51 protein-coding genes and 2 pseudogenes (1 of these 53 cut by a window edge) are annotated in these 57,238 nt (G+C 75.7%); 8 read left to right on the top strand and 45 right to left on the bottom strand.

Translation table 11 applies throughout. The features are described from left to right. From lepB to trmD, 3 genes are all read right to left on the bottom strand, one after another. Positions 1-1,190, bottom strand: partial view of a signal peptidase I gene (gene lepB, locus ABD160_RS29220; protein ID WP_344028574.1) — the beginning only. The gene continues 1,210 nt to the left of window position 1, outside the view; only the first 1,190 of its 2,400 coding nucleotides appear in the window; the start codon lies at positions 1,188-1,190; the stop codon falls past the left edge of the window. Positions 1,191-1,232: 42 nt separating this feature from the next. Continuing rightward, on the bottom strand, positions 1,233-1,592 hold the full coding sequence (gene rplS, locus ABD160_RS29215) for a 50S ribosomal protein L19 (protein ID WP_344028571.1): 360 nt from the start codon (positions 1,590-1,592) through the stop codon (positions 1,233-1,235). A 343-nt stretch (positions 1,593-1,935) separates the two neighbouring features. Beyond that, a complete protein-coding gene (gene trmD, locus ABD160_RS29210; RefSeq protein ID WP_344028567.1) occupies positions 1,936-2,712 on the bottom strand; it encodes a tRNA (guanosine(37)-N1)-methyltransferase TrmD in 777 nt (258 codons plus the stop codon). Positions 2,713-2,858: 146 nt separating this feature from the next. Between trmD and ABD160_RS29205 the strand changes: the two genes are divergently transcribed. Continuing rightward, positions 2,859-3,785 carry a hypothetical protein gene (locus ABD160_RS29205; RefSeq protein ID WP_344028565.1) on the top strand — a complete coding sequence of 309 codons (927 nt, stop codon included), beginning with the start codon at positions 2,859-2,861 and terminating at the stop codon, positions 3,783-3,785. On the opposite strand, the gene ABD160_RS29200 is transcribed toward ABD160_RS29205, so the two are convergent. The 16 genes from ABD160_RS29200 to ABD160_RS29125 form a co-directional block, all read right to left on the bottom strand. Next, on the bottom strand, positions 3,727-4,263 hold the full coding sequence (locus tag ABD160_RS29200; protein WP_344028563.1) for a Clp protease N-terminal domain-containing protein: 537 nt from the start codon (positions 4,261-4,263) through the stop codon (positions 3,727-3,729). The genes ABD160_RS29205 and ABD160_RS29200 overlap by 59 nt on opposite strands. Before the next feature lie 13 nt (positions 4,264-4,276). Then, a complete protein-coding gene (locus ABD160_RS29195; protein WP_344028561.1) occupies positions 4,277-4,492 on the bottom strand; it encodes a helix-turn-helix domain-containing protein in 216 nt (71 codons plus the stop codon). A gap of 108 nt (positions 4,493-4,600) precedes the next feature. Next, positions 4,601-5,173 carry a ribosome maturation factor RimM gene (rimM, locus tag ABD160_RS29190; protein ID WP_344028558.1) on the bottom strand — a complete coding sequence of 191 codons (573 nt, stop codon included), beginning with the start codon at positions 5,171-5,173 and terminating at the stop codon, positions 4,601-4,603. Then, positions 5,170-5,409, bottom strand: a complete 240-nt coding sequence (locus ABD160_RS29185) for an RNA-binding protein (RefSeq protein WP_344028556.1) — start codon at positions 5,407-5,409, stop codon at positions 5,170-5,172. Before ABD160_RS29185 ends, rimM begins: the two co-directional genes overlap by 4 nt. A 34-nt stretch (positions 5,410-5,443) precedes the next feature. Further along, entirely contained in the window at positions 5,444-5,941 is a 498-nt protein-coding gene (rpsP, locus tag ABD160_RS29180; RefSeq protein WP_344028554.1) for a 30S ribosomal protein S16, read from the bottom strand. A gap of 148 nt (positions 5,942-6,089) precedes the next feature. Beyond that, the gene (locus ABD160_RS29175; protein WP_344028551.1) at positions 6,090-7,310 is read right to left on the bottom strand and encodes a CPBP family intramembrane glutamic endopeptidase; all 1,221 of its coding nucleotides are present in this window, start codon (positions 7,308-7,310) and stop codon (positions 6,090-6,092) included. Beyond that, the gene (locus ABD160_RS29170) at positions 7,307-8,422 is read right to left on the bottom strand and encodes an amidohydrolase family protein (RefSeq protein WP_344028549.1); all 1,116 of its coding nucleotides are present in this window, start codon (positions 8,420-8,422) and stop codon (positions 7,307-7,309) included. Before ABD160_RS29170 ends, ABD160_RS29175 begins: the two co-directional genes overlap by 4 nt. A 15-nt stretch (positions 8,423-8,437) precedes the next feature. Continuing rightward, positions 8,438-10,018: a signal recognition particle protein gene (gene ffh, locus ABD160_RS29165; RefSeq protein ID WP_344028547.1), complete on the bottom strand. Its 1,581-nt coding sequence runs from the start codon at positions 10,016-10,018 to the stop codon at positions 8,438-8,440. Positions 10,019-10,028: 10 nt separating this feature from the next. Next, the gene (locus tag ABD160_RS29160) at positions 10,029-10,589 is read right to left on the bottom strand and encodes an AAA family ATPase (RefSeq protein ID WP_344028544.1); all 561 of its coding nucleotides are present in this window, start codon (positions 10,587-10,589) and stop codon (positions 10,029-10,031) included. A gap of 640 nt (positions 10,590-11,229) precedes the next feature. Continuing rightward, on the bottom strand, positions 11,230-13,632 hold the full coding sequence (locus ABD160_RS29155) for a [protein-PII] uridylyltransferase (protein WP_344028541.1): 2,403 nt from the start codon (positions 13,630-13,632) through the stop codon (positions 11,230-11,232). A 141-nt stretch (positions 13,633-13,773) separates the two neighbouring features. Continuing rightward, positions 13,774-14,112 carry a P-II family nitrogen regulator gene (locus ABD160_RS29150; RefSeq protein WP_085912388.1) on the bottom strand — a complete coding sequence of 113 codons (339 nt, stop codon included), beginning with the start codon at positions 14,110-14,112 and terminating at the stop codon, positions 13,774-13,776. 3 nt (positions 14,113-14,115) lie between these two features. Continuing rightward, on the bottom strand, positions 14,116-15,438 hold the full coding sequence (locus tag ABD160_RS29145; RefSeq protein WP_425563681.1) for an ammonium transporter: 1,323 nt from the start codon (positions 15,436-15,438) through the stop codon (positions 14,116-14,118). Between the two features lie 221 nt (positions 15,439-15,659). After that, a complete protein-coding gene (ftsY, locus tag ABD160_RS29140; RefSeq protein WP_425563682.1) occupies positions 15,660-17,045 on the bottom strand; it encodes a signal recognition particle-docking protein FtsY in 1,386 nt (461 codons plus the stop codon). 721 nt (positions 17,046-17,766) lie between these two features. Beyond that, positions 17,767-21,369, bottom strand: coding sequence for a chromosome segregation protein SMC (smc, locus tag ABD160_RS29135; RefSeq protein WP_344028536.1), 3,603 nt, complete (start codon positions 21,367-21,369; stop codon positions 17,767-17,769). Between the two features lie 81 nt (positions 21,370-21,450). Further along, positions 21,451-21,870, bottom strand: a complete 420-nt coding sequence (locus ABD160_RS29130; RefSeq protein ID WP_344028533.1) for a VOC family protein — start codon at positions 21,868-21,870, stop codon at positions 21,451-21,453. Between the two features lie 94 nt (positions 21,871-21,964). Beyond that, on the bottom strand, positions 21,965-22,255 hold the full coding sequence (locus tag ABD160_RS29125) for an acylphosphatase (protein ID WP_344028530.1): 291 nt from the start codon (positions 22,253-22,255) through the stop codon (positions 21,965-21,967). Between the two features lie 94 nt (positions 22,256-22,349). Between ABD160_RS29125 and ABD160_RS29120 the strand changes: the two genes are divergently transcribed. Further along, positions 22,350-23,090, top strand: a complete 741-nt coding sequence (locus ABD160_RS29120; protein ID WP_344028527.1) for a CAP domain-containing protein — start codon at positions 22,350-22,352, stop codon at positions 23,088-23,090. Positions 23,091-23,099: 9 nt separating this feature from the next. Here the strand turns inward: ABD160_RS29120 and ABD160_RS29115 are convergent, their stop codons facing one another. The 6 genes and pseudogenes from ABD160_RS29115 to ABD160_RS29090 form a co-directional block, all read right to left on the bottom strand. After that, positions 23,100-23,795, bottom strand: a complete 696-nt coding sequence (locus ABD160_RS29115; RefSeq protein ID WP_344028524.1) for a response regulator — start codon at positions 23,793-23,795, stop codon at positions 23,100-23,102. Continuing rightward, a complete protein-coding gene (locus tag ABD160_RS29110) occupies positions 23,792-26,323 on the bottom strand; it encodes a sensor histidine kinase (protein WP_344028521.1) in 2,532 nt (843 codons plus the stop codon). Before ABD160_RS29110 ends, ABD160_RS29115 begins: the two co-directional genes overlap by 4 nt. Continuing rightward, positions 26,320-26,994 carry a potassium-transporting ATPase subunit C gene (locus ABD160_RS29105; RefSeq protein WP_344028518.1) on the bottom strand — a complete coding sequence of 225 codons (675 nt, stop codon included), beginning with the start codon at positions 26,992-26,994 and terminating at the stop codon, positions 26,320-26,322. Before ABD160_RS29105 ends, ABD160_RS29110 begins: the two co-directional genes overlap by 4 nt. 1 nt (position 26,995) lies before the next feature. Next, a pseudogene (kdpB, locus tag ABD160_RS29100) lies at positions 26,996-29,051 on the bottom strand (potassium-transporting ATPase subunit KdpB). Between the two features lie 194 nt (positions 29,052-29,245). After that, positions 29,246-30,919 carry a potassium-transporting ATPase subunit KdpA gene (kdpA, locus tag ABD160_RS29095; RefSeq protein ID WP_344028516.1) on the bottom strand — a complete coding sequence of 558 codons (1,674 nt, stop codon included), beginning with the start codon at positions 30,917-30,919 and terminating at the stop codon, positions 29,246-29,248. Continuing rightward, complete coding sequence (locus ABD160_RS29090; protein WP_344028513.1) at positions 30,919-31,050, bottom strand: potassium-transporting ATPase subunit F; 132 nt, start codon at positions 31,048-31,050, stop codon at positions 30,919-30,921. Before ABD160_RS29090 ends, kdpA begins: the two co-directional genes overlap by 1 nt. A 276-nt stretch (positions 31,051-31,326) precedes the next feature. Here ABD160_RS29090 and ABD160_RS29085 point away from each other — a divergent pair, with 276 nt between their 5' ends. Further along, positions 31,327-32,376 (top strand): magnesium and cobalt transport protein CorA, encoded by a 1,050-nt coding sequence (locus tag ABD160_RS29085; protein WP_344028509.1) that lies wholly within the window; start codon positions 31,327-31,329, stop codon positions 32,374-32,376. A gap of 52 nt (positions 32,377-32,428) precedes the next feature. On the opposite strand, the gene ABD160_RS29080 is transcribed toward ABD160_RS29085, so the two are convergent. The 8 genes from ABD160_RS29080 to ABD160_RS29045 all read right to left on the bottom strand — a co-directional run bounded on the left by ABD160_RS29080 (position 32,429) and on the right by ABD160_RS29045 (position 39,436). Then, the gene (locus ABD160_RS29080) at positions 32,429-33,589 is read right to left on the bottom strand and encodes an HAAS signaling domain-containing protein (protein WP_344028506.1); all 1,161 of its coding nucleotides are present in this window, start codon (positions 33,587-33,589) and stop codon (positions 32,429-32,431) included. After that, positions 33,589-33,906 (bottom strand): PadR family transcriptional regulator, encoded by a 318-nt coding sequence (locus ABD160_RS29075; RefSeq protein WP_344028503.1) that lies wholly within the window; start codon positions 33,904-33,906, stop codon positions 33,589-33,591. Before ABD160_RS29075 ends, ABD160_RS29080 begins: the two co-directional genes overlap by 1 nt. Before the next feature lie 1,135 nt (positions 33,907-35,041). Further along, complete coding sequence (gene mutM / locus ABD160_RS29070) at positions 35,042-35,926, bottom strand: bifunctional DNA-formamidopyrimidine glycosylase/DNA-(apurinic or apyrimidinic site) lyase (RefSeq protein WP_344028500.1); 885 nt, start codon at positions 35,924-35,926, stop codon at positions 35,042-35,044. A gap of 9 nt (positions 35,927-35,935) precedes the next feature. After that, complete coding sequence (rnc, locus tag ABD160_RS29065) at positions 35,936-36,706, bottom strand: ribonuclease III (protein WP_344028497.1); 771 nt, start codon at positions 36,704-36,706, stop codon at positions 35,936-35,938. 10 nt (positions 36,707-36,716) lie between these two features. Then, on the bottom strand, positions 36,717-36,899 hold the full coding sequence (gene rpmF, locus ABD160_RS29060; RefSeq protein WP_085912377.1) for a 50S ribosomal protein L32: 183 nt from the start codon (positions 36,897-36,899) through the stop codon (positions 36,717-36,719). A 71-nt stretch (positions 36,900-36,970) separates the two neighbouring features. Next, positions 36,971-37,558, bottom strand: a complete 588-nt coding sequence (locus tag ABD160_RS29055; RefSeq protein WP_344028491.1) for a YceD family protein — start codon at positions 37,556-37,558, stop codon at positions 36,971-36,973. Positions 37,559-37,594: 36 nt separating this feature from the next. Next, on the bottom strand, positions 37,595-38,539 hold the full coding sequence (locus ABD160_RS29050; RefSeq protein WP_344028488.1) for a MinD/ParA family ATP-binding protein: 945 nt from the start codon (positions 38,537-38,539) through the stop codon (positions 37,595-37,597). Between the two features lie 117 nt (positions 38,540-38,656). Further along, entirely contained in the window at positions 38,657-39,436 is a 780-nt protein-coding gene (locus ABD160_RS29045) for an AraC family transcriptional regulator (RefSeq protein ID WP_344028485.1), read from the bottom strand. Between the two features lie 65 nt (positions 39,437-39,501). Between ABD160_RS29045 and ABD160_RS29040 the strand changes: the two genes are divergently transcribed. Further along, positions 39,502-40,002, top strand: coding sequence for a VOC family protein (locus ABD160_RS29040; protein WP_344028482.1), 501 nt, complete (start codon positions 39,502-39,504; stop codon positions 40,000-40,002). A gap of 21 nt (positions 40,003-40,023) precedes the next feature. Here the strand turns inward: ABD160_RS29040 and ABD160_RS29035 are convergent, their stop codons facing one another. From ABD160_RS29035 to ABD160_RS29000, 8 genes are all read right to left on the bottom strand, one after another. Beyond that, positions 40,024-40,791: a DivIVA domain-containing protein gene (locus ABD160_RS29035; RefSeq protein ID WP_344028595.1), complete on the bottom strand. Its 768-nt coding sequence runs from the start codon at positions 40,789-40,791 to the stop codon at positions 40,024-40,026. 109 nt (positions 40,792-40,900) lie between these two features. Then, positions 40,901-41,386: a pantetheine-phosphate adenylyltransferase gene (coaD, locus tag ABD160_RS29030; protein ID WP_344028479.1), complete on the bottom strand. Its 486-nt coding sequence runs from the start codon at positions 41,384-41,386 to the stop codon at positions 40,901-40,903. A 29-nt stretch (positions 41,387-41,415) separates the two neighbouring features. Continuing rightward, the gene (locus tag ABD160_RS29025; protein ID WP_344028476.1) at positions 41,416-42,150 is read right to left on the bottom strand and encodes a GntR family transcriptional regulator; all 735 of its coding nucleotides are present in this window, start codon (positions 42,148-42,150) and stop codon (positions 41,416-41,418) included. Between the two features lie 67 nt (positions 42,151-42,217). Then, entirely contained in the window at positions 42,218-43,006 is a 789-nt protein-coding gene (locus ABD160_RS29020) for a glucosamine-6-phosphate deaminase (protein WP_344028473.1), read from the bottom strand. 2 nt (positions 43,007-43,008) lie between these two features. Further along, positions 43,009-44,265, bottom strand: coding sequence for an N-acetylglucosamine-6-phosphate deacetylase (locus ABD160_RS29015; RefSeq protein WP_344028471.1), 1,257 nt, complete (start codon positions 44,263-44,265; stop codon positions 43,009-43,011). Continuing rightward, positions 44,265-45,947, bottom strand: a complete 1,683-nt coding sequence (locus ABD160_RS29010; protein ID WP_344028467.1) for a putative PEP-binding protein — start codon at positions 45,945-45,947, stop codon at positions 44,265-44,267. Before ABD160_RS29010 ends, ABD160_RS29015 begins: the two co-directional genes overlap by 1 nt. Continuing rightward, entirely contained in the window at positions 45,944-46,210 is a 267-nt protein-coding gene (locus ABD160_RS29005) for an HPr family phosphocarrier protein (RefSeq protein ID WP_344028464.1), read from the bottom strand. Before ABD160_RS29005 ends, ABD160_RS29010 begins: the two co-directional genes overlap by 4 nt. Before the next feature lie 24 nt (positions 46,211-46,234). Next, positions 46,235-47,566: a PTS transporter subunit EIIC gene (locus ABD160_RS29000; protein ID WP_344028461.1), complete on the bottom strand. Its 1,332-nt coding sequence runs from the start codon at positions 47,564-47,566 to the stop codon at positions 46,235-46,237. A gap of 157 nt (positions 47,567-47,723) precedes the next feature. On the opposite strand from ABD160_RS29000, the gene ABD160_RS28995 reads away from it, so the two are divergent. The 3 genes from ABD160_RS28995 to ABD160_RS28985 are packed head-to-tail and all read left to right on the top strand — an operon-like array spanning position 47,724 to position 49,044. Beyond that, the gene (locus ABD160_RS28995; protein ID WP_344028458.1) at positions 47,724-47,954 is read left to right on the top strand and encodes a PTS sugar transporter subunit IIB; all 231 of its coding nucleotides are present in this window, start codon (positions 47,724-47,726) and stop codon (positions 47,952-47,954) included. Further along, a complete protein-coding gene (locus ABD160_RS28990; protein ID WP_344028455.1) occupies positions 47,951-48,409 on the top strand; it encodes a PTS sugar transporter subunit IIA in 459 nt (152 codons plus the stop codon). Before ABD160_RS28995 ends, ABD160_RS28990 begins: the two co-directional genes overlap by 4 nt. Next, a complete protein-coding gene (locus ABD160_RS28985) occupies positions 48,406-49,044 on the top strand; it encodes an HAD family hydrolase (RefSeq protein WP_344028452.1) in 639 nt (212 codons plus the stop codon). The genes ABD160_RS28990 and ABD160_RS28985 overlap by 4 nt, the downstream gene beginning before the upstream one ends. On the opposite strand, the gene rsmD is transcribed toward ABD160_RS28985, so the two are convergent. Then, positions 49,029-49,586, bottom strand: a complete 558-nt coding sequence (gene rsmD, locus ABD160_RS28980; protein WP_344028449.1) for a 16S rRNA (guanine(966)-N(2))-methyltransferase RsmD — start codon at positions 49,584-49,586, stop codon at positions 49,029-49,031. The genes ABD160_RS28985 and rsmD overlap by 16 nt on opposite strands. Positions 49,587-49,608: 22 nt before the next feature. After that, entirely contained in the window at positions 49,609-52,995 is a 3,387-nt protein-coding gene (locus tag ABD160_RS28975) for a pyruvate carboxylase (RefSeq protein WP_344028593.1), read from the bottom strand. Between the two features lie 186 nt (positions 52,996-53,181). Here ABD160_RS28975 and ABD160_RS28970 point away from each other — a divergent pair, with 186 nt between their 5' ends. Beyond that, the gene (locus tag ABD160_RS28970; protein WP_344028446.1) at positions 53,182-54,027 is read left to right on the top strand and encodes a hypothetical protein; all 846 of its coding nucleotides are present in this window, start codon (positions 53,182-53,184) and stop codon (positions 54,025-54,027) included. Here the strand turns inward: ABD160_RS28970 and recG are convergent, their stop codons facing one another. Both recG and ABD160_RS28960 read right to left on the bottom strand, forming a co-directional pair. Beyond that, on the bottom strand, positions 54,028-56,202 hold the full coding sequence (gene recG / locus ABD160_RS28965) for an ATP-dependent DNA helicase RecG (RefSeq protein ID WP_344028444.1): 2,175 nt from the start codon (positions 56,200-56,202) through the stop codon (positions 54,028-54,030). Beyond that, positions 56,203-57,238: pseudogene (locus ABD160_RS28960) on the bottom strand (DAK2 domain-containing protein); the annotation flags it as partial.

The raw sequence follows: 57,238 nt of genomic DNA, 5'->3' as shown, positions 1-57,238 counted from the left end.
GGCGCCCCCGGCGGGCGGACGGAGGGTGCGCCGGGCCCCTGTCCGGGGCTTGCGGGACGGCGTCGCGGAGCGCTGTCGTAGGCGGTGGGCGGGCCGGCATCGCCGCCGTGCCGCGCACCGGGCCGGGCCGGCGCGTCCCGACCGGCGTCGCGGCGCCGCGGGGCCTCGGGCTGCTGCGGCGGGTGGGCGTCGAACCCGGCGGGCCGGGCGTAGCCGTCCGGCCGCTCCGGGTGGACCGCGCGGCGGGCGTGGCCGTTGCCCGGGGCCGGGCCGGCGGGCGGCTCGAAGCCGGTGCCGACGCCGGGGGCGGCCCAGCGGCCGTTCGCGGTGTCGCCGTGGCGGCCCGGGGCCTCGGGCGGGCGGTGCCCGGCGCGCGGATCGGCGCCCGGGTGCCTCGGCGGAGGTCCGGCCGGGCCGGGCTCGCGGCGGTGGCTGCCGGTGCGGGTGGGACGGGACCCGTCGCCGTCCGGGTGCCGGACGCGGCCGGGCCGGGCCTCGCCGCCCTCCGGACGGGCCCGCCGGGGCGGCGGATCGCCCGCACCGTCGGCGCGGCGCGGGCGGTGGTCGTCGGCGTCGTCCGGCCGGGGTCGCCCGGCAGGCGGCCAGGAACGGTCCTCGGCCCGCCTGCGGCCGCCCGTCCCGTTGGTCCCGGTGTCGGCCAGCCGCCCGGCGTACCGGGCCCGCAGCGAGTCGGGGCCGTCGGTCACGGCCCCGTCCGCACCGCCGTGGCCCGGGTCGCGGCCGTTGTCGTAGCCGTTGTCGTAGCCGTTGCGGGCGGCGGGACCGCCGGCCGGGTCGTGGCCCGGGCGGTGGCCGTTGGTGTAGCCGTCCGGATCGGGTGCGACGCCGTTGCGCCCGGACCCGTGCCGGCCGCGGCGCTCCCCGGCGACCGTGCCGTAACCGTTGCGGTACCGGCCGGGCCGGTCCTGGTCGTCCTCCGGCCCGGGCTCGGCGTGCCGGGTACGCACCCCGTACGACGCCGGCTCGGCCGGGTCGTCGTCCGTGCGGGCCGGGACGCCGTGCTGCAGGGCCGCCCCGAGGAGCCAGTCCTGCTCGGAGCCGGCGCCCTGGGCGTCCACCGGCGGCGGGGCCTCGGGGGCCCGTCGCCGGCCGGGGCGCTCGGGAGCGTCGCCACCGCGATACCGCCGGGGGCGGGCCCGGCGGTCATCGGGGAGCTCGGGGAAGGCCACGGTTCGAGATTACGTCACCCGCCCGTCACGACGGGGTGACGGTCAGGACGCGGACGGGGCCTGTCGGCGCTCCTTGATCTTCGCGGCCTTGCCGCGCAGGTCACGGAGGTAGTACAGCTTCGCCCGGCGGACGTCGCCGCGGGTCGCGACCTCGATCTTGTCGATGTTCGGCGTGTGCACCGGGAAGGTGCGCTCGACGCCGACCCCGAACGAGATCTTGCGGACGGTGAAGGTCTCCCGGGCCCCGGCGCCGTGCCGGCGGATGACCACACCCTGGAAGACCTGGGTACGGGTCCGGTTGCCCTCGATGACCTTCACGTGCACCTTGAGCGTGTCCCCGGGCCGGAAGTTCGGGATGTCGGAGCGCAGGGTCTGCGCGTCCAGAGCGTCCAGGGTGTTCATGTCGACGGTCCGTCCTCGTGTGTCGTGCGTGTTCGTGCAGGTCGTGCGGTGCCACCCCGGGTTCGTTCCGGGTCTGCTCCCGGGCCACCCGGGTGATCCGCACCTCGCCGGTGGGACACTCGACCGGGTGGCGGGCTCCGGTACGGCCCGCGCGGCGCACGATCTCCTCGACCGGCGCGCACCACCGTCACCGGGCACCGCACGCGGCGCTGGCAACCCGTCCATAGTGCCAGACGGGCCGATCGGCCCGGACACCCGGTGCTCCGGGCGCCCCGGAACCGGCCGCCGGGGAGTTCCGGCGGGCGCCGGACGGTCGTCCGGATCGCCGGGTGACCGGGCCCGGTCAGCCCTGCGGCCGGTCCCCGGCGGCGTCGTCCCGCCCGGCGGCCAGCACCGCGCGGTCGGCGGCGTCGAGCGCGTCCGGCGGGAGCGCGTCGAGCAGGTCGGGACGACGGTCGCGGGTCCGTTCGAGCGCCCGGTCCCGCCGCCAGCGGGCGATCGCGGCGTGGTTGCCGCCCCGCAGGACGTCCGGCACGGCGAGTCCGCGCCAGGTCTCCGGGCGGGTGTAGGAGGGGCCTTCGAGCAGGCCGTCGGAGAACGAGTCCTCGGCCGCCGAGCGCGGGTTGCCGAGCACCCCGGGCAGCAGCCGGGCGACCGCCTCGACCATCACCAGCACCGCGACCTCGCCGCCGACCAGCACGTAGTCGCCGATCGAGACCTCGTCGACCTCGACGCCCCGGTTGCGCGCGTCGAGCAGCACCCGCTCGTCGATGCCCTCGTAGCGGCCGCAGGCGAACACCAGCCGCCGCTCGTCCGCCCAGGCCCGCGCGGTCGCCTGGGTGAAGGGCCGCCCGGCGGGCGTCGGGACCACCAGCCGGGCCGGCTGCGGCCCGGCCGCCAGTACCTCGTCGAGCGCCTCGCCCCACACCTGCGGGCGCATCACCATCCCGGGGCCGCCGCCGTACGGTGCGTCGTCGACGGCCTGGTGCACGTCGTGCGTCCAGCGGCGCAGGTCGTGCACGGCCACCTCCAGCAGGCCGCGTTCGACGGCCCGGCCCAGCAGCGCCTCGCGCAGCGGGTCCAGGTAGGCCGGGAAGATGGTGACGACGTCGATCCGCACGTGGCGGATCGTCGCAGGCGGCCGTGATCCGCCCGCGGACACCTCCGGCGCCGGTGCGCTCACCCACCGGGAGTGAGGACGCCCCCGTCCGGACCCGCCTACCGTGTGGCGGCCACCTGTCGCGCACCACCGAGCCGGGAGCGCCGATGCCGTCCGATCCGCCGACCGACCGGACGGCCCCGTCCCGCAGCCGGCCGCCCGGCCGGTTCGGGGCGGTGCACCGCGACCGCCTCGGAGCGCTCTACCGCGGCTCGCTGGTCGGCCGGCTGGCCGCCCGGTTCGTCGCCGCCAGCGGCTACGACCGGGCGCTCGCGCTGGCCGCGCAGGCGTTCGTCGCGCTGGTCCCGGCGGTGATGCTGGCCGCCGCGTACCTGCCGTCCGGCGCGGGCGGGCCGCAGGAGTGGCTGGTCACCCGGTTCGACCTGTCCGGCGAGGCGGCGGCCGCGGTCCGGGAGCTGATGCAGCCCCCGCCGGCCCCCGCGACGTCCGGGATCGTCGGCGGAACGGTGCTGATCCTGCTCACCGGGTTCGGTTTCACCCGCACGCTGCAGCGGCTGCACGTCGCCGCGTGGTCGCTGCCGCCGCTCGGCCTGCGCGGGTACCTGCACGGGCTGGCGGCGGTGCTCGCCCTGGTCACGGCGGTCGTCTGCAGCGTCGTGCTGAGCCCGTCGGGCGACCGGTTCCCGGCCACCGCGCTGGCCGTGCACGCGGCGCTGGCGATCATCCTGTGGCTGCCGGTGCAGTGGCTGCTGCTCGGCGACCGGATCCGGTTGCGCAGGCTGCTCCCGGGCGCGCTGATCATCGCCGCGGGCCAGACCGCGATCGCCGCGCTGTCCGGGCCGTACCTGCGGCTGGCGATCGACTCCCAGGCGGACCGGTTCGGCGCGATCGGCGTCGCGTTCGTACTGGTCTCCTGGCTGCTGCTGCTGGCCTACCTGCTCGTCGCCGCGGCGGTGTTCGGCGCGGAGATCGCCGGCGCGCCGGCGCCGGGCGTGCCGGGACCGCCCCGGCGGCTCAGCCCGCCCGGCGACCGCGCCGCTCGGACACCGCCCGGCGCATCCCGTCCAGGGTGACGCCGTGCGCGGCCAGCACCCGGGACGCCGGGTGCTCGGGATGCAGCAGCCCGAGCAGCACGTGCTCGGTGCCGATGTGCCGGTCGCCGAGCCGGATCGCCTCGCGCAGCGCGAGCTCCAGGGACTTCTTCGACGCCTTCTCGAACGGGATGTGCCCGGCGGACCACCGGCGGCCGCGGGTGCGGTCCAGCGCCCCCGGGCCGAACGTCTCCTCGGCGGCCCGGCGCACCTCGTCGAGGTCGATGCCCAGCGTGGCCAGCGCCGCCGCGTCGCCGGTGGCCCCGGCCGCGAGACCGCGTTCGACCTCGGCGATCCCGATCCCCGCGTCCCGCAGCAGCTCCTCCCCCGGCGAGCCGGGGCAGCACAGGATCCCCAGCAGCAGGTGCTCCGGGCCGATCCGCCCGGCACCGCGCTCGCGCGCCTGTTCCTGGGCGAGCACCACGGCCCGCCGGGCCGGGTCGGTGAACCTCTCGAACACGGTCGTCTCCCCTCTACAGGCCGAGCCGGCGGTACTTCTTGTGCACCGCCTGCCGGCTGATCTGCAACGCCTCGGCGATCTGCTGCCAGGACCAGCCCCGGTCACGGGCGTTGGTCACCTGGAGCTCCTCCAGGGACTCCTGCAGTCCGCGCAGGGCCGCCACCGCCGCCAGACCGACGGCCGGGTCCTTGCTGGACGCCGCCGCGGCCACCGCCGTCGCATCACTCATGGGTGTCAACTTAGGTTGACGCGCACCCGTTGTCAACTTTGGTTGACGCGCTGGGCGTGCGACGGGCCCGGCGGCGCACTGCCGCCGGGCCCGTCGGGAGAGGGAGGGTCAGTCCTCGGCCGGGTCGAGCAGACCGTCCGGCGGATCGAGCACCACGCGTCCGTCCGCGAGATCGACGGTCGGGACGATGGCGCCGACGAACGGCACCAGCGCGTCGTGACCCGCCGGGCGCCGGACCACCAGCAGCGAGCCGCCGGGGCCGTGCACGACGTCGACGACGGTGCCGGCCGCGGTGCCGTCGACCAGCTCGGCGCGCAGGCCGGTGAGCTGGTGGACGTGGAACTCGTCCGGGTCGGCCGGGGCGGCCAGCTCGTCGGTCGGGAGCAGCAGCTGGACGCCGCGCAGCGCCTCGGCGGCGTCCCGGTCGGCGACCCCGTCGAACAGGACCAGCCAGCGGCCGGAGTGCGGCCGGGCGGACGAGACGGTCAGCGTGCTCGTTCCGGCGCCGCCGCGCCGGGCGCCCCGCAGCACCGCCCCGGGGGCGAACCGCTGCTCGGGCGAGTCGGTGCGCGACTCGACGACGACCTCGCCGCGCAGGCCGTGTACACGCACGACGACGCCGACCAGGACCTCCGTGGAGGCCCGGCCGGCGTCGGTGTCGTGCGGGACGGGGCCCGTCACCGGTCGGTGTCGACCACGTCGACCCGGACCCCTCGGCCGCCCACGCCGCCGATGACGTTGCGCAGCGCGGTGGCGGTCCGGCCGCCACGGCCGATCACCTTGCCCAGGTCGTCCGGGTGCACGCGGACCTCGAGGATCCGGCCGCGCCGCCCGGTGACCAGCTCCACCCGGACGTCGTCGGGGTGGTCGACGATGCCGCGCACGAGGTGCTCGAGCGCGTCCGCGAGGACGCTCATGTCGTCGCCCCCGTGGGAGCCGTGGCCCGCCGGATCACGACTCGGCGGCAGGCGCGTCGGCGTCCTTGGTGGCGTCGACGACGTCGTCGCTCTTCGTGGCGGCCTCGGCCGGGGCGGCGTCCGCGGTCTTGCCGACCCGGTCGTTGCCACCCTTCTTCTTCGGCGTGGTGGCCGCGGTGGTCGGCTCGTCGTTCGCCTCGGCCAGCGCCTGCTGGAACCGGGCGAGCTTGTCGACCTTCTCCGGCTGCGGCTTCAGGGTGCCCTCGGTGCCCGGCAGGCCCTTGAACTTCTGCCAGTCGCCGGTGATCTCCAGCAGGTTCTGCACGGACTCGGTCGGCTGCGCGCCGACACCCAGCCAGTACTGCGCCCGCTGCGAGTCGATCTCGATCAGGCTCGGCTCGTTCTTCGGGTGGTACTTGCCGATCGTCTCGATGGCACGACCGTTGCGGCGCGTACGGGAGTCCGCGACGACGACGCGGTAGTACGGCTGACGGATCTTGCCCAGACGCATCAGCTTGATCTTGACGGCCACGCTGTGTTGCTCCTCGCGAATGTCGTGTCGTGCTGCGATGAGTCAGCTGGCGCTCGCGTGGGGTACGGGCTCGCTCACTCGAAGGTCATCGGCCGTGGCTGGTAGAGGGCCGGCCACGGACCCGACGGGTTATTCTGCCAGACGGCCCTCAGACCTGCGGCAGGGCCCCGACCAGCATGAGGGCCAGCGCCAGACCGGGCAGGAAGTTGTTCACCGCGTGCGCCACGATGCTGGCGGTGATCCGGCCGGTCAGGATGCGCGCGATGCCCAGCGGCAGCGCGACCACGAACAGCAGCGGCGCCCGCAGGAACTCCAGGTGGGCGATCGCGAACACCAGCGTGGTGATCACGAAGACCACCCAGCGGTTGCTGATCCACTTGGCGACCGCGTTCCAGAGCAGCCCGCGGTAGACGATCTCCTCGCAGACCGGGGCGATCACCACCACCCCGAACATCACGGCGAGCGCGATCGGCCAGCCGGCGGTGATCCCCTCGAACGCGACCCCGACCGAGGTGCTGAGCTCCGGGCCGACCAGGTACAGGTAGAGCAGCGCGGCCGGCACGGTGACGAACAGCCCGGCGATGCCGATCAGCAGCCCGACCCCGACGTCCTCCCAGCGGAACCGCAGACCCAGGTCGGCCGCCGGGCCGTCGCCGCGCCAGAGCGTCCACAGGATGCAGGTCAGCGCGGCCAGCATCGTCGGCACCGCGATCGCCAGCAGCACGCCCCCGGCGGAGTCCACGCCGGTGGTCCAGGCCATCACCGCCGACGCGCCGAGGAACACGATCTCGACGACGAGGAAGGCCCACAGCCCCCAGCGCACCCGCGGGGTCGGTGACGGGCTCAGCCCGAACGGGCCGGTCGGCGGCTCCGGCGGCGGGCCGTGACCGGCCGGGCCGTGGTGCGGGGCGCCCGGGCCGGGCCAGGGCGGTGCGTGGCCGGCGACGGCGTACTGCGGGGGCGGGGCGGGCCGGGCGGTGCCGTAGCCGTACGGCGCGCCGTGGCCCGCCGGGCCGGGCTGCTGTTGCTGCACGCCGCCGTATGCCGCCGGATCGGGCTGCATGGCGGGGTGGGCCGCCGGGTCGTGCTGCATGGCGGGGTGGGCCGCCGGGTCGTGCTGCACGGCGGGGTGGCCGGCCGGGTCGTGCTGCACGGCGGGGTGGGTCGCCGGGTCGTGCTGCACGGTGGGGTGGCCGGCCGGGTCGTGCTGCCGGTCGCCCTGGCCTGCTGCGTCGTGCGCCGCGGTGCCGTCGTCGGGCGGGCCCGGTTGCGTACCGGCGGGCCCGGCCCACCCCTCCTGACCGGACGATCCGTCCCCCGGGTCCGAGGTGTGGCCGCTGGGGCCCGGCGGCCCGGGCGTGGAGCTCATGCCCCCACAGATACCCGACGGCCCCTGATCACAACCACCGACGGGTCCCGGAGCACGCCGAGGTCGTCACGCGGATCACGGTCGTAGACGACGAGATCGGCGGGCGCCCCCGGCGCCGGACCGGCCGGGCGGCCCAGCCAGGCCCGCGCCGACCAGCTGGCGGCACCGATCGGGTCGGGATGACCGGCGCGGGCCAGCTCGGCGACCTCGTCGGCGATCCGGCCGTGCCGGATGCCGCCGCCCGCGTCGGTGCCCGCGTACACCGGCACCCCGGCCTCGATGGCCCGGCCCACCGTCTCCCAGGCGTGTGCGTGCAGGTCCCGCATGTGCCCGGCGTAGCGCGGGTACCGGGTGGCCTGCTCGGCGATCGACGGGAACGTCTCCACGTTGATCAGGGTCGGCACCAGCGCGGTGCCCCGGCGGGCCATCTCGGCGATCAGGTCGTCGGTGAGGCCGGTGCCGTGCTCGATGCAGTCGATCCCGGCGCCGATCAGGCCGGGCAGCGCGTCGGTGCCGAACACGTGCGCGGTGACCCGGGCGCCCACCTCGTGGGCGGCGGCGATCGCCTCGGCGAGCACCTCGTCCGGCCAGAGCGGGGCCAGGTCGGCGCCGTCGCCGAGACCCCGGTCGATCCAGTCGCCGACCAGCTTCACCCAGCCGTCGCCGCGGGCCGCCTGGGTGCGGACCTCGTCGACGAGCAGCCGCGGGTCGTCCAGCTCGGTGGCCAGGCCCGGGATGTAGCGCTTGGGCCGGGCCACGTGCCGGCCGGCCCGGATGATCTCCGGGAGGTCGTCGCGCAGCTGCAGGGCCGAGGTGTCGACCGGTGAGCCGCAGTCCCGGATCAGCAGGGTGCCCGCGTCCCGGTCGGTGCGGGCCTGCTCCGCGCACTCCTCCAGGTCGGTGATCGGCCCGTTCGGTCCCAGCCCGACGTGGCAGTGCGCGTCGACCAGGCCGGGGACGATCCAGCCGTCGACGGTCAGGTCCTCGGCCCCGGGCAGCGGGTCCGGGCTGATCCGCCCGGACCCGTCGACGTAGAGATCGGCACCCTGCGCGCCGTCCGGCCCGAGCAGGGTTCCGCGCAGCCGCCACCCCGCGGCAGGAAGATCCGACATGGCCCGGAGGCTACGTCACTTCTTCTTGCCGAAGTTCAGCTTGGACGGGTCGAAACCGGGCGGCAGCTGGTCCATCGAACCGAGGCCGGGCGGCAGCTGCTGCAGGCTCGGCGGCAGGTTCGACAGATCCGGCGCACCCTGTGCGGCCCGGTTCGCCGGGTTGCCGCTGCGCCGGCCCTTCTTCGCCTGGCGGGCCTTGCGCGGGTTCTTCGGGATCTTCTTCGTCGCGCTCCGCCCGCCACCGCCGAGGCCGAACTGACCGGCCATCTGCTTCATCATCTTGCGGGCCTCGAAGAACCGGTTGACCAGGTCGTTCACGTCCGACACCGTGGTCCCGGAGCCGTTCGCGATGCGCACCCTGCGGGAGGCGTTGATCATCTTCGGGTCGTCCCGCTCGGCGGGCGTCATGCTCCGGATGATCGCCTGCAGCCGGTCGATCTGCCGGTCGTCGACCTGGTCCAGCGCGGCCTTCATCTGCCCCTGGTTCGCACCCGGGAGCATGTTGAGGATGTTGCCGATCGGGCCCATCTTGCGCAGCTGCAGCATCTGCTGGAGGAAGTCCTCCAGGGACAGCTCACCGGAGCTGATCTTCTGCGCGGCGGCGGCCGACTGCTCGGCGTCGAAGTACTGCTCGGCCTGCTCGATCAGGGTCAGTAGGTCGCCCATCCCGAGGATGCGCGACGACATCCGGTCCGGGTGGAAGACGTCGAAGTCCTCGAGCTTCTCCCCGTTCGACGCGAACAGGATCGGCTGCCCGGTGACCTCGCGGACGCTCAGTGCGGCACCGCCGCGGGCGTCGCCGTCGAGCTTGGTCAGTACGACGCCGGTGAAGCCGACCCCGTCCCGGAACGCCTCCGCGGTGGCGACCGCGTCCTGACCGATCATCGCGTCGACGACGAACAGGACCTCGTCGGGCTGCACCGCCGTCCGGATGTCGGACGCCTGGCGCATCAGCTCCTCGTCGACGCCGAGCCGGCCCGCGGTGTCGACGACGACGACGTCGTACTGCTTGTCGCGGGCGTGCGCGATGCCGTCGCGGGCGACGGCGACCGGGTCGCCGGGCGGGTGGGCCGAGGTCTCCGACGGCTCACCGGAGCCGGTGGCACCCGGGTGCGGCGCGAACGTCGGCACCCCGGCCCGCTCGCCGACGATCTGCAGCTGGTTGACGGCGTTGGGGCGCTGCAGGTCGCAGGCCACCAGCAGCGGGGTGTGCCCCTGCCCCTTGAGCCAGCGGGCCAGCTTGCCCGCCAGCGTCGTCTTACCGGCACCCTGCAGACCGGCCAGCATGATGACGGTCGGCGGTTCCTTGGCCAGGTTCAACCGCCGGGTCTCGCCGCCGAGGATCGCCACGAGCTCCTCGTTGACGATCTTGACGACCTGCTGGGCGGGGTTCAGGGCCTGCGAGACCTCCGCACCCTTGGCCCGCTCCTTGACCCGGTTGATGAACTGGCGGACCACCGGCAGCGCGACGTCCGCCTCCAGCAGGGCGATCCGGATCTCGCGCGCGGTGGCGTCGATGTCGGCGTCGGAGAGCCGGCCCTTGCCGCGGAGGTCACGCAGCGTGGATCCGAGCCGCTCGGAGAGGGAGTCGAACACCCTTACCAGCCTACTTGGCCAGTGCCAGGCCCCGGCGGGCGCCGGAGCGATCCGCGGTGCGGACCGAGGTCCAGCCCCGTTCGCGGCCCGCACGCAGCCGTTCGGAGGTCGACCTGGCGCGCTCGACGTGCACCGCGAACGGCCGCGGACGCACCACCCGGCCGCGGGCCCGCTGCCCGGCCAGCGCCTGGTCCGGGCGCACGTCCAGCCACAGCAGGTGCGGGGCCCGGCGCGACGCCCTGGCCAGCACCCGGACCGCCGCCCGGACCGCGGCCGAGGTCGCAGGCAGGTGGACCACCACGGTCTCGTCCCGGCCGGCGCAGGCCAGCACGACGCCGGTCCGGTGCGCCAGATGGGTGAGCCAGCGGTACGACCGGTACGGCGTCGCCGCGGGGAGCCGGCGCGCCAGGACGCTGCGGGCGGCGCCGGAGTCGAGCACCCGGACACCGGCCGGCGCGGTCATCGCCGCCAGCAGCGTGGACTTCCCGGCTCCGGGCAGCCCGGCGACCAGCAGCAGGGTCCGGCCGGGAAGCGGGACGACGAGCGGATCGACGGCGCGCGCAAGGCTCATGCACGACGCAACGGTCCGGAGTCACGGATCGTTCCATCACGAACACGGCCTGTCGTGCAGGATGGGCGGGGCGTCGCCTCGGTTCCGTTCGGTGGGGATCGTCCTCATCTGTTCCGATCGTGTGGGCTGTGGGGCCCGGGTTCTGTTGCGCGGGGCGGGGCCTCGTGGCGTGGGGTCGGTCCTGGCAGCTCGCGCCGGGCTGTGGGCGCATCGCGCCGGGGCCGTCGGTGCTGCTCCTCGTGCCGGGGCGGTCGGCGCGGCCCTCGTGCCGGAGCCGTCGGAGCAAGTCCTCGCACCGGGGCGGTCGGCGCGGGCCCCAACACCGGGCCCGTCGGCGCGGGCCCTCACAACGGGCCCGCCGATGCAGGTCCTCGCACCGGGCCCGTCGGCGCGGGCCCTCATGCCGGGGCACCCCAGCGCGGAGCCGGGATCGGGGCACACATCGCGCCGCTGCCCGCCCGCGCGATCCACACCCCGACCACAGCCGCACGGGTTCGTCACGTTCGCACGGGATCGAATCCCGTGCGAACGCGGCGAACCCGTGCGAACGCGGCGAACCCGTGCGAACGCGGCAAGACCGCGCGAACGCGGGTGGACACGCCGAGGGGCGATGCTCGCGGAGCGCGCAGCGGGCCGCGGGTCAGGCCCGCGGACGGGCCGCCGCGGCGGCGAGCACCGCCCGTTCGATCTCCCGGCGGGCCGCCCGGTCCGGCGACCCGGCGATCCCGAAGGAGTCGACGATCGAGGCGCCGAGCGTCTCCACCCGGGCCCAGACCAGGTCCACCCCGGTCCGTTCGAGGGCTGCGGTGACGTGGTGCAGCAGCCCGATCCGGTCGGTGCCGCGCAGCTCCAGGACGACCGCGCCGCTGGCCTCGTCGTCGAACCAGAGCACCCGCGGCGGCGCGGTCCGCTCGACCTCCGGCGTCGACGGCGCGTAGTCGCGTTCCTTGCGGGCCAGCGCCTCGGGCAGCCCGAGCGATCCGGCCCGCACCCGGATCAGGTCGGAGCGGACGAGCGCCGGATCGGGCAGCCCGCCGAACCGCGGGGTCACCGCGAACGTGAGGACCGCGACCGCCCCGCCGTCGCCGGCCGGGGTGATCGCGACGTCGGCGGTGTGCACCTGCAACGAGTGCAGGGCCACCACGCCGGCGACCGCGGAGAGCGCGCCGCGCCCGTCGGGCAGCGCGACGGCGACGGTCGCGACGTCGTCGCCGGTGGAGAACCGGACCTGCGGCGCCCCGTCCTCGACGACCGCCTCGATCATCTCCTTGTACGCCGGGTCGGGCGGGCCCGGCTCGACGAACGGCCGCCCGTCGAGCGCGCTCAGGCAGCGTCCGGCCAGCCCCTGGATCAGGGTGCGCCGCCACGGGCTCCACACCCCGGGCCCGGTGCCGAGCGAGTCCGCCTCGGCGAGCGCGTCGAGCAGCTCGACCAGTACCGCGACCCGCTCGTCGTCGACGCCGACGGCGGCCCGCAGGGTGTCCAGCACCCGGGTCACCGTCGCCGGGTCCTCCGGGTCACGACGGGTGGCGGTGTGCGGGAGCAGCAGGTGGTGGCGGACCATCGCGGCGAGCATCTCGACGTCGGACTCGCGCATCCCGAGCCGGTCACCGATCTGGCGGACCAGGGACTCCCCCACCACCGAGTGGTCGCCGCCGCGGCCCTTGCCGATGTCGTGCAGCAGCGCGCCGACCAGCAGCAGGTCCGGCCGGGACACCCGGGTGGTCAGCCGGGCGGCCTGCGCGCAGACCTCGACCAGGTGCCGGTCGACCGTCCACACGTGCGTGCGGTCCCGCGGGGGCAGGTCGCGCACCGCACCCCACTCGGGGAACAGCCGGCCCCACAGCCCGGTCCGGTCCAGCGACTCGATCACGTCGACGATCGCCTGGCCGGTGCCGAGCAGCGCGAGCAGCTCCGCCAGCGCCGCCCGCGGCCACGGTGTGCGCAGCTCGGGGGCGGTGTCGGCGAGCCGGGTCAGGGTGCCGGCCGAGATCGGCAGCCCGGTCCGGGCCGCGGTGGCGGCGACCCGCAGCACCAGGGCCGGGTCCTTCGCCGCCGAGGCGTCACGGGCCAGGCCGACCTCACCGCCGTGCTCGACGACGCCGGAGTCCAGCGGGCGCCGCACGGGCGCCCGGCGCAGCGCGGCCAGTCCGCGGCGGGGCAGCGCGTTGCGCGCCTGGCGCAGGCCGACCTCGGCGCTGAAGGCGACCGCCCGCGCCGCGCCGGACAGCGCCCTGGCCAGGTCGAAGCGGTCGCCGACGTCGGTGAAGCCGACGCTCGCCGCGATCTCGTCGGCGTCCTGGGCGCGCAGCACGTCCCGGGAGCGGCCGGAGAGCCGGTGCAGCTCGGTGCGCACGTTCAGCAGCAGCGTCCTGGCCTCCACCACCTCGGTGGACGGCCGGTCGACCAGCTGGGCGGTCGCGAGCGCGTCGACCAGCTGGATGTCGCGCAGCCCGCCGTGGCCGCTCTTGAGGTCCGGTTCGATCCGGTGCGCGACGTCGCCGTTGCGCCGCCAGCGCTCGGTGGTGGTCTCCACGATCTCGTCGAACCGGCTCCGGATGCCCGCCCGCCAGGCCTGCCGGACGGCGTCCCGGACCTTGCCCGACAGGGCGCCGTCGCCGGCGATGTGCCGCGCCTCCAGCAGCCCGAGCGCGGCGCGCAGGTCGGTGGTCGCGACCTGGACGGCCTGGCCGGGGGTGCGGACCGAGTGGTCCAGCCCGATGCCGGCGTCCCACAGCGGGTACCAGAGCTGTTCGGCGAGGGTGTCGATGCCCTTGCGCCCGTCGTGCAGCAGGACCAGGTCGAGATCGGAGTACGGACACAGGTCGCGGCGGCCCAGCGCGCCGACGGCCACCAGGGCGACCCCGCCGCCCTCGCCGCCGATGCCCAGCGTCGCGCAGCGCGACGCGAGCCAGAAGTCGTGCAGGTCGACCAGCGCGGCCCGCAACGCCTCCGGACCGTGGTGGTGCCGGCCGTTGGACTCCAGGAGGACCGACTTCGCCTTGACCAGGTCCGCCGCCTCACCCGACCCGAGGACCGTCATCTCCCCGCGCCACCCGCTTTCTGCTCGTTCGACCCCCGGTCGCCTCGATGGCGCCGGTATGTCCGGTTCGAGCCCGGACGGCGGACGGGCCCGCCGCAACCCCCGTAGGGATGCGACGGGCCCGCCCGCTGATATCCGAGCTCAGATCGCGTCGGTTCCGCGCTCGCCGGTGCGGACCCGGACGACGGTCTCGACGGCCGTCACCCAGACCTTCCCGTCACCGATCTTGCCGGTGCGGGCTGCCTCGACGACCGCGTCCACGACCTTGTCCAGCAGGGCGTCGTCCACGACGACCTCGACCCGGACCTTGGGCACGAAGTCGACCGAGTACTCGGCGCCCCGGTAGACCTCGGTGTGGCCCTTCTGCCGGCCGTAGCCCTGGACCTCGCTGATCGTCAGCCCCAGCACGCCGATCTGCTCGAGCGCACCCTTGACGTCCTCGAGGACGAACGGCTTGACGATTGCTGTCACGAGCTTCATGGGTCAGGCCTCCTGCTTCGCCGGGGTGGTCGGCTCCGCCGAGGCGGGGGGCTTCGGCGCGGAGCCGAGGCCGGCGCCGCCACGCAGGCCGGACAGCTCGTAGCCGGTCTCGGCGTGCTCGGCCTCGTCGATACCGGCCTGCTCCGCCTCGTCCTCGACCCGCAGGCCGATCGTGAACTTGACGATGTAGACGATGATCGTGGTGACGATGGCGCAGTAGACGATGGTCGCCAGCGCGGCGACCGCCTGGATGCCCAGCTGCGTCACGCCGCCGCCGTAGAACAGACCGTTGGTCTCGTCCGGCGCCACCGCGGTGCCGAAGAAGCCGATGGCCAGGGTGCCCCAGAGGCCGGCGACGAAGTGGACGCCGACGACGTCGAACGAGTCGTCGTAGCCCAGCTTGTACTTGAGGCCGACCGCGTAGGCGCTCAGCGCACCGGCGATCGCACCGACGATCAGCGCGCCGACCGGGGAGATCGCGGCGGCGGCCGGGGTGATGGCGACCAGACCGGCCACGATGCCGGACGCGGCACCGAGCGAGGTGGCCTTGCCGTAGCGCAGCTTCTCGACGAGCAGCCAGCCCAGGATGGCGGCGGCGGTCGCGGCGACGGTGTTGGTGAAGGCGAACGCGGCGGCCCAGTCGGCGGCACCGGACGAACCGGCGTTGAAGCCGAACCAGCCGAACCACAGCATGCCGGCACCGAGCATGACCAGCGTCAGGTTGTGCGGGCGGGCGGCCTCACGCGGCCAGCTGCGGCGCTTGCCCATGATGATGCAGAGCACCAGGGCGGCGACACCGGCGTTGATGTGGACCGCGGTACCACCGGCGAAGTCCAGCGCGCCGAGGCTGGTGGCGATCCAGCCCTGGTCGAGGTCGAAGACCCAGTGCGCGACCGGGAAGTAGACCAGCGTGGCCCAGAGGCCCGAGAACAGCAGCCAGGAGCCGAACTTCATCCGGTCCGCCGCCGCACCGGCGATCAGTGCGGTGGTGAGGATCGCGAACATCGCCTGGAAACCGACCACAGCGAGCTGCGGAACCACCTCGGAGGCCTCGTCGTTCTCCAGGATGGAGGTGAGACCGAAGTAGGTCGTCGGGTTACCGAGGAGCCCGCCGCCGATGTCGGCGCCGAACACCAGCGAGTAGCCGTACAGCACCCAGAGGACGCCGACCAGACCCAGCGCGCTGAACACCATCATCATCATGTTCAGGACGCTCTTCGAGCCGGCCTGACCGCCGTAGAACAACGCCAGGCCCGGCGTCATGAGCATCACGAACGCGGCACACGTCAAGATCCACGCGGTATCGCCGCTGTTGAGACCTTCCACTGGTTAACCCTCCCAGGTCTGTCATGTCTGACTGGGCGGGAAGCATGGTCAGGTCGTGTTTCGCCGTCGATCCTCGTGCGTTTCGCATGCGTTAACAGAGCCGCCGGGCTCATGACGCTTCGGTTACACAACTGGATCCCGGGGCCGTAATGTCATCCGAAAGGTCCAGTTTGTGAGGCTCCGCACGGAGTAGCGGGTTCCTCCGTGGCGGAGCCTCGCGCTCAGTTGAGCAACGCGTCGACGAACGCCTTCGGCTCGAACGGGGCCAGGTCGTCCGGCCCCTCGCCGAGACCGACCAGCTTCACCGGGACGCCGAGCTCACGCTGCACCCGGAACACGATGCCGCCCTTGGCCGTCCCGTCGAGCTTGGTGAGCGCGATCCCGGTGACGTCGACGACCTCGCCGAACACCCGGGCCTGGGTGAGCCCGTTCTGGCCGGTGGTGGCGTCGAGCACGAGCAGCACCTCGTCGACCCGGGCCTGCTTCTCCACCACCCGCTTGACCTTGCCCAGCTCGTCCATCAGGCCGGTCTTGGTGTGCAGCCGGCCCGCGGTGTCGAGCAGGACGGCGTCGACGGCGTCGTCGGTGCCGCGCTTGACCGCCTCGAACGCCACCGACGCCGGATCGGCGCCCTCGGGGCCGCGCACGACCCCGGCCCCGGAGCGTTCGCCCCAGGTGACCAGCTGCTCGGCCGCGGCCGCGCGGAACGTGTCCGCGGCGCCGAGGGTGACCCGGCGGCCGCCGGCGACGAGTACCCGGGCGAGCTTGCCGGTGGTGGTGGTCTTGCCGGTGCCGTTCACGCCGACGACGAGCAGCACCGCCGGACGGCCGTCGTGCGGCAGCGCGTGCACCGACCGGTTCTGGCCGGTGTCGAGCGCCTCGACCAGCACGTCGTGCAGCGTCTGGCGGACCTGCTCGGCGGTGCGCACGCCGCGGGCGGCGAGCTGCTCGCGCAGCCGCTCGGTGATCTCCGCGGTCATCTCCGGGCCGAGATCGGCCTGGAGCAGGGTGGCCTCGACGTCCTCCCAGGACTCGTCGTCGAGGTCGCCGGCGCCGAGCAGGCCGAGCAGGCTCTGGCCGAGCCCGGACCGCGAACGCGACAGCCTGCCGCGCAGGCGGCCGATCCGGCCCTCGGCGGGGGCGATGTCCTCGGTGGGGGTGGTGGGGGCGGCCGGGTCCGCGGTGGTCGGCGCGGTGGTCGGCGCGGTGGTCGGCGCGGTGGTCGGCGCGGTGGTCGGCGCGGTGGTCGGCGCGGTCCCGCCGGGCGCCGTGCCGGTGTCCGGACGGGCGACCGGCTCGGTCGGCGCAGTCGGCGCTGTCGGCTCGGTCGGCGCAGTCGGCTCAGTCGGCGCGGTCGGCGCGGTCGGCGCCGTTTGCGCAGTCGGCGCGGTCCCGGGCGCCGGGAGCTGCTCGGTGACCGCCCCGTCCGCTGCCGGGAGCTGCTCGGTCGCCGCCCCGCCGGTCGTCGGGAGCTGCTGGGTGACCGCGCCGTCGGGCGCCGGGAGCTGCTCGGTGGCCCCCGCGTCCGCGGCCGGACCGCCGGGCGCGACGTCCGGACGGGCGAGCTGCCGCGTCTCCGGGTCCTTGCTGGCCTCGGCGGTGTCGATGACCCGGCTCTCGCCGGGTGCGCCGCTGCCCCGGTCCGCCGGAGCTGCCGGGGTGGGCTCGGTCCGGACGGTCGGGCCGCTCGGCGACCGGCGGGAGGTGACCGGCGGCGCAATGCTCACCGGGATGCCCCCGGGTGGTGTCCGGGCCTCGGTCGCGCCGCCGACGACCGGCGTGCCGCCGGGCGGCGTGCGCACCTCGTCGGCGGTCGGGCCCTCGTCGAGAGCCGTACCGGCGCCGGAGTCGGAGTCGGTGCCCGAGCCGGTGGCCGTGCCGGTGCCGGTGGCCGTGCCGGTCGCGGCATCGGAGGCCGGACGCGAGCCGGGGGCCGGGTCGGTGCCCGGGCGCGAGCCCGGGGCCCGGTCGGTGCCCGGGGGCGAGTCCGGAGCCGCGCCGTCGGGTCCGGCGCCGGGGCGCTCGGGTCCGGCGGGGCGCTCGGGTGCCGTGGCCGTCCCCGAGGCGAAGTCGAACCCGCCGCCGGCCTGGTAGCTGCCGCCGCGCGGGGGTTGCCGGTCGGTCTCGAGCTCGGGTGTCGACTCGTCGTCGGAGCGCAGACTGATCCGCCGTCGCCGGGCGATCAGCACCCCGGCGAGGACGGCGACGAGCAGCACGGCGACGACGACCGCGACGACGATCCAGATGGTCTGCGTGGTCACCCGCACAACCCTGCCACGCCCGGGTTCCCGGCCGCGCGCGACACCGGGACGCGGCGCGGGCCGGACGTCAGGAGGCGGGCCGCAGCCGCTGCGAGATGACCTGGGTGATGCCGTCGCCGCGCATGGACACGCCGTACAGCGCGTCGGCGACCTCCATGGTCGGCTTCTGGTGGGTGATGACGATCAGCTGGCTGGCCGAGCGCAGCTCCTCCAGCAGCGAGATGAGCCGGCGGAGGTTGACGTCGTCGAGGGCCGCCTCGATCTCGTCGAGCACGTAGAACGGCGACGGCCGCGCCCGGAAGATCGCGACCAGCAGCGCCATCGCGGTCAGCGACCGCTCGCCTCCGGAGAGCAGCGACAGCCGCTTCACCTTCTTGCCGGGCGGCCGGGCCTCGACCTCGATGCCGGTGGTCAGCATGTCCTCGGGATCGGTCAGGACGAGCCGGCCGTCGCCGCCGGGGAACAGCGTCGCGAAGACGGTCTCGAACTCCCTGGCCACGTCGTGGTAGGCGGTGGTGAAGACCTGGAGGATCTTGTCGTCCACCTCGCGGACCACGGTCAGCAGGTCCCGGCGGGTGTTCTTGAGGTCCTCGAGCTGGGTGGACAGGAACCGGTAGCGCTCCTCGAGCGCGGCGAACTCCTCCAGCGCCAGCGGATTGACCTTGCCCAGCTGGGCGAGGTCCTTCTCGGCACGCTTGAGCCTGCGCTCCTGGGTGGCCCGGTCGAACGGCACCGGCGGCGGCGCCGACACCTGCTCGCCGCGCTCGCGGGCGGCCTCGTACTCGGCGGTCTCCGCCTCCGACGCCGGGACCGGCACGTCCGGCCCGTACTCGGCGACCAGGTCGTCGATGCCGATGCCGTGTTCGGCGAGGACCCGCTCGGTCAGCTGCTCGAGCCGCATCCGGGTCTGCTGGCGCACCATCTCGTCGCGGTGCACGGCGTCGGTCAGCTTCTCCAGCAGCGCGGTCAGCCGGGTGGTCGCGTCCCGGGCCTCGCGGTGCGCCCGGTCCCGGTCGGCCCGGGCGGCCTGGATCTCGTCGCGCTCCGCGGCCGCGGCGGCGAGCGAGAGCTCGATCCGGGCGACCGCCGTCTCCCCCGCGTCGACGACCAGCCGGGCGATCTCGCCGGCCCGTTCCCGCTCCTGCGCGGCCGCCGCGGCCCGGGCCCTGGCCTGGCGCTCGGACTGCGCCTGCCGGCGCAGCGACTCGGCCCGGCCGGCGATCGCCCGGGCCCGCTCCTCCGCGGTACGCAGCGCCAGCCGGCACTCGACCTCCTCGGAACGGACCTCCTCGACCCGCTCGGCGGCCTCGTCGCGCAGCTCGGTGTCCGGCTCGTCGTCGACCGGGACGTCCTCGGCGATCGAGAGCTGGTGCTCGGCGGCCTCCAGCTCGATCAGCGACTCGGAGCGGCGGGCCTCCACGGTGTCGCGCCGCTCGCGCAGCCGCTGCGCCTCCGCACCGGCCGAGGTGACGACCTGCTCCAGCCGGCCGAGCTGGGCGGCGGCGGCGGAGCGCCGCTTCTCCGCCTCGGTGACCGCGGCCCTGGCCTGCTCCAGGTCACCGGCCCGGGCCCGCTCCTCGGCGCGGGCGCCCTCGCAGGTCGGCCGCAGCGACTCCAGCTCGGCGTCCACCCGGTCCCGCTCGGCGATCGCGTCGTCCACCGCGGCCTGCAGCTGCAGCGCGCCCTCCCCCGCACCGGCGCCGCCGCGGGCGGCGTGCGCGGTCAGCAGGTCGCCGTCGGTGGTGACCACGGTCAGCCCGGGGCGGGCGGTCAGCACGGCCGCCGCGGCGTCCAGGTCGTCGACCACCACGACGTCGTGCAGCAGGGCGGCGAGCGCCGCGCCGAGCGCGGGCGGCGCGGTGACGAACCGGGCCGCCCACCGGCCCGCCGGCGGCTCGCCCGCCGGGGCGGCGACCGGGACCGGTGGCCCGGCGGCGGCGCCGTCGGCACCGACCAGCAGCGCGGCCCGGCCGGAGTCCCCGGCGCGCAGCGCGCGCAGTGCGGCGGCCGCCGACGGCAGCGACGCGACCGCGACGCCCTCGGCGACCTCGCCGAGCGCGGCCGCCACCGCGGCCCGCCCCGCCGGATCGACGACGACGAGCTCGGCGACCGCGCCCAGCAGCCCGTCCGGCTCGGAGTCCAGCAGCGCCCCGGTGCCGTCCCGGCGGACCAGGCCGACGCCGAGCGCGTCCACCCGGGCCCGCCAGTGCGCCCGGCGCTGCTCGGCGTCCCGCTCGGCGCGCACCAGCTCGGCGACCCGCTCGGCGGCCGCCCGGTGTGCGGCCTCGGCCTGCTCGACCCGGACGGCGAGCGCGTCCCCGTCACCGTCACCGTCACCGGGTCCGACGCCCAGCGACTCCCGGGCCGACTCCAGCTCGGCCCGCGCCTGCTCGGTCCGGGCGGCCGCCTCGGTGAGCGCCTCGGACAGCCGCTCGATCTCCTCGGCGGTCGCCGCCGCCCCGGAGCGCAGCGCGTCGGCCTTGCCGGCCAGGGTCGCGATGCCGGCCCGCCGGTCGGCGAGCGCCCGGACCGCCGCCCGGTGCTCGCGCTCCGCGGCGGCCAGGGTGCGCTCCCGCTCGGCCTTCTCCTCGACCACCTCGTCGAGCCGGCGCCGGGCCTCGGCGACCGCGGCGAGCAGCTCCTCCTCCTGCTCGGCGATCGCGTCCGCCTCGGCCTCGGTCTCGTCCGGGTCCCGGCCGGGGGTGCGCTCGGCGGCCTCCGACGAGGTGAGGTGGCGGACCCGTTCCTGGGCCAGCCGGACCGTCCCGCGCAACCGCTCGGCCAGCGCGGACAGCTGGTACCAGGTGTCCTGGGCGGCGGCGAGCCGCGGCGCGTCCTCGGCGAGGGCGGCGGCGAGCGCCTGTTCGCTCTCCCGGGCCTCGGCGAGCTGCTCCTCGACCTCGGCGCGGCGCCGCCGGGCCTGTTCCTGGCCGGCCTCCTCGCGGGCGACCTCGCCCTGCAGGGTGACGACGTCGTCGGCGGCCAGCCGGAGCCGGGCGTCCCGCAGCTCGGTCTGCACCGACTGGGCCCGGCGCGCGATCTCGGCCTGCCTGCCCAGCGGCTTGAGCTGGCGGCGCAGCTCGGCGGTGAGGTCGGTGAGCCGGGTCAGGTTGGCCTGCATCGCGTCCAGCTTCCGCAGCGCCTTCTCCTTGCGCTTGCGGTGCTTGAGGACCCCGGCCGCCTCCTCGATGTAGGCCCGCCGGTCCTCCGGCCTGGACTGCAGCACGCCGTCCAGCTGGCCCTGCCCGACGATCACGTGCATCTCCCGGCCGATGCCGGAGTCGGACAGCAGCTCCTGGACGTCCAGCAGCCGGGCGCGGGAGCCGTTGATCTCGTACTCGCCGGCGCCGTCGCGGAACATCCGGCGGGTCACCGAGACCTCGGAGTAGTCGATCGGCAGCGCGCCGTCGCTGTTGTCGATCGTCAGCGTGACCTCGGCACGGCCCAGCGGCGACCGGCCGGAGGTGCCGGCGAAGATGACGTCCTCCATCTTGCCGCCGCGCAGCGCCTTGGCGCCCTGCTCGCCGAGCACCCAGCTGATCGCGTCCACCACGTTGGACTTGCCCGAGCCGTTGGGCCCGACCACGCAGGTGATCCCCGGCTCCAGACGCAGCGTGGTGGCCGAGGCGAAGGACTTGAAGCCCTTCATCGTCAGCGTCTTCAGGTGCACGGGTGCGGACTCCAGCTGCGGGGGAAGCCGCCAGGTTACCGGGGGCGGGGCGCCCGCCCGGGACGACCCGCCCGGCGCCGGTCAGGCCGCCGGCGCCGTCGCGTTCACCAGCCAGCGCACCCCGAACCGGTCGGTGACCTGACCGAACACGTCGCCCCACATCTGCTTCTCGAACGGCACGTCGACGACGCCGCCGTCGGCGAGCGCGCCGAACCAGCCCTCCAGCCGGCCGATGTCGTCGCCCGAGATGCTGATCGAGACGCCCGCCGGATCGGCCCCGACCGGCCGCTCCGGGTCGCCGTCGGACGCCATCAGCGCGAAGCCGTCCGGTGTCTGCAGGTAGGCGTGCATCACCCCGTCCGGCGGCGGCACCGGACCCTCGGCGCCCATGTCGCCGAAGGTCATGATGCTCAGCTCACCGCCGAACACCGAGCGGTAGAACTCCATCGCCTGCCGGGAGGCGTTGTCGAAGTGCAGGTACGGGTTCATCGAGACGGCCATGGCGGGCTCCTTCGGGTCGGTGTGCACCGTTGTAGACCCCGGTACCGACAGGAACTCGTCGGTGATCTCCCGGCCGTGACGCCCGGTGCCCGGCTCAGGCCTCGGTGAAGCCCTCGAACGCGCCTGCCGGCTCGCCCCACTGCTCGGCCACCGCGGTCACCCGGCCCGGGGTGTCCGGTCCGCGGAGCAGGTCCAGCAGCTGCCCGCAGGCTCCCCGGTCACCCTCCGCGGTCACCGCGACCCGCCCGTCGCGCAGGTTGCGGGCCTGCCCGACGAGTCCGAGCTCCAGTGCGCGGGCGCGGGTCCACCAGCGGAAACCGACGCCCTGTACGTCTCCCTGGACCCATGCGATGAGCCGAACGGCCGAATCTGTGCTGCTACTCACAGTGCTGGTACGTTACCCGACCGTGACAAGATCACGTACACCGCGCGCCACCAGAGCCGTGCTCGGCGGCGTCGGTGCGGGTGCCGTGCTGGCCATGGCGGCGCCACTCACCCCGCTGGGTACGTGGCTGCCCGGACCGGTGGGCCCGGTCGAGGAGACCGTCCCGCTGCGCCCGGTCGGCGCGGCATCGGCCGCGCTGCCCACGGCCGGACCGGCCCCGGCGGACCCGGCGCCGCCGCCGGCGCTGGACGCCGCGCGGGCCGCCCGGGACGCCTTCGCCACCGCCCCGGCCGATCCGGGTGCCCCGGCCAGGGCGGCGGCCGCGGCGGCGGTGGCCCGGACCACGGCCGACGCAGCAGCAGCCGCCGCCGCGGCGAGCGCAGGGAACACGGCCGCCGCGCGCCCCGGGGCGGACGCGGGCCGGGCCGCCGCGGGCGACGCCGGTCGCCCGGTACCGGCCGCGGCCGGGCTCACCGGGCAGCTCGCCCTGGTCGTCGAACTCACCAACGTGGAGCGGGCGGCCGCGGGCTGCAGCGCGCTGCGGGTGGACCCGCGGATCAACGCGGCCGCCCAGGGGCACAGCGAGGACATGGCCGCGAACGGCTACTTCTCGCACGACAGCCGGGACGGCCGGGACTTCGCCGACCGGATGACGGCGGCCGGCTACCCCTCCCCCGGTGCGGAGAACATCGCGGCCGGGCAGCCGGACGCGGCCACCGTCGTCGCGGACTGGATGGCCTCGCCGGGACACCGCAAGAACATCCTCGACTGCTCGCTGTCCACGATCGGCGTCGGCCTGGCCGGCGGCTACTGGACCCAGAACTTCGGGCGCTGAGCCGGCCGCTCAGCCGTCGAACCGGTAGCCCATCCCGGCCTCGGTGATCAGGTACCGCGGGCGGGCCGGCACCGGTTCGAGCTTGCGCCGCAGCTGGGCCAGGTAGACCCGCAGGTAGTGGGTCTCGGTGTCGTATCTCGGGCCCCACACCTCGTGCAGCACCTGCCGCTGGCCGACCAGCTTGCCGCGGTGCCGCACCAGCAGCTCCAGGATCCCCCACTCGGTGGGCGTCAGGTGCACCTCCTCGCCGCCGGTCCGCACCACGGTCTTCGCCGCCAGGTCGACCGTGAAGTCGTCGGTGGTCACGACGGCCTCCCCGTCGACCGCGGACACCGCCGCCCGCCGGACCGCGGCGCGCAGCCGGGCCAGCAGCTCCGCCATCCCGAACGGCTTGGTCACGTAGTCGTCCGCCCCGGCGTCGAGCGCACGGACCTTGCCCGAGGAGTCGGCGCGGGCCGACAGCACCAGGATCGGGATCGTGCTCCAGCCGCGCAGTCCGGCGATCACCTCGGTGCCGTCCAGGTCGGGCAGCCCGAGATCGAGGACGACGACGTCCGGATGGCCGTCCGCGGCCGCCCGCAGCGCGGCCGAACCGTCCGCGGCGACGGTCACCGAGTAGCCGTGCGCGGTCAGGTTGATCCGCAGCGCACGCAGGATCTGCGGATCGTCGTCGACGACCAGCACCCGGGTGCCGCGCCCGCTCACCGGCGTGCCCCGGCCGGCGCCACCGGCAGCGAGACGACGACGGTGAGCCCGCCGCCGGGGGTGTCCTCCGCGGTCAGCTCGCCGTGCATCGCGGCGGTCAGCCCGCGGGCCACCGACAGCCCGAGCCCGAGCCCGGCGGCCGCGTCCCGGTCGCCGAGCCGCTGGAACGCGGCGAACAGGTCGTCCCACCGGCGGTGCGGGACGCCCGGGCCGCGATCGACCACCCGCAGCTCCACCCGGTCGGCGTGCGCGCTGGCCCGCAGCACCACGTCGGGATCCGATCCCGGCGCGCCGCCGTGCCGTACCGCGTTGTCGATCACGTTCGCCACCACCCGTTCCAGCAGTCCCGCGTCGGCGAGCACGTCCGGGACGTCCTCGCAGAACTCGATCCGCACCCGCTCGGCGCCCTCGACGCCGAGCAGCGCGGTGGCCGCCACCTCGCCGTAGCCGACCGGGGCGAGCAGCGGGGTCACCGCACCGGCGGCGAGCCGGGAGGAGTCCAGCAGGTTCTCCACCAGCCCGGTCAGCCGGTCCGCGGACTCCTCGACGGTCGCGAGCAGCTCGGCCCGGTCGGCGGGCGAGAGCGGCAGCGACGGGTCCCGCAGGCTCCCGGCGGCAGCCTTGATCGAGGTCAGCGGGCTGCGCAGATCGTGCCCGACGGCCGACAGCAGCGCGCCGCGGGTCTCGTTGACCGCCGCCCGGCGCTCGGCGGCGGCGGCACCGGCCGCGGCCCGCTCGCCGCGCAGCGCCAGCAGCGCCTGCCCGCCGACGGTCTCCAGCAGCCGCCGGTCCGAGGCGGGCAGTGCGCGCCCGGTGCCGACCAGGTGCAGTCCCTCCTCGACGACGACGTCGACGTCGGCCAGCTCCGGGCGCGCGCACCCGTCCGGGCCGGACACCGCGACGGCGGACCAGACCCGGTCCGGCCCGCGTTCCAGCAGCGCGGTGCTCCGGAGCCCGAACGCCTCCCGGACCTGGGTCAGCAGCCGGGGCAGCGGCTCGTCGCCGGTCAGCACGGTCCGCGCGAACGAGGCGAGCAGCGCCGCCTCGGCCCGGGCCCGCGCGGCCTGCTCGGCGCGCCGCGCCGCCCGGTCCACCACCAGCGCGACCAGCACCCCGACCAGCAGCATGGTCACGATGCTGACCACGTTGCCGGTGCTCTCCATCGCCAGCGAGTACAGCGGCGGGTAGTGGAACCAGCTCAGCAGCACCCCGCCGAGCACCGCGGCCAGCAGCGCCGGGCCGAGGCCGCCGACCAGCGCGGCGAGCACGGTCGCGAGCAGGTAGAGCATCGCGTCGGTGGTCACGTCGATCCGGTCCGCCGCCACCAGCAGCCCGGCGACGGTCACCACGCAGGGCCCGAGCAGCGCCAGCAGCCAGCCGGCCGCCGCCCGGGACAGCGGCAGCGCGCCGCGCAGCGCGGGCAGCCGCAGCGCCCGGCCCGCCGCGTCGTGGGTGACCATGTGCACGTCGATCGGCCCGGACTCCTGCACCACCCGGGCCGCGATCCCCGGGTCGAACAGCCGGGCCAGCCGGGTCCGCCGGGACGTCCCGAGCACCAGCTGGGTGGCGTTCACGCCGCGCACGAAGTCGAGCAGCGCGCGCAGGACCGAGTCCGCGCCGCCGTCACCGACGGCGGTGTGGAAGGTGGCGCCGACGTCCGCGGCGAGCGTGCGGAGCCGGTCCACCGACGCCGGTGTCGCCGGGGCCAGGCCGTCGCCGCGCAGCACGTGCACCGCGTGCAGGTCGGCCGGTCCGGCCCGTTTCGCGATCCGCGCCGCGCGGCGCAGCACCGTCTCCGACTCCGGTCCGCCGGTCAGCGCGACGACGACCCGCTCCCGGGTCTCCCAGACGTCGGTGACCTTCTCCGCGGCCCGGTGCCTGCGCAGCGCGACGTCCACCTCGTCGGCGACCCAGCGCAGCGCGAGCTCGCGCAGCGCGATCAGGTTCGGCAGCCGGAAGTAGTGCGCCAGCGCCGCGTCGACCTGGGCGGCCGGGTAGACGTTGCCGTGCGCCAGCCGCCGGCGCAGCGCCTCCGGGGTGATGTCGACCAGCTCCAGCTGCCCGGCCCGGCGGACCACCTCGTCGGGCACCGTCTCCCGCTGCCGGGCCCCGGTGATCGTGTGCACGACGTCGCCGAGCGGCTCCAGGTGCTGCACGTTCACCGTGGACAGCACGTCGATGCCGGCGTCGAGCAGGATCTCGACGTCCTGCCAGCGCTTGGCGTGCCGCGAGCCCGGGGCGTTGGTGTGCGCCAGCTCGTCGACCAGCACGACCTGCGGTCTGCGGGCGAGCACCGCGTCCAGGTCGAGCTCGGCGAGCACCGTCCCGGCGTGCTCGACGCGCCGGCGGGGCAGCACCTCCAGGCCCTCCAGCAGGGCGGCGGTCCGTTCCCGGCCGTGCGTCTCGACGACCCCGACGACGACGTCGGTGCCCCGGTCGCGCCGCCGGTGCGCCTCGGCGAGCATGGCGAAGGTCTTGCCGACCCCGGGCGCCGCACCGAGGTGGATCCGCAGCTCACCCCTGTTCACCGGACCATTCTGGCGACCGGCGCCACCCCCGCGGAATCCCCGGTCCCGGCGGTCCCGCGCACGGTGGCCTCCCGAACGGCGGCGTTCAGGTCGGGAACGTTCACCCGCGGCTCGCCGAGGATCCCGAACGTGGGGCCGTCGGTGGCGCCGGCGACCAGCTCCGCCACCAGTGCGGGCGGCAGTCCGGTGACCCGGGCGACCCGGGGCGCCTGCAGCGCGGCGTAGCCGGGGCTGATGTGCGGGTCCAGGCCGGACGCCGACGCCGTCACCGCGTCCACCGGGACCGCCGCGGGCCGGATCCCCTCCCGGGCCGCGATCAGCTCCCGGCGCAGGGTCACCGCCGCCAGCAGCTCCGGATCGGCGCCGCCCGCGTTGGACCCGCCCGAGGTGCCCGGATCGGCCGGGCCGAGCACGTCCGCGGACGACGCGGAGGGCCGGGTGTGGAACCACGGATCGGCGGCCGGATCGGCGGCGACCGGGTCGATCCCGATCAGCGACGAGCCCGTGGGCCCGGCGGCGCCGGTCAGCAGGGACCCCTCGGCGGCGCCCGCGAGGCCGGGCAGCCGGGCGACCGCCCAGATCCCGAGCGGATAGACGACGCCGCACAGCACCGTCATGACCAGCAGCAGCCGCAGGCCGGCCGCGGCCTGTCTGCGCAGGATGGCGAGCACCTCACACCCCCGGGACCAGGCGGACGACGAGATCGATCAGGGCGATGCCGGCGAACGGCGTGAGCACCCCGCCGATCCCGTAGACGAGCAGGTTGCGGCGCAGCAGCGCGGCCGCCGACGACGGCCGGTAGCGCACCCCGCGCAGCGCGAGCGGGATCAGCGCCACGATGACCAGCGCGTTGAACACCACCGCGGAGAGCACCGCGGACCGCGGCGTGGCCAGCCCCATCACGTCGAGCGCCCCCAGCGCCGGGTACGTCCCGGCGAACATCGCCGGCAGGATCGCGAAGTACTTGGCCAGGTCGTTGGCGACCGAGAAGGTGGTCAGCGCGCCCCGGGTGATCAGCAGCTGCTTGCCGATCTCGACGATGTCGACGAGCTTGGCCGGGTCCGAGTCGAGATCGACCATGTTCCCGGCCTCCTTCGCCGCCGCCGTCCCGGTGTTCATGGCGACGCCGACGTCGGCCTGGGCGAGCGCCGGGGCGTCGTTGGTGCCGTCGCCGGTCATCGCGACCAGCCGTCCGCCGGACTGCTCCCGGCGGATCAGCGCGAGCTTGTCCTCCGGGGTGGCCTCGGCCAGGTGCTCGTCGACGCCGGCCCGGGCGGCGATCACCGCGGCGGTGCGCGGGTTGTCGCCGGTCACCATCACGGTGCGGACGCCCATCGCGCGCAGCTCGGCGAACCGCTCGGCGATCCCCGGTTTGACGACGTCGGACAGCTCGACGACGCCCAGCAGCCGGGCGTCGCGCCGGTCGATCGCGCCGCCGTCGGGCGCGGTCGCCACCAGCAGCGGGGTGCCGCCGCCGGCCGCGACCTGCTCGACCAGCCGGTCCACCTCGGCCCGGTCGCCGGCAGCCCCCCAGGCCCACTCCAGCACCGCACCGGCGGCGCCCTTGCGCACCGCGACGCCGTCCAGGTCGATCCCGGACATCCGGGTCCGGGCGCTGAACGGCACCGTCGCCCCGAGCGCCTCCGCGGCGTCGGCCCCGGCGGGCAGGCCGTACCCGGACGCGCAGAGCTCGACGATGCTGCGCCCCTCCGGCGTCGGATCGGCCAGGCTGGCCAGCCGGGCCGCGGCGGCCAGCTCGCCCGGCGCGGTCCCGCCGACCGGGTGCAGCGCGGTCGCCCGCCGGCTGCCGTGGGTCACCGTGCCGGTCTTGTCCAGCAGCAGGGTGTCGACGTCGCCCGCGGCCTCCACCGCCCGTCCCGAGGTGGCGAGCACACCGCGCCGGACCAGCCGGTCCATCCCGGCGATGCCGATCGCGGACAGCAGCGCCCCGATCGTCGTCGGGATCAGGCAGACCAGCAGCGCGACGAGCACCACGAGCGGGACCCGGGACCCGGCGTACGCGCTCATCGGGGCGATCGAGGCGACGGCGAGGACCAGCACGACGGTCAGCGCGGACAGCAGCACGCCGAGCGCGATCTCGTTCGGTGGGCGGGCCCGGGAGGCGCCCTCGACCAGCGCGATCATCCGGTCGACGACGGTCTCGCCGGGCCGGGTGGTGATCCGGACGACGATCCGGTCGGACAGCACGGTGGTGCCGCCGGTGACCGAGCTGCGGTCGCCGCCGGCCTCCCGGATCACCGGGGCGGACTCGCCGGTCACCGCGGACTCGTCGACCGACGCGACGCCGTGCACGACGTCGCCGTCACCGGGCACCGTCTCCCCCGCCTCGACGACGACCAGGTCCCCGACCCGCAGCCCGGAGGCCGGGACCGCGGTGCCGCCGGCGCCGGACCGGGGATCGGCGCCGCCGGGCAGCCGCCGCGCCACGGTGTCCCGCCGGGTGGCGCGCAGCGACGCCGCCTGGGCCCGGCCGCGGCCCTCGGCGACCGCCTCGGCGAGATTGGCGAACAGCACGGTGAACCACAGCCAGGCCGCGACGAGCGCCGCGAACACGTCCGGCTCGGTGATCGCGAGCCCGGTGACCAGCACCGCGCCGGTCCACACCACGAGCATGACCGGGTTGCGGGCCTGCACCCGCAGGGTCGAGCTTGCGCACCGCCTCCGCGGTGGCGGCCCGCCACAGCCGCGCCGCGCCGGCGCCGGTCACCGACGGTCCGGTCGCGCCGGTCTCGCCGGTCGGGCCGCACGTGCCGGTCGCGCCGCACGTGCCGGTCACGGCGTACGGGTCGCCGTCTGCGCCGTCCGGCACCGGTGCCGCCGCGCCGGGCCCGGCGGACCGGCCGTCTGCGCCGTCTGCGCCGTCCGGCACCGGCGTGGCCGCCCGGGGCTCCTCGGGCCGGCTCACGACAGCGCCTCGGCGATCGGGCCGAGCGCGAGCGCCGGGAGGAAGGTCAGCGCCGACACCAGCAGCACCGTCCCGCCCAGCAGCGTGCCGAACAGCGGCCCGTCGGTGGGCAGCGTCCCGGCGCCCGCGGGCACCCGGGGCCGGACCGCCAGCGACCCGGCCAGGCAGAGCACCGCCAGGATCGGCAGGAACCGGCCGAGCAGCATCGCCACCCCGAGCCCGCCCTGCAGGAAGTCGCCGGTCGCGGTGAGCCCGGCGAACGCCGATCCGTTGTTGTTCGCGGCCGACGCCCACGCGTAGAGCACCTCGGTGAAGCCGTGCGGGCCCGCGTCGTCCACCGCACCGGCGGCGACGCCGGGCAGCGCGAGGGTCAGCGCCGTCCCGAGCAGCACCAGCGCGGGCATCACCAGCACCGACACCGCGGCGCAGGTGATCTCCCGGCGGCCGAGCTTCTTGCCCAGGTACTCCGGGGTGCGCCCGACCATCTGCCCGGCCAGGAACACCGCGACCACCGCCATCACCAGGATCCCGTAGAGCCCGGCGCCGACCCCGCCCGGCGCGACCTCGCCGAGCAGGACGTTCAGCAGCACGATCCCGCCGCCGGCGCCGGTCATGCTGTCGTGCATGGCGTTCACCGCCCCGGTCGACGTGCCGGTGGTGGACACCGCGAACAGCACCGACCCGGCGATCCCGAACCGGGTCTCCTTGCCCTCCAGCGCGCCCCCCGCGGCGAGCGCCGCCGGACCGTTCGGGTGCAGCTCGGCGAGCCACGCGGCGCCGAGGAACACCAGCCACAGGCCCCCCGCGACGGCCAGCAGCACGACGCCCTCGCGGGCCCGTCCGACCAGCACGCCGAACGTGCGGGTGAGCGCCACCGGGATCACCAGCAGCAGGTAGACCTGGAACAGGTTGGACAGCGGGCCCGGGTTCTCGAACGGGTGCGCCGAGTTCGCGTTGAAGATCCCGCCGCCGTTCGTGCCGAGCAGCTTCACCGCCTCCTGGGACGCCGCGGGCGCGAGCGGCAGCACGTGCGTCGCACCGTCCACCGTCGTCACCCCGACGCCGGAGCGCAGCGACTGCACCACCCCGGTCGCGACCAGCGCGACCGCGGCGATCGCGGCGAGCGGCAGCAGGATCCGGACGGTCCCGCGGGTCACGTCCACCCAGACGTTGCCGATCCGCCCGTCGCCGTCGCCGGTGGCCGTGAAGCCGCGCACCAGCGCCACCGCCACCGCCATCCCGACCGCGGCGGACAGCACGTTCTGCACGGTCAGGCCGAGCATCTGCACGCTGTGCCCGAGCACCTGCTCGGGCACGTAGGACTGCCAGTTCGTGTTCGTCACGAACGACACCGCGGTGTTGAACGCCATCGCGGGTGCGACCGTGCCGGTGCCGTCGGTGCCGCGGCCGAACCCGAGCGGCAGCAGCGGCTGCACCCGCTGCAGCAGGTAGAGCAGCAGCACCGAGACCAGGGACAGGCCGAGCACCCCGGCGGCGTAGGTGCTCCAGCGCTGCCCGGAGCCGGGATCGACCCGGCAGAGCCGGTAGACGACGCGTTCGACGCGGCCGTGCCGGGTGTCGGTGTAGACCCGCGCCATCCGGTCCCCGAGCGGGCGGCGGCTGACCGCGAGCAACGCCACCAGGACGACGACCTGGGCCACCCCCGCCATCACCGGCGCTCCGGGCGCAGCATCGCGACCACCAGGTGGACGAGCAGCGCCAGCGCGGCCAGCCCGGCCACGACGTCGGCGATCACAGCTTCTCCAGCCCGTGCAACGCGAGCGCGAGGACGGCGAAGCACACCACCGTCAGCACGAGCCAGGCCACGTCGGCCACAGGTCCCCCTTCAGGGTCCGCAACCGGATCCTCCGGTGCCCCCGGGGCGGGATCGTGCGTGCTGCGGGTACCGCCGCGGCCGGGCCGTGACGGTCGTTTGACGGCGCGGACGGGCAGCGTTGACGCCTCCTTGACGGCGTCGTGCCGCCGGTCACGCCCGGCGGCCGTCGTAGCGGGGAACCAGTCGTTACCCTCTGCGGGGCCGGGGGCACCGGGCCGGGCGTCCGGGAGGTCGCGGAGCATGTCGGTGATCGACAACGCGGTGTACGTGGACGGCAGGCGGGCCGCGGCACCCGGCTCGGTGGACGGGGCGCTCGCCGAGCTGCACCGCTGCCGCCGCGACCAGCACGACGGCGCGTCCGGCAGCTTCTGCTGGATCGGGATGCTCCGCCCGGACCACGACGAGATCCGCGAGGTCGCGAAGGAGTTCGACCTGCACCCGCTGGCCGTCGAGGACACCGTGAACGCCCACCAGCGCCCGAAGATGGAGCGCTACGGCGACACCGAGTTCGTCGTGCTCCGCCCGGCCCGCTACGTCGACCACGACGAGGTCGTGCAGATCGGCGAGGTCCACCTGTTCCTCGGCCCGGACTTCGTGATCACCGTCCGGCACGCCGTCGAGCCGGAGCTGGGCGAGGTCCGCGAGCGGCTGGAGAACGACCCGGAGCTGCTCGCGCACGGCCCGATGGCGGTGCTCTACGCCGTGCTGGACCGGGTGGTCGACGACTACGCCCCCGTCCTCGACGGCCTGCAGGACGACATCGACCAGATCGAGGAGCAGGTGTTCCGGGGCGACCCGCAGGTCTCCCGGCGGATCTACCAGCTGACCCGCGAGGTGATCGCGTTCCAGCGGGCCGTCGAGCCGTTGCAGGAGATCTTCGGGGAGCTGCGCGGCCGGTTCGCGAAGTCCGGGCCGAGCCCCGATCTGGAGCTGCGCCGGGCGATGCGCGACGTGATCGACCACGCGACCCGGGTCCGGGAGCGGGTGGAGGGCTTCCGCGACCTGCTGGGCAACATCCTCACCGTCAACGCCACCCTCGTCGCGCAGCGGCAGAACGAGGAGATGACCCGGTTGACCGAGGCCGGGTTCGCGCAGAACGAGCAGATGAAGAAGGTGTCGTCCTGGGCGGCGATCCTCTTCGCGCCCAGCCTGATCGCCGGCATCTACGGGATGAACTTCGAGCACATGCCCGAGCTGAGCTGGACGTTCGGCTATCCGATGGCGTTCGGCATGATGCTCGCGCTCGCGCTGGTGCTGTACACGATGTTCCGGCGCAACGGCTGGCTGTGACCGCGGGCCGGGCGCGCACCCCCCGTGCGCGCCCGGCCCCGGTCCCCGGCCGTCAGCCGGTGGGACCCGGCTCCGGTGCCGGTGGCGCGGTCGCACCGCCCGGGATCGTGACGATCAGCGGCTCCGGCGGGGTGGTCACGCACTCGCCGGTGACCGGATCGGGCGTGCGGTCGCCCCGCGGGTACGGGCCCGGCTCGGCCGCCGGTACCCCGCCGCCGGGCCGCTCGGCCGGGATGCAGCCGATGTCCTGCACGGCCAGCGGGCGGCCCTCCTGGTCGAACAGGTACACCCCGGACAGCGGGTTGCCCTGCGCGTCGAACGGGCGCACGTCGGTGACCGGCTCCCCGTCCCGGAGCAGGCCGGGCTGCACCCAGGACGCCTGGCCGCCGTCCCACGGCGGCGACGCGAGCGAGTGCACCGCCCCCAGCAGCACCCCGGCGGCGAACGCGTTCAGCGGCACGACCGCCCACAGCAGCCGCCGGTCGGCCCGGGTGCGGGCGCCCAGCGCGAACGACAGCGGGATCGCGACGAGCCCGAGCACCGCGCCGGTCACCAGCGCGGTCGGGCCCTGCCCGGCGAACAGGTAGGCGAGCGTGCCGCCCGCGAGCACCGCGCGCAGCACCCACCAGCCCGGTTGCAGCCCGGCGAGCAGGACCGGGACGTCGATCCGGCCGCCGCGGCCCGCCGGTCCCGGTGCGGAGCCCGCACCCTCCGGTCCGGGCCGCAGGCCGCGGTTCAGCGCGGACACCGAACCCAGGGCCGCGACCGAGGGCAGCCGCGGGCCGTCACCGAGCACCGGCAGCAGCCCGATCAGCGCCACCACCAGCCCGACGATCAGCCCCAGCACACCGGACGGGACCACCAGCCCGCCGACGACGGCGATCAGGACGCCCACCACCAGCGCCGTCACCGCGAACCGGGCCGGCCAACGGCCCCGGTGCGCCGGGGACCTCTCCGGTGCGGTGCCGAACCCGGCCGCGGCCCGCAGCTCGGCCGCGTACGCCGCGGGGGTCCCCAGCCGCTCGTGCACCGCGTCCCGGTCGTAACCCTCGCCGAGCTCCGCGGCGAGCTCCGCGAGATGCCCGCGGGCGTCCTCGACGATCTCCTCGACCTCGCCGGGCGGCAGATCGGCCAGGGCGGACCGCAGGCCGTCCAGGTAGTCGGCGGTGGTCCCGTCGGGGATCCGCGTCGTCGGGTCGTCCGTCTCGGCCATCACGCGCCCACCAGCCCGTTCATCGTGGTGGCGAACGCCCGCCACCGGTCCGTCGTCTCCCGCAGCCGTTCCCGGCCCGGCTCGTTGATCGCGTAGTACTTGCGGTGCGGGCCCTCCTCGCTCGGCACGACGTAGGACGTGAGCAGCCCGGCCCCGTAGAGCCGGCGCAGCGTGCCGTACACCGAGGCGTCGCCGACCTCGGTGAGCCCGGCGCCGCGCAGCGCGCGCACGACCTCGTAGCCGTAGCCGTCGGCCCGTTCGAGCACGGCCAGGACCGCGAGATCGAGCACGCCCTTCAACAGCTGGCTGGTGTCCATCGGCCCCCTTCCTTCCGCACCGGAGAGTACTACGTTAACCGCAGTAGCGTGGAGCGCGTTGCACCCGGGGTGGGGTGGGCGCGCCGGGCGGCGGGCTCGGGTGGGCGCGCCGGGCACCGCGGTCGGGTGGGCGCGCCGGGCACCGCGGTCGGGTGGGCGCGCCGGGCACCGCGGTCGCCACGGCGCACCCCCACCATCGCGGCGCACCCCCGCCGCCACGGCGCACCGGCTCCAGCGGGTGCGGGGATGTCCTGGGGGTGCGAGATGTGCCGGGTTGCGGGGACCGCCTCGGGACGCAGGTGCACGCCCCGGGGCCCGGCGGCCGGCAGCGCGCGGCCCGGATGTCCGGAGCGAGGTCGACACCACGGCTGCCCTCGCCGGGACCGTCCTCGCACCCCCAGCGTCACGGCGCACCGGTTCCAGGGGGTGCGGGGGCGGACTGGGGGTGCGGGAACGTCGTGCGGGCGAGCCGAGGGTCGGGGCCTCGACGCTCGGGGGCTCGGATTCGACGCCCGGTGCTCGGCGTCGACGCTCAGCGCGCGGATTCGGGGCTCGGCGCTCCGATTCGACGCCCGGGACTCGGAACTCGGCGCTCGGCTTCGGGTTCCGTGGACTCAAGCTTCCGTGGACTCGAGCTTCCGTGGACTCGAGCTTCCGTGGACTCGAGCTTCCGTGGACTCACGTCTCCGCGGACTCGGGCCTCCGCGGCTCGTGCGCTCGGTCCGCGGAACCGGCCCGGCACCCCACGGCGCCGGCCCCGCCCCGTGCTGCCTGCGGGCGGGCCCGGCAACGCCCCCGACGGCACGACGACGACGGCCCCGGGGACGCGAGGCGCGCGCGTCGCACCCCCAGCCCGGTGCCGCACCCCTTCTATCGCGAATCGCACCCCCAGCGGTTTCGCGCACCCGGTGGAGCGGGTGCGGGGAAGTACTGGAGGTGCGGCATCGGAGCAGAGGGTGCGGCATCGGGGCGGGGGCGAGGTTCTCGACCGGATCCGGGCCGCGAGCCGTCGTCCTGGGTACGGAAGCGTCATGACGGGGTGCGGCAACCGCCCGTCACGAGTGCGGCCGGTGCCACCGGGTGCGGCGCGTCGTCAGGGGGGTGCGACCGGGTCCTCACCGGCGGCGGCGCGTCGTCAGGGGGTGCGGCGCGGCCGCGGCGCGGGCTGGCAGCGCGGGCAGGTGAAGGACGACCGGTTCATGAAGTGGTCCCGCCGGATCGGCGTCCCGCACCGCCGGCAGGCCCGGTCGGTCCGGCCGTAGACGTTCAGCGAGCGGTCGAAGTACCCCGACGCCCCGTTGACGTTGACGTAGAGCGCGTCGAACGACGTCCCGCCCTGGGCGAGCGCCTCGGTCATCACGGTGGTCGCGGCGTCGAGCACGGCGTGGCCCTGGGCGCGGGTCAGCCGGTCGGTCGGCCGGGCCCCGTGCAGCCGGGCCCGCCAGAGGGCCTCGTCGGCGTAGATGTTGCCGATCCCGGAGACCACGGTCTGGTCCAGCAGCGCCCGCTTGACCTCGGTCCGGCGCCCGCGCAGCGCCGCGACGGCGTCGGCCGCGGAGAACGCCGGGTCCATCGGGTCGCGGGCGATGTGCGCGACCGGTTCCGGGACGAGCCCGCCGCCCGACGCCGGCCGCAGCGGGTGCACGGACAGCCCGCCGAACGTGCGCTGGTCGACGAACCGCAGCTCGGGGCCGTCGTCGTCGAACCGGATCCGCACCCGCAGGTGCTTCTCGTCCGGACGCCCGGGATCGGCGACCAGCATCTGCCCGCTCATCCCGAGATGCGCGAGCAGCGCGTCGTCACCGGGGTCCGCGGTGTCGAGCTCCAGCCAGAGGTACTTCCCGCGCCGGGCGGCGGCGCGCAGGGTGCGCCCGCCCAGCCGGCCGGTGAAGTCGTCCGGGCCGGTCGGGTGCCTGCGGACCGCCCGCGGGTGCAGGACCTCGACGCCGGCGATCCGGCGGTCCAGCACGTGATCGGCCAGTCCGCGCCGGACGACCTCGACCTCGGGCAGCTCGGGCACGGCGCGCGGTCAGAGCGTGGAGCCGGAGCTCTGCTCCGCCGACAGCGCCCGCCAGGCGAGCTCGGCGGCCTTCTGCTCGGCTTCCTTCTTGGTGCGCCCGGCCCCGGTCCCGAGGTCGCGCCCGGCGACGACGGCGGTCGCGGTGAACACCTTCAGGTGGTCCGGGCCCTCCTCGTCGATCCGGTACTCGGGCACGCCGTGCCCGCCGGCCGCGGTCAGCTCCTGCAGGCTGGTCTTCCAGTCCAGACCGGCGCCGAGCAGCGGTGCGCTGCGCAGCAGGTCGTCGAACAGCCGGTGGATCAGCTCCCGGGACGGCTCCAGGCCGTGCTGGATGTACACGGCGCCGAGCAGTGCCTCGGTGGCGTCGGCCAGGATGCTGGCCTTCGTCCGGCCGCCGGTCAGCTCCTCGCCGCGGCCCAGGAACAGGTACGCGCCGAGCCCCAGCCGGGTGCCGTCGATGCCGGTGCGCCCGTCCGGGGCGGGCAGTGCGGCCGCGACGCCGGCCAGCGCGTGCATGTTGACGACGCTGGCCCGCAGCTTCGCGAGCTGCCCCTCCGGCAGGTCCGGGTGGTCCCGGTAGAGCCGCTCGGTGATCACGATGGACAGCACCGAGTCGCCGAGGAACTCCAGGCGCTCGTTGGTCGGCAGCCCGCCGTGCTCGTAGGCGTACGACCGGTGCGTGAGCGCGAGGACCAGCAGCTCCTCGTCCAGCTCCACGCCGAGCGCGGACAGCAGAGGAGACCGGTCCGTCGCCGGACCGGTCACGCTCTTCTCGCCCACCTCAGGCGGGTCAGGCCGGACGGGTGACCTGCCGGCCGTCGTACTGACCGCAGGTCGGGCAGGCGATGTGCTGCAGCTTCGGCTCCCGGCACGCGCGGTTCGAGCAGGCGACCAGGTTCGGTGCAGTGGCCTTCCACTGCGACCGGCGAGCCCGCGTGTTGGACCGCGACATCCGGCGCTTGGGGACGGCCATGATGACACTCCTCGGTTCTGAGACGTTCAGTCTGTCTGCTCACCGGGATCCGGCCCGCGAGGGGCACCGGCTCACTCGGTGGAGGGCAGGCGCTCACGGAGCGCCGCCCAACGAGGATCCAGTGTCTCATGCCCGTGATCGGGCGCGAGATCGGCCCACCGCTCGCCGCAGCCCTCGCACAGCCCGGGGCAGTCGGGCCTGCACAGCGGCGCCATCGGCAGGTCGGTGACCAGCGCGTCCCGCACGGTCTGGGTGAGATCGATCCGCTCGTCGACCAGCCGCGGGATCTCGTCGGCGTCGGTGGTCTCCTCGGTGACCGAGGCCGGGTAGGCGAACAGCTCGCCGAAGGCGACCACGACGTCGTCGGACAGCGGGTCCAGGCAGCGCGAGCACTCGCCCTCCAGCCGGGCCGATGCCGTCCCCGAGGCGTAGACGCCCTCGGTGACCGACTCCAGCGACACGTCGAGATCGACGTCCGATCCGTCCGGGACGGCGATCACCCCGACCAGCCCGATCGCCTCGTCACCCGAGGGCGCGGGGACCGTCCGCGTGACGGTGCGTTGTGTCCCGGGGCGGCGGGCCAGCTCGCGGGTGCTGACCACCCACGGGTCGTCGTCGGGACGGGCGGGCCTGGATCGGGGGGTGCGCTGCGTGCTCATGTCCCGGACCAGGGTACGCCGCCGCGGCGGACGATCTCAGCGCACCCGCGCGTCGAACGCGTCCGCGACCAGCGCACCCAGCTCCAGGAACGCCGCCGCGGTCGCCGGGCGCAGCCGGGCCGGGTCGATCCGCCCGCCGGTGGCCAGGTGCGGGTCGTGCGGCACCTGCACCACCCCGCGGGCGCGGCCGGCGAAGTGCTCGACGATCCGGCCGGTGTCCACCTCGGCGCTCTGCCGGTCGCACGACAGCACGACGACGGCGTCCCGGGCCAGCGCCTGGTGGCCGTGCGCGGTCAGCCAGTCCAGCGTCCGCCCGGCGCGCCCGGCGCCGTCGACGGTCGGCGCACCGACCACCACCACCGAGTCGGCGCGGGCCAGCGTGCCCTCCATCGCCGAGTGCACCAGACCGGTCCCGGAGTCGGTGACGATGACGTTGAAGTAGCGGCCGAGCAGGTCACAGACCCGCTCGTACTCGTCGCGGCGGAAGGCCTCGCCGGACGCCGGGTCCTGCTCCGAGGACAGCACCTGCAGCCGTCCGGCGAGGCTGGTGTAGCGGGAGACGTCGGTCCAGGTGGTGACGCCGTCGAGATCGTCGAGCAGGTCCCGGACGGTGACCCGCGGGTCGCCGGTGAGCCGGTCGGCCAGGGTGCCGGCGTCCGGATTGGCGTCCAGCACGACGGCCCGGTCGCCGCGGTGCTCGGCCAGGGTGAGCCCGAGGCAGGCGGCGACGGTCGTCTTGCCGACGCCGCCCTTCACCGACATCACCGCGACCCGGTGCGATCCGGGCAGCGGGCCCCGGATCCGGGCGAGCAGCGCGGCCCGGTGCAGCTCGGCCTCGCCGGGGCCGGGGCTCAGCCGGCCGCCGGTGAGGTCGTGCAGGGCGCGCCGCCAGCCGGTGCCCGGCCGTTCGACGCGCGGGCGCAGCACGTCGGCCTCGTCCAGCACCGGGGCTGCGGCCTGCGGGAGGGGGCGGGATGTCACGGGCGGTCCTTCCAGCCGGTGCCCGTAGCGCTCCCACCAGGTCGTCGGATCGGGCTCGGGCCGGCGTGCCATGCACGGAGAGTAGTACGACGGCGTTGTCCCGCGGAACGTTTCCGATCATCGTCCGGCGCGGGCCGCGCGCCGGGTCGCGCCCGGCGTCTCCCCCACCACGGCGCGGTAGCGGCGGGTGAAGTGCGCCTGGTCGGCGTAGCCGAGGTCGGCGGCCAGCGCGGCCAGGTCGGTGTCCGGGTCGAGCCGCAGCGCGGCGGCCGCGTGCTGCAGCCTGCGGCACTCGATCAGCCACAGCGGGGTCAGCCCGACGTGCCCGCGGACCAGCCGCTCCAGGGTGCGGGGGGCGATCCCGAGCTCCTCGGCGAGCTGGTCGGCGCGGACGACGTCGGCTCGTTCCTCGGCGAGCGCGCAGGCCCGGTTCACCAGCCGGCCCGCGTCGCCGACCCGGGCGGCGGCCGGTGCGAGCCAGTCGCGCAGCACCGCCGCGACCGACCGGTCCGGATCGGTCGCGTCGTGCACGGCGGCGGTCAGCGCCGCGACCGGCGCGCCGGGGAACGGCTCGGACGAGCCGCGCAGCGCGGCGGGCGGGGTCGCGGTGAGCAGCGGCGTCGCGGCCGGCCGCAGCAGCACCGCCGCCACCCAGGACCGGCCGGTCAGCTCGCGGACGTCGACCACCGTCCGCGGCCCGTACAGGTAGGCCCCGGCCGGTTCGGTGACCAGGTTGAACGCCGGGTACTGCAGCACCCGCTGCGGCCGGGTGGCGCCGTCGGGCACGTCCCACCGGGCGACCCAGGCCCACCGGACGAGCTCGTCGAGGCCGATCGGGAACCGGCTCAGCGCGACGTCCGGCCCGCCCGGGTTCAGGTGGCCGCGGGACTCGACCACGGCCGCCCTCCCGCCCTGTCGGGAATCTTCAAGAACGCCGGACGGGCCGGGGGCAGGCTCGTCCCATGAGCACCGACACCGTCACCCCCGCCACCGGCGAGCACACCACCGGCGGCCTGCCGCACGTGAGCACCTCGCTGACCCCGCACCTGGTCGCCTCCCCCGCCCGTGAGGCGATCGCACTCTACTGCGCCGCGTTCGGCGCGCGGAGTGTCTCGGTGACCGAGATGGGCGGGCTGGTCGGCCACGCCGAGCTGGAGCTGGCCCGCGGCCGGTTCACCGTCAGCGACCCGATTCCCGACTACGGGCTGACCGCCGCCGCACCCGGCGACCATCCGGTCGGCATGTCGCTGGCCGTGTACGTCTCCGACGTCGACGCGGCCGTCCGGGTGATCGCCGACGCCGGCGGCACCGTCCGGGAGGAGCCGGACACCTTCGTCTCCGGGGACCGGTTCGCCTCGGTGGTGGACCCGTACGGGATCCGCTGGGCGGTGCTGTGCCGGGTCGAGGACCTCTCGCCGGAGGAGAGCCAGGCGCGGGTCGCGGAGTGGGCGGGCGCGCAGTGACCGGCGGGCCGGGCGCACCGGTCAGTCGATGAGGTCCATCCCGGTGCCGGTCCGGCCGTTGTGCGGGTAGCCGCCGGGGCCCCCGTCGGGCCCGTAGCCGTAGCCGCCGCCCTGGCCGCGCCAGAGCTGGCTGCGGCCGCGCCCGACGACGCCGAGCGCGTTGTTGAGGGTGGTCTCCAGCTCGCCGAGGGTGGTGTCGACGTACTCGTCGCACTCCCGGCGGAGCCGGTCGGACTCGGCGTGCGCGGCGTCGACGATCCGGCCGGACTCGGCGTGCGCGGCCCGGACGACCTCGGTCTGGGCGACCAGCCGGGCCTGCTCGTTCTGGCCGTCGGCGAGCAGCCGGTCGTGCGCGGCGCGACCGGCGTGGGTCATCCGCTCGGCCTCGTCGCGGGCCCGGTCGGTCAGCTCGGCGTACTGCCTGCGGCCCTCGGCGACGGCGCGCTCGGCCTCGTGCCGCGCCTCGGCGAGGGTGCGGGCCGCCTCCTCCTGGGCCTCCGACACCAGCCGCTCGGCCTCGGTGCGCGCGTTCTGCAGCGTCTCCTCGGCCTCGGAGCTCGCCGCGGACCGGGTCTCCTCGGCCTCCCGCTCCGCCTCGGACACCACCTCGTCCCGGCGGTCGAGGACGTCCTGCGCGTCGTCCATCTCGCCCGGGATCGCCTCGCGGACGTCGTCGAGCAGCTCCAGCACGTCGCCGCGCGGGACCACGCAGTTCGACGTCATCGGGACGCTGCGAGCGTCCTCGACGATCGTCACCAGCGCATCCAGCGACTCGAAGACCCGGTACACGCGGGGGATCATCGCACCGGCCACCGGCACGGCGCGTTATTACCCGCGACTCGCGCGTGTCAAGTTCCGGAAGGGTGACCCCCACACAGACGAACGCGAAGCGTCCGGCTCAACCCTGCAACCGCTCGACCAGCCGCTCGTGCACGCTCGGCGGCAGGAACGCCGTGACGTCGCCGCCGCCGCGCGCGACCTCCTTGACGAGCGAGCTGGAGACGTACACCTGGCCGGGCGCGCCGGGCAGGAACAGCGTCTCGACGCCGGTGAGGTGCCGGTTCATGTGCGCCATCGGCAGCTCGTAGTCGTAGTCGGTGGCCCCGCGCAGGCCCTTCACCATCGCCTGGGCGCCGCGCTCCCGGCAGTAGTCGACGACCAGCCCGGAGAACGCCTCGACCCGGACCTGCGGCAGGTCCGCGGTGATCTCGGTGAGCATCTGCACCCGCTCGTCGATCTCGAACATGCCCTGCTTGCGCGGGTTCACCAGGATCGCGACGAACACCTCGTCGAACAGTGCCGCGGTGCGTGCGATCACGTCCAGGTGGCCGACCGTCGGCGGGTCGTAGGAACCGGGGCACACCGCGCGGCGCACGTCGGGCATGCGGCGGAACCTATCAGCCGCTGATCACCTCAGGTCCACTCCCGGTCCAGGGACATGTGCAGCTCGTAGCGGTCGCCGCGGTAGCGGGAGACGGTGTACTCGACGGGCCGGTCGCCCGACGACGCCGTCCGGTCGAACACCAGGATCGGCTCCCGGGGCGCGATCCCGAGCAGCACGGCCGACGCCTCGTCGGCCTCCCGGGCGGCGACGCTCTGCTCGGCCCGGTCGATCGGCAGCTCGTAGTGCTCCAGCAGGATCCCGTAGATGGAGCCGCTGAGGTCGTGCCGGTCCAGGCCGGGGGCCAGCTCGGCGTTGTACCAGGCGTCGTCGATGGACATCGGGACGCCGTCGGCGACCCGCAGCCTGCGCACCCGGTAGCAGCGCTGGTCGGGTCCCAGGTTCAGCGCCTTCGCCGCGTCCGCCGACGGCGGGACGTGGGACACCTCGAGCACCACGGTGGTCGGGGTCAGCCCGAGCCGGCGCATGTCGTCGTGGAACGACGCCAGGTGCAGTCGCGAGCGCGCGGTGCGGGCGGCGACGTAGGTGCCCTTGCCGCGGACCCGGGTGAGCAGGCCGTCGCGTTCGAGCTGCCCGACGGCGGCCCGCACGGTGACCCGGCTGACCCCGTGGTCGAGGCACAGCCTGCGCTCGCTCGGGAACGGATCGCCGGGCGCGAAGTCGCGGGCGATCGCGTCGGCGAGCAGGGTGCGGAGCTGCTCGTGCTTGGGCACGACCCCGTCACCGATCCGGACTGCCCGCGTCATCGACCGTCCCCTCCCCGCACCGTCCCGGGCCCGCCCCGGCGGCCGGTCGCTCCGGCCCGTCCCGGGCTCAACGGTAGCCGCGGACCGGGGTGCCCGTACCGCACATCCTGCCGGACCGGCCGGGTCCGAGACCGGCCGCGGCGGCCGGGTCGAGGACCACCGTGCAACGCGGGTGGTCGCGCAGCAGCGAGGCGGGCACCGCGCTGCCGACCGGCCCGTGCACCGCGGCCGCGACCGCCGGGGCCTTCTCCGGGCCGGTCGCGACCAGCACCAGGTGCGCCGCCCGGCCGATCGTGCCGATCCCCTGGGTGAGCACGCGGTGCGGCACGTCCTGCGGGCGGTCGAAGAACCGCGCGTTGTCGGCCCGGGTGCGCCCGGTCAGCGTGACCACCCGGGTCGTCGAGCCGGGTGGTGAGCCGGGCTCGTTGAACCCGACGTGGCCGTTCCGGCCGATCCCGAGGATCTGCACGTCGATCGGGCCGGCGTCGAGCAGCAGCCGCTCGTAGCGGGCGGCCGCCGCGGCCGGGTCGTCGGCGGTGCCGTCCGGGGCGTGCACGGCCGCCGGGTCGATGTCGAGATGGTCGGTGAGCTCGCGCCGGATCACCTGCCGGTAGGACTGGGGATGGTCGCGGGGCAGGCCGAGGTACTCGTCGAGCAGGAACGCGCGGGCGCCGCGGAACGACAGCCCGTCGCGCCGGTGCCTGCGGATCAGCTCGGCGTAGGCCGGCAGCGGCGAGCTGCCGGTGGCCAGGCCCAGGTTCACCGGTCCGCCCGCCGCGCCGGTCACGGCGTCGGCGACGGCGTCGGCCACCGCCGCACCGCAGGCGGCGGGATCGGGCAGGACGACGACGTGCACGGTCACACCTCTCGGTTCGGGATCGGGCCGGACCGGCCGGTGACGGTCGCCCCGCACCGCAGGACCTCGGCCGGGCGCAGTGCGGGATCGGTGACGAGCACGTCCGCCCGGTGCCCGGCGGCCAGCGAGCCGATCTCGTGGTCGAGCCCGAGCAGCCGGGCCGGGGTGCGGGTCGCCGCGGTGACGGCGGCCGCGAGCGGCACCCCGCTGCCGGTCACCGTGCTGCGCAGCACGTCGATCATCCGGGCGGTGCCGCCGGCGATCGCCCGGCCGCCGGTGCCGCCGCCCGCGGCCGCCAGCCGGGCCACCCGGTCGGCGACCCGGACGTCCATCGTGCCGAGCCGGTAGCGGCCGTCCGGCATGCCGGCGGCCGCCATCGCGTCGGTGACCAGGGCGATCCGGTCCGGGCCGATGAGATCGAACACGGCGGACACGGTGTCCGGCGACAGATGGACGCCGTCGGCGATCAGCTCGACCACCAGCTCGCCGCGGGCGGCGGCGGCCAGGCAGGCGGTGACCGGCCCGGGGGCGCGGTGGTGCACCGGGGGCATCGCGTTGAACAGGTGGGTCGCGCTCATCGGGGCGCCACCGGCCCGCCGGATCGCGGCGGCGGTGGCCCGGGCGTCGGCGTCGGTGTGCCCGATGCTGGGCAGCGCCCCGTACCCGGCCAGCACGGCGAGCAGCTCCGGGTAGCGCGGGGTCTCCGGGGCCAGCGTCATCGACGCGACCGTGCCGCCCGCGGTGGCGAGCAGCTTCTCCAGCAGCACCGGGTCGCCGGGGACGATCGCCGCCGGATCGTGCGCGCCGCAGCGGGCCACCGCGAGGAACGGGCCCTCCAGGTGGATCCCGGCCAGCTCCCCGGCGGCGACCAGCGGGCCGAGCAGCTCCAGCCGGTCGGCCAGCGTCGCGGCCGGCGCGGACACCAGGCTGGCCAGCATCGTGGTGGTGCCGTGCTCGCGGTGGTGCGCGACGGCCGCCAGTGCGCCCGCGGCGGTGGCGTCCGGGAAGCCGTGCCCGGCCGCGCCGTGACAGTGCACGTCGACCAGACCGGGCAGCAGCAGCCGGTCGGTCGGCGGAGGCAGCCTGCCGGGCGGGCCGGCCCAGGACGCGGCGGGCACGACGGCGACGATCCGGTCGCCGGTGATCGCGACGACGGTGTCCGGGAGGGTCCGGCCGTCGGTGACGACGGTGCCGCGCAGCAGCCGGTCGGGCACCGCATCGGGCGCCGCCGGGTCCGGTCCGGTCGGTGCGGGCTGCATCAGGTCCGCTCCAGCAGGGCCGCGACGGCCGCGCGGGCCGCCGCCGGGCCGTCGGCGGCGCGGGCCAGGTCGGCGGCGCGACGGCAGGTGTCCCGGTCGTGCCGGGCCAGGGCGGCGGCCACCGCGTCGCGGGCCGCCGGCGCGGTGGACAGGCTGGTCGCGCCCAGCCCGACCAGCACCACCGCGAGCTGCGGATCGGCGGCCGCCTCGCCGCACACACCGACCGGTGTGCCGGTGGCCCGGCCGGCCTCGCCGACCAGGCCGACGAGATCGAGCAGCGCGGGCTGCCACGGGTCGAGCAGCTCGCCGAGCGCCCCGACCGTGCGGTCCGCGGCCATCAGGTACTGGCCCAGGTCGTTGGTGCCGATGCTGACGAAGTCGACGGTCCGGCACAGCTCGCGGGCCCGCAGCGCCGCGGCGGGCACCTCGATCATCGCGCCGGCCCGCAGCGGTCCGGCCGCCCGCACGAGCTCCGCGAAGCGGGCCGCCTCGGCGGCGGTGGCGATCATCGGCGCCATCACGTCGACGCCGCGCCCGGCCTCCCCGGCGGCCTCGGCGATCGCGGCCAGCTGCTCGGTGAGCAGCTGCGGGTGCCCGGCCGCGGTGCGCAGCCCGCGCACCCCGAGCGCCGGATTGGCCTCCTCCCCCAGCGGCAGGAACGGCAGCGGCTTGTCCGAGCCCGCGTCCAGGGTCCGGACGACGACCCGCCGCGACCCGAACGCGCGCAGGATCCGGAGCAGCTGGTCGCGCTGCTCGGCGCGGGTCGGGGCGGTGCCGCGGTCGAGGTACAGCAGCTCGGTGCGCAGCAGCCCGATGCCCTCCGATCCGCCCGCCGCGGCGTCCAGCGCCTGCCGCTCGGTGCCGATGTTGCTCAGCAGCGGCACCGCGGCGCCGTCCGCGGTGCGGCCCGGGCCGCTCGCCCGCCCGGGCCCGGCGACCGGACGGGCGGCGGCCGCCGCCCGGGCCGCGGGCGGCGGGTCGACCTGCACGGTGCCCGTTCCGCCGTCGAGCAGCACGGTGGCGCCGGCGGCGATCCGGGCGGCGTCCGGGCAGCCCACGACGGCGGGCAGGCCGAGCGCCCTGGCGATGATCGCGGTGTGGCTGGTCGGGCCGCCCTGCTCGGTGAGCAGTGCGACGACGTCGCTGCCGGCCAGCGCGGCGGTGTCGGCCGGGGACAGGTCGGCCGCGGTCAGCACCACCGGGTGCCCGGGCGGCGGGAGCCCCGGTGGCGCGACCCCGAGCAGCCGGGCGACCGTGCGGTGCCCGACGTCGCGGACGTCGGTGGCGCGCTCGGCGAGGTACCCGCCCAGCCCGGCGAGCCGGGTGCAGAACTCCTCGACGGCGAGGGTGACCGCGTGCGCGGCCGGCGTCCCGGCCCGCACCCGCTGGTGCGCGGCCGCGGCGAGCGTCGGATCGAGCGCGATCGCCGCGGTCGCCTCCAGCACGCCCGCCGCGGCCGGGTCCGCGGTCCCGGCGCGCGCCTGCAGGTCGGCGGCGACCGCACCCAGCGCGTCGTCGATCCGGGCGCACTCGGTCCGGGCGTCGGCCCCGGCCGGGTCGGCGGCCGAGGTGACCGGCGGTGCGGCGAGCCGGGCCAGCGGCGCGCAGGCGGTCCCGGGGCTCACCCCGCGCCCGGTCAGGACGGTCCCGGCGGCGCGGGCCGGGTGCGCAGCCGTCGTCACGCGTCGAGGTCCGACTCGAGCAGCCCGACCAGCCCGGCCAGCGCGGCCTCGGCACCGTCGCCGTCGGCGGCCAGCACCACCTCGTCGCCGTGCCCGACGCCGAGGGTGAGCACGTTCAGCACGCTGCGGGCGTCGACCGGGTCCCCGCCGCGCACGGCGATGGTCACCGGCACGCCGGTGGCGCCGGCGGCCCGGGCGAACAGGGCGGCGGGGCGGGCGTGCAGGCCCACCTGGGACGCGACGACCGCGGTTCGGGTGTGCACGTCGATCTCCTTCCGGTGCGGGGTTCAGGAACGCTCGGGGGTGTCCGGCCTGCCCGGCTCGCCCGGCCGTCCCGGCGCGTCCGGGGCGGCCGGTGCGGCAGGCGCGGCCGGGGCCGGGGTGCCCGGCTCGGTGGTCTCGTCGTCCTCCCGGCCCGGCGTGCGCAGGTTCCAGCGCCGGATCACGAACCGGAACAGCAGGTAGTAGACGACGGCGTAGGCCAGGCCGATCGGGATCAGCCACAGCGGCCGGGTGGACTGGCCGAAGTTCAGCACGTAGTCGATCGCCCCGGCGGAGAAGGTGAACCCGCTGTGGATGTCGAGCGCGTTGACCAGGGCCAGCGAGGTGCCGGTGAGCAGGGCGTGGATCAGGTACAGCGGCCAGGCCACGTAGACGAAGGCGTACTCCAGCGGCTCGGTGATCCCGGTGACGAACGAGGTCAGCGCCACCGACACCATGATCCCGCCGACCAGCTTGCGCCGCTCCGGGCGGGCCTCGTGCCAGATCGCCAGCGCGGCGGCGGGCAGCGCGAACATCATGATCGGGAAGAAGCCGGTCATGAACACGCCCGCCGTCGGGTCGCCGGCGAAGAACCGGTTGAGGTCGCCGTGCGCGCCCTCGAAGTCGCCGATGATGAACCAGACCACCGAGTTGATGATGTGGTGCAGGCCCAGCGGCAGCAGCAGCCGGTTGACCACGCCGAACACGCCGCCGCCGAGCACGGCGTTCGCCGCGACCGCGTCGCCCAGCCCGGTCAGCCCGGCGTTGAAGATCGGGTAGATCAGGCTCAGCAGCGCGGCGACGACCATCATCACGGCGGCGGTGAGGATCGGGACCAGCCGGCGGCCGTTGAAGAAGCCGAGGAAGGTCGGCAGCGTCGTGCGGTGGAAGCGCTGCCAGAGCAGCGCGGCGGTGAGCCCCGCGACGATGCCGCCGAGCACCCCGAAGTTGACGACGGCCTGCTCGCCGTCGGAGTCGACCACCCCGGGCAGGACCATCGGGCTCATCGCGGTGAAGACGCCGTCGAGCACCAGGTAGCCGACCAGCGCGGCCAGCGCGGTGGATCCGTCGGCCTTGCGCGCCCAGCCGATCGCGATGCCCAGCGCGAAGATCATCGGGAGGTTGTCGAACAGCGCGCCACCGGCCGCGGCGAGCACCTCGGCCGGCCGTTCCAGCCCGGGCACGCCGCCGAGCAGGTCGTCCTGACCGAGCCGCAGCAGCAGGCCGGCGGCCGGGAGCACCGCGATCGGCAGCATCAGGCTGCGGCCGAGCCGCTGCAGGCCCGCCAGCACGGCCCGCCGCCGCACCGGTTCGGCCGCCGCGTCCGGGGATGTCGGTGAAGAGGTCACAGCGCCCATCGCAACGCGCTCCTCGGGTTCGTCTCGGGACCGTCCGGCGTTGTGGCAGCGCCGCTCTCAGCGGTACGGTCTGGTTATAACCAGTGAGAGTGGCGGCAGGTCAGACGGCTGTCAAGGGCACTGGTTCCTACCAGTCCCATCCGATGAGGAGCCGAACATGAGCAGAGCCGCCGACATCGTCGCGGGCCTCGGCGGGGCCGCGAACATCACCGACCTGGAACCCTGCATCACCCGGCTGCGGACCGAGGTCGGCGATCCCGCGCTGGTCGACGACGCGGCGCTGCGGGCCGCCGGCGCACACGGTGTCGTCCGCTCCGGGACGGTCGTGCAGGTGGTGGTGGGACCGGACGCCGAGAACCTCTGCGACGACATCCGGGACCTGCTGTGACGGTCGTCGTCGGGGCCCCGGTGGACGGCACCGTGGTCGGCCTGGCGGACCTGCCCGACGAGGTCTTCGCCCAGGAGATGGTCGGCGCGGGCACCGCGGTCGAGCCGCCGCCCGGCGCCGACCGCGCGGTGGTGCTGGCCCCGGTCGCCGGGACCCTGTCGACGTTGCACCCGCACGCGTTCGTCGTCGGGACCCCGGGCGGGACCGCGGTGCTGGTGCACGTCGGCATCGACACCGTCGGCCTGCGCGGCGCGCCGTTCACGCTGCACGCCGCGCGCGGCGACGCCGTCGAGCGGGGTGCGCCGGTGCTGACCGTGGACCTGGCCGCCGTCCGGGCCGCGGGCTGCGCCGTGACCTGCCCGGTGGTGGTGCTCGACGCGCCCGCCGGATCGGTCCGCGCGGTCGCCGGGGAGCCGGTCCGGGCCGGCGCCGAGCTGTTCGTCTGGGCGCCGTGACCGCCCCGGTCGTGTTCGATCTGGACGGCACGCTGGTGCTCAGCGAGCACGTGCACCGGCGGACCTGGTTCCGGTTCTTCGACGAGTGGGACGCCCGGATCGACGAGGGCACCTACCGGAACCGGTTCGTCGGCCGGCGCGCGGCCGACGTGCTGCCCGAGGTCGACGGCCCGTGGCGGGGCACCCCGGTCGAGGAGCTCGGCCGCAGGCTCGCCGAGCTCGCGACCGGGCTCGCCGACGAGGTCCGGCCGGTCCCGGGCGCCGTTGCTCTGCTCACCTCGCTGGCCGGGCGCGGGCACCGGCTCGCGGTGGTGACCAGCGCGCGCCGGGACTACGCCGAACGGGTCCTCGACCGGGTCCTCGGCGCCGCGCCGCTGGTCGAGTTCGTGGTGACGGCCGGCGACGTGACCCGCGGCAAGCCGGATCCGCAGGGCTACCTCGACGCCTGCGCGCGGCTGGCCGCCGATCCGGCGGACTGCTGGGGCTTCGAGGACTCGCCGTCCGGGGTGGCCGCGCTGGCCGCGGCCGGGTTCGGCACGATCGTCGGGGTGTGCAGCACCGCGCCCGCCGCGGACCTGCTCGCCGCCGGCGCCCACCGGACCGTGCCCGACCTGCGGGATCAGCCGCCGGTGTAGCGGGCCCGGTGCAGCACGGTGTCCCCGTAGCGCCGGGACCGCCCCGGCTCCAGGCCGTCCGGCCAGCCGAACTCCCCGGACGCCTTCGCCCGCTCCACCACCACCGTCGCGCCGGGCGCCAGCCAGCCGTTGCCGGCCGCGGCGGTGAGCCAGCCGGCGATCTCGGCGTCGTCGACGGCGTAGGGCGGGTCGACCAGCACCACGTCGAACGCCCGCGGGGCCGGTGCGCCGAGCGCCGTGCCCGCCGCGGCGGCGATCACCCGGCCGCCGAGCCCGACGGCGGCGAGATTGCGCCGGAGCACCCCGGCGGCGCGCCGGTCGGACTCGACGAACACGGCGTCGGCGGCGCCCCGGGACAGCGCCTCCAGGCCGAGCGCGCCGGACCCGGCGCACACGTCGAGCACGGCGGCGCCGTCCATCCCGGGATCGTGGTCCAGCGCGGAGAACAGCGCCTCCCGGACCCGGTCCGAGGTGGGCCGGGTGCCGGACGCGGGCACGGCGAGCCTGCGCCCGCCGGCCCGGCCCGCGATCAGCCTCGTCATCCCCCCATGATCCCCGGCCGGGTCACTCCAGCTCCACCAGCAGGTCCCCGCCCTCGACCTGGGTGACCTCGCCGATCGCGAGCCGCCTGACGGTCCCGGCGGTGTGCGCGGTGATCGACGCCTCCATCTTCATCGCCTCGATGGTGGCGACGGTCTGCCCGGCGTCGACCCGGTCGCCCTCGCCGACCTGCAGCGTGACCACCCCGGCGAACGGCGCGGCGACGTGGCGGTCGTTGCCCTTCTCCGCCTTCTCCGCCGCCTTGACCTCGGTGGCGACCGACTCGTCGCGCACCGCGACCGGGCGGATCTGCCCGTTCAGGGTGGTCAGCAGGGTGCGGTAGCCGCGCGCATCGGGCTCGGAGATCGCCTCCAGCTCGATCAGCAGGGTGACGCCCGGCTCCAGCTCCACGGTGTGCTCGAGGTCCTCCTCCAGCCCGTAGAAGAAGTCCTTCGAGCTGAGCACCGAGGTGTTGCCGAACTGCTCGCGGTGCGCGTCGAACTCCTTGGTCGGCCCGGGGAACAGCAGGCTGTTCAGCGTCCGGCGGCGGTCGTCACGCAGTCCGCGGCGGTCGGCGATGGTCAGGTCGGCCTTGGCCGCCTCCGGGCTGCGGCCCTCCAGCGCGCGGGTCCGGAACGGCTCCGGCCAGCCGCCGGGGGGCTCCCCCAGCTCGCCGCGCAGGAACCCGATCACCGAGTCCGGCACGTCGAACGACGACGGGTCCTTCTCGAAGTCCGCGGGCTCCACCCCGGCGCCGACCAGGTGCAGCGCCAGGTCGCCGACGACCTTCGACGACGGCGTCACCTTCACCAGCCTGCCCAGCATCCGGTCGGCGGCGGCGTAGCAGTCCTCGATCAGCTCGAACCGGTCGCCGAGGCCGAGCGCGATCGCCTGCTGACGCAGGTTGGACAGCTGCCCGCCGGGGATCTCGTGGTGGTAGACGCGCCCGGTCGGCGACGCCAGGCCGGACTCGAACGGCGCGTAGACCTTCCGGACCGCCTCCCAGTACGGCTCCATGTCGCCGACCGCGGCCAGCGACAGCCCGGTCGCCCGGTCGGTGTGGTCGGTGGCCGCGACCAGCGCCGACAGCGACGGCTGGCTGGTGGTGCCCGCCATCGAGGCGACGGCGCCGTCGACGGCGTCCACCCCGGCGTCGATCGCCGCGACCAGCGTCGCCAGCTGACCGCCCGCGGTGTCGTGGGTGTGCAGGTGCACCGGCAGGTCGAACCGGTCCCGCAGCGCGCCGACCAGGGTCCTGGCCGCGGGCGGCCGCAGCAGCCCGGCCATGTCCTTGATCGCCAGCACGTGCGCGCCGGCGTCGACGATCTGCTCGGCGAGGCGCAGGTAGTAGTCGAGGGTGTAGAGCTCCTCGGCCGGGTCGGACAGGTCCGCGGTGTAGCAGAGCGCCACCTCGGCCAGCGCCGTCCCGGTGTTCCGGACGGCGTCGATGGCCGGCCGCATCTGGGAGACGTCGTTGAGCGCGTCGAAGATCCGGAAGATGTCCATCCCGGTCTCGGCGGCCTCGGCGACGAACGCGTCGGTCACCTCGGTCGGGTACGGCGTGTAGCCGACGGTGTTGCGCCCGCGCAGCAGCATCTGGGTGCAGATGTTCGGCGCCGCGGCCTTCACCGCGGCCAGCCGCTCCCACGGGTCCTCGGCCAGGAACCGCAGCGCGACGTCGTAGGTCGCGCCGCCCCAGCACTCCAGCGACAGCAGCTCCGGCATCGTGCGCGCCACGTACGGGGCGACGGCGAGCAGATCGCGGGTCCGCACCCGGGTGGCGAGCAGCGACTGGTGGGCGTCCCGGAACGTCGTGTCGGTGACGGCGACGGCGGTCTGCTCGCGCAGCCGCCGGGCGAAGCCCTCCGGGCCCAGCGAGCGCAGCAGCTGCGCCGAACCGTCCGGGGCCGGCGCGTCCAGCACCGACGGGTCCAGCTGCGGCAGCTTCTCGACCGGCTCGACGACGACCGGGCGGGGACCGTTCGGCTGGTTCACCGTGACGTCGCCCAGGTACTGCAGGATCCGCGAGCCGCGGTCGGCCGAGGGCCGCGCCCGCAGCAGGTGCGGGCGTTCCTCGATGAAGCTGGTGGTGACCCGGCCCTCCCGGAAGTCCGGGTCGTCGAGCACCGCGGCGAGGAACGGCAGGTTGGTCGCGACGCCGCGGATCCGGAACTCGGCGATCGCCCGCCGCGCCCGGCGGGCCGCGTTGGCGAAGTCGTGGCCGTGACAGGTCAGCTTGACCAGCATCGAGTCGAAGTGCGCCGAGACCTCGGCGCCGACGTGCACGGTGCCGCCGTCGAGCCGCACCCCGGGCCCGCCCGGCGAGCGGTACACCGAGATCGTCCCGACGTCGGGCCGGAACTCGTTGGCCGGGTCCTCGGTGGTGATCCGGGTCTGCATCGCGGCCCCGGTGAGCGTGATGTGGTCCTGGGTGAGCCGCAGCTCGGGCAGCGTCATCCCGGAGGCGATCCGCAGCTGGGCGATCACCAGGTCGCGGTCGGTGACCTGCTCGGTCACCGTGTGCTCGACCTGGATGCGCGGGTTCATCTCGATGAAGTGGTGCTGTCCGCGCTCGTCGAGCAGGAACTCCACGGTGCCCGCGTTGACGTAGCCGATCTGCCGGGCGAAGTTGACCGCGTCGGCGCAGATCCGGTCCCGCAGCTCCGGGTCGAGGTTCGGTGCCGGGGCGATCTCGACGACCTTCTGGTGCCGGCGCTGCACCGAGCAGTCCCGCTCGAACAGGTGCACGACGTTGCCGTCGGCGTCGGCGAGGATCTGCACCTCGATGTGCCGCGGGTTCACCACGGCCTGCTCCAGGAACACCGTCGGGTCGCCGAACGCGGACTCGGCCTCGCGCATCGCCGCCTCGATGGCCTCGCGCAGTGCGGACGGCTCCTGGACCCGGCGCATGCCGCGCCCGCCACCACCGGCGACGGCCTTGACGAACACCGGGAAGTCGATGCCCTCGGCGGCCGCGACGAGCTCGTCGACGTCCGACGACGGGTCCGACGACTCCAGCACCGGCACGCCGGCCTCGCGGGCCGCGGCGACCGCGCGGAACTTGTTGCCGGTCAGGTGCAGCACGTCGGTCGGCGGGCCGACGAAGGTGATCCCGGCGTCGGCGCAGGCCCTGGCCAGGTCGGGGTTCTCCGACATGAAGCCGTAGCCGGGGTAGACGGCGTCGGCGCCGGCCTTCCGCGCGGCCCGGATGACCTCGTCCACCGACAGGTAGGCGCGCACGGGGTGACCGGGCTCGCCGATCTGGTACGACTCGTCCGCCTTCGCCCGGTGCAACGAGTTGCGGTCCTCGTACGGGAAGACGGCGACGGTCGCGATACCCAGCTCGAACGCCGCCCGGAAGGCCCGGATCGCGATCTCACCACGGTTGGCCACCAGCACCTTGCGGAACATCGATCCCCTCACTTCTCCTCGTGCGCCCGGCGGCGCGGTGTTCCCGGACACCGGGCGCGTGATCCTGACACGTGGAACGCGCCGCCGACCACCGCGGGGAACCACCTGGTGGAACCCCGCCGGTCCGTCCGGCGGCCACCCGTCCGGCCCGCACCGCAACCGCGCCCGTTCGGGTACCAAGGAGGGATGACGCGCAGCACGCACCGCGGTCACGGCCGCCCCGTCCGGTGGAGCGGCGGCGGCCGGGCGGCCCTGCACGGCCACCGGCCGGGGCTGCGGCCGCACCGCGGTGGACGGCCCGCCCGGCCGCTCGCGCGGGTGGCGGCCGGGTCCGGTGTGGTGATCCTCGCGGGAACGGCGGTGGTGGTCGTGGGAGTGGTGGTCGCGGTGCTCGCCCAGCTGCTGCTGGTGCTGCTCGTCGGGATGATGGCGATCGGCGTGCACCGCGCGCTGCGCAGCGCGGCCCGGCACCGGGCCGATCCGCCGCCGCACCCGCAGCACCCGCCGCACCCCCGGCCCACCGGCGCCGCGGTCACCGCCGAGCAGGCGTGGCGGCGGGCCCGCGCCGACCACCAGCGGCTCCGCGCGGAGTTCCTGGAGCACGAGACCGACCCGATGGCGGTGCTCCGCCGCCCGGCGCTGTCCGACGTCACGGTGCCCAGCACCGCCCGGTTCGTCGACGCGTTCGCCGCGGCGCAGGCGCTCGACACCGACGGCTACCCCGGCGAGCCGTACGGCGCCCGCTACCTGCGCGCCGTCGAGGCGGCCCGGCGCGCCTGGCGGGCCGCCGTCGACGCGGCCGACCGGATCCGGCTCTCCGGGCTCTCCACCGAGGAGCGGCGCACCGTGGAGCGCGTGGTCAAGCTGCTGACCACGGCCCGCGACTCCGACTCCGAGCCGGAGCGGCTCGCCGCCTACGCCCGGGCCCGCAGCGAGCTGGACCGGCTCGACCGGTCCGGGATCGTGCACCTGCCCGCCCCGGCCAGGGCCCATCTCGACGCCCGCGCCCGCGGCGAGCTGCCCGGGGCCTGATCAGGCCTTGTCGAGGTAGGCGGCGCGCTCCTCGTCGCCCAGGGTCTCGCCCACCAGCGCCCGCAGCCGCGGGTGCCCGAGCAGGCCGGGATCGCGCCCGACCAGGTCCTGGGCGTAGACCTGGGCCTTCGCGATGACCTCCTCGTGCCGCAGCAGCGACAGCAGCTTCAGCCCGGACCGTGACCCGGACTGGCTGGCGCCCAGCACGTCACCCTCCCGGCGCAGCTCCAGGTCGAGCCGGGCCAGCTCGAACCCGTCGGTGGTGCCGGCGACGGCGTCCAGCCGCTCCCGGGCGGTGGTGGCGGCCGGCATCTCGGTGACCAGCAGGCACAGCCCGGGGGCGGTGCCCCGGCCGACCCGGCCGCGCAGCTGGTGGAGCTGGGACAGGCCGAACCGGTCGGCGTCGAGCAGCACGATGCCGGTCGCGTTCGGCACGTCGACGCCGACCTCGATCACCGTCGTCGCGACCAGCACGTCGAGCTCGGCGCGCTCGAAGGAGCGCATCACCGCGTCCTTCTCGTCGGGCGGGAGCTTGCCGTGCAGGATCCCGACCCGCAGCCCGGCGAGCTTCTCGGTGATCATCGGCGCGATGTCGAGGACGGCCAGCGGCGGCCGCCGCTCGGACTCGCCCTCCTCCGGCGGTGGCTCGTCGAGCTCCGGATCGGCCTTGTCGACGTCGCCGACCCGCGGGCACACCACGTAGCACTGGTGCCCGGCGTCGACCTCCTCGCGGATCCGCTGCCAGACCCGCTCGATCCACTGCGGGTGCTCGGCCAGCGGGACGACGGTCGTCGCCACCGGGGACCGGCCGCGCGGCATCCCCTTCAGCTCGGACACCGACAGGTCCCCGTAGACGGTCATCGCGACCGTGCGCGGGATCGGCGTGGCCGTCATCACCAGCATGTGCGGGGCGCGCTCGCCACGGGCGCGCAGCGCGTCGCGCTGCTCGACGCCGAACCGGTGCTGCTCGTCGACGACGACCAGGCCGAGATCGGCGAACCCGACGGCGTCCTGGATCAGGGCGTGCGTGCCGACGACGATCCCGGCCGCACCGGACTGCGCGTCCAGCAGGGCCTGCCGCTTGGCCTTCGTGCTCATCGACCCGGTGAGCAGCGTGACGGCGGTGGCGTTCTCGGCGGCGTCCAGCTCGCCGCCACGGCCGAGCGGCCCGAGCATCGCGCGCAGCGAGCGGGCGTGCTGGGCGGCCAGCACCTCGGTCGGGGCGAGCATCGCGGCCTGCGCGCCCGCGTCGACCACCTGCAGCATCGCCCGGAGCGCGACGATCGTCTTGCCGGCGCCGACGTCGCCCTGCACCAGCCGGTTCATCGGGTGCTCCCCGGCGAGATCGGCGGCGATCTCCTCGCCGACCGCGAGCTGGCCGTCGGTCAGCGGGAACGGCAGGTCGGCGTCGAACGCGTCGAGCAGGCCACCCGCGGTGCGCGGGCAGGCCGGGGCGGGCCGGCCCACCGCGTCCTGCCGGCGCAGCGCCAGCGCCAGCTGCACGCCGAGCGCCTCGTCCCACACCAGCCGGTGCCGGGCGGCGTGGATGTCGGCCTCGGACTCGGGCACGTGGATCCGGCGCAGCGCCCGGCCCAGCTCGGGCAGGTTCTCCCGGCGGCGCAGCTCCTCGGGCAGCGGATCGGTCGGGTCGTCGATCTGCTCCAGCGTCTGCCGGATCGACCGGGCGATCTCCTGCGAGGTGACCTTGGAGCTGGCCGGGTACACCGACAGGAACGGGCGCAGCGCATCCGTCTCGTCGAGCGCCTCGAACTGCGGGTGGGTCAGCTGCAGGCGCTGGTTGAACACCCCGACCTTGCCGGAGAACACCGCGCGCACGCCCGGCTTGATGAACTGGCGGACCTTGTAGGGGCTGAAGAAGGTGCAGTCGAGCTGGCCGCCCTTCTCGTCCCGGATGACGACCTGCAGCATCTGCCCGTTGCGCCGGCGCATGTCGCGCAGCGTCGCCTTCTCCACCTGCGCGATCAGGGTGGCGTGCTCGCCGGCGACCAGCCCGGCGATGTCGGTCAGCCTGCCCCGGTCGACGTGCCGGCGCGGGTAGTGCCGCAGCAGGTCGCCGACGGTCTCCAGGCCGAGCGGGGCCAGCGCGTCGGCGGCCTTCCGCCCCAGCGGCCCGGTCAGCCTGCTGTCCAGGTCGAAGGTCTGCACGCCCTCCATCTACTCCACCCCCAGCACCAGCGGGAAGTCGTGCTGGTCGCCGCGGTGCACCAGCACGTCCACCTCCGGATGGGTGCGGCGCAGGTCCTCGGCGAGCCGCTCGCCCAGCGCGTCGTCGGCCGCCGAGCCGAGCAGCACGGTCACCAGTTCCCCACCCGGTGTGAGCATGCGATGAGCCAACCACAGGGCCCCGACAGCGAGATCGGGGGCGATGAGCACCACCTCGCCGTCGGAGATGCCGAGCACCTCCCCCGGCCGGCACGGCCCGGCCCAGGTCAGTGCCTCCGCCTCGGCGATCTGCAGACCGCCGGTGCGCGTCCCGGCGGCGGCCTCCGCCATCCCGACGACGTCCTCGGCCGCCCGGCGGTCCGGATCGTGCACGGCCAGCGCGGCCAGGCCCTGCAGCACCGACACCGTCGGGACGACGACGGCGTCGATCCCCTCCGCCCGGACCTGCTCGACCGCGGTCTCGGCCACGGTCCGCCGGTACGGCGCGCACGGCAGGACGACGACGTGCCCGGCGCCGGTCGCCCGGATCGCGGCGACCACGTCGTCGCGCACCGGATCGGGATCGGCGACCAGCACGTCCCCGCCGGCGGCCCTGGCGAGTGCGCCTGCCCCGGAGCTCTCGATCATGAGCAGGACGGCGCGGGCCCGGGTGCGGGTGAGCGCGGGCAGCGCCTCGATCCGGATCGACGACGGTCGTCCCGCCGCCAGGCCCGCCTCGACCGCCGCCCCCGGCTCGGTGGTGTGGACGTGCACCAGCCAGCCGCGCCCGCCGTCGCCCGCGATACCGACCGAGTCGCCCAGCGCGCCGAGCCGGATCCGGAGCGCGGTGAGGGCGTCCGGTGCGGGATCGTCGAGCAGGTAGGTGACCTCGTACGCCGGCTGCGGGGCCGGGCCGGCGGGGCCCGGGCCGGTGGCCCCGCCGTGGCCTGCGCCCGGGCCGGTGGCCTCACCGGGCCCGGGGCCCCGGCCGGTGTCCGCGCCGTGCCCCACGCCCCGGCCGGTGGCCGGGCCGTGCCCCGCGCCCCGG

Origin of the sequence: Pseudonocardia kongjuensis (assembly GCF_039526905.1) — a bacterium.
Lineage (GTDB): Bacteria > Actinomycetota > Actinomycetes > Mycobacteriales > Pseudonocardiaceae > Pseudonocardia > Pseudonocardia kongjuensis.
The sequence above is the reverse complement of the archived record's forward strand: the minus strand, read 5'-3'. Positions and strand labels throughout refer to the sequence as shown.

Coding starts and splice junctions, on each gene's coding strand:
- rplS (WP_344028571.1), bottom strand. CDS start 1,592: ATGAACACCCTGGACGCTCTGGACGCGCAGACCCTGCGCTCCGACATC.
- ABD160_RS29205 (WP_344028565.1), top strand. CDS start 2,859: ATGCCGTCCGATCCGCCGACCGACCGGACGGCCCCGTCCCGCAGCCGG.
- ABD160_RS29195 (WP_344028561.1), bottom strand. CDS start 4,492: ATGAGTGATGCGACGGCGGTGGCCGCGGCGGCGTCCAGCAAGGACCCG.
- ABD160_RS29185 (WP_344028556.1), bottom strand. CDS start 5,409: ATGAGCGTCCTCGCGGACGCGCTCGAGCACCTCGTGCGCGGCATCGTC.
- ABD160_RS29175 (WP_344028551.1), bottom strand. CDS start 7,310: ATGAGCTCCACGCCCGGGCCGCCGGGCCCCAGCGGCCACACCTCGGAC.
- ABD160_RS29170 (WP_344028549.1), bottom strand. CDS start 8,422: ATGTCGGATCTTCCTGCCGCGGGGTGGCGGCTGCGCGGAACCCTGCTC.
- ABD160_RS29160 (WP_344028544.1), bottom strand. CDS start 10,589: ATGAGCCTTGCGCGCGCCGTCGATCCGCTCGTCGTCCCGCTTCCCGGC.
- ABD160_RS29155 (WP_344028541.1), bottom strand. CDS start 13,632: ATGACGGTCCTCGGGTCGGGTGAGGCGGCGGACCTGGTCAAGGCGAAG.
- ABD160_RS29150 (WP_085912388.1), bottom strand. CDS start 14,112: ATGAAGCTCGTGACAGCAATCGTCAAGCCGTTCGTCCTCGAGGACGTC.
- ABD160_RS29130 (WP_344028533.1), bottom strand. CDS start 21,870: ATGGCCGTCTCGATGAACCCGTACCTGCACTTCGACAACGCCTCCCGG.
- ABD160_RS29120 (WP_344028527.1), top strand. CDS start 22,350: ATGGCGGCGCCACTCACCCCGCTGGGTACGTGGCTGCCCGGACCGGTG.
- kdpA (WP_344028516.1), bottom strand. CDS start 30,919: ATGGCGGGGGTGGCCCAGGTCGTCGTCCTGGTGGCGTTGCTCGCGGTC.
- ABD160_RS29085 (WP_344028509.1), top strand. CDS start 31,327: ATGTCGGTGATCGACAACGCGGTGTACGTGGACGGCAGGCGGGCCGCG.
- ABD160_RS29080 (WP_344028506.1), bottom strand. CDS start 33,589: ATGGCCGAGACGGACGACCCGACGACGCGGATCCCCGACGGGACCACC.
- ABD160_RS29075 (WP_344028503.1), bottom strand. CDS start 33,906: ATGGACACCAGCCAGCTGTTGAAGGGCGTGCTCGATCTCGCGGTCCTG.
- rpmF (WP_085912377.1), bottom strand. CDS start 36,899: ATGGCCGTCCCCAAGCGCCGGATGTCGCGGTCCAACACGCGGGCTCGC.
- ABD160_RS29055 (WP_344028491.1), bottom strand. CDS start 37,558: ATGAGCACGCAGCGCACCCCCCGATCCAGGCCCGCCCGTCCCGACGAC.
- ABD160_RS29040 (WP_344028482.1), top strand. CDS start 39,502: ATGAGCACCGACACCGTCACCCCCGCCACCGGCGAGCACACCACCGGC.
- coaD (WP_344028479.1), bottom strand. CDS start 41,386: ATGCCCGACGTGCGCCGCGCGGTGTGCCCCGGTTCCTACGACCCGCCG.
- ABD160_RS29025 (WP_344028476.1), bottom strand. CDS start 42,150: ATGACGCGGGCAGTCCGGATCGGTGACGGGGTCGTGCCCAAGCACGAG.
- ABD160_RS29015 (WP_344028471.1), bottom strand. CDS start 44,265: ATGCAGCCCGCACCGACCGGACCGGACCCGGCGGCGCCCGATGCGGTG.
- ABD160_RS29000 (WP_344028461.1), bottom strand. CDS start 47,566: ATGGGCGCTGTGACCTCTTCACCGACATCCCCGGACGCGGCGGCCGAA.
- ABD160_RS28995 (WP_344028458.1), top strand. CDS start 47,724: ATGAGCAGAGCCGCCGACATCGTCGCGGGCCTCGGCGGGGCCGCGAAC.
- rsmD (WP_344028449.1), bottom strand. CDS start 49,586: ATGACGAGGCTGATCGCGGGCCGGGCCGGCGGGCGCAGGCTCGCCGTG.
- ABD160_RS28975 (WP_344028593.1), bottom strand. CDS start 52,995: ATGTTCCGCAAGGTGCTGGTGGCCAACCGTGGTGAGATCGCGATCCGG.
- ABD160_RS28970 (WP_344028446.1), top strand. CDS start 53,182: ATGACGCGCAGCACGCACCGCGGTCACGGCCGCCCCGTCCGGTGGAGC.
- recG (WP_344028444.1), bottom strand. CDS start 56,202: ATGGAGGGCGTGCAGACCTTCGACCTGGACAGCAGGCTGACCGGGCCG.